Annotated in this window: 50 protein-coding genes and 1 pseudogene (1 of these 51 running past the window's edge); 19 read left to right on the top strand and 32 right to left on the bottom strand. The window is 64.1% G+C overall.

Annotated features, from left to right (window positions below):
• Both DN412_RS15245 and DN412_RS43410 read right to left on the bottom strand, forming a co-directional pair.
• Positions 1-450: the 5' portion of an MFS transporter gene (locus tag DN412_RS15245; protein WP_115212388.1), read on the bottom strand. It extends 981 nt beyond the left edge of the window; only the first 450 of its 1,431 coding nucleotides appear in the window; its start codon is at positions 448-450; its stop codon lies beyond the left edge, outside the window.
• A gap of 55 nt (positions 451-505) precedes the next feature.
• Positions 506-658: a hypothetical protein gene (locus DN412_RS43410; RefSeq protein ID WP_161564004.1), complete on the bottom strand. Its 153-nt coding sequence runs from the start codon at positions 656-658 to the stop codon at positions 506-508.
• A gap of 124 nt (positions 659-782) precedes the next feature.
• On the opposite strand from DN412_RS43410, the gene fdhA reads away from it, so the two are divergent.
• Entirely contained in the window at positions 783-1,982 is a 1,200-nt protein-coding gene (fdhA, locus tag DN412_RS15240; protein WP_115212387.1) for a formaldehyde dehydrogenase, glutathione-independent, read from the top strand.
• A gap of 236 nt (positions 1,983-2,218) precedes the next feature.
• On the opposite strand, the gene DN412_RS15235 is transcribed toward fdhA, so the two are convergent.
• Complete coding sequence (locus DN412_RS15235) at positions 2,219-3,244, bottom strand: GlxA family transcriptional regulator (protein ID WP_115212386.1); 1,026 nt, start codon at positions 3,242-3,244, stop codon at positions 2,219-2,221.
• 458 nt (positions 3,245-3,702) lie between these two features.
• Between DN412_RS15235 and DN412_RS15230 the strand changes: the two genes are divergently transcribed.
• From DN412_RS15230 to DN412_RS15185, 10 genes are all read left to right on the top strand, one after another.
• A complete protein-coding gene (locus DN412_RS15230) occupies positions 3,703-4,977 on the top strand; it encodes a serine hydroxymethyltransferase (RefSeq protein ID WP_115212385.1) in 1,275 nt (424 codons plus the stop codon).
• 29 nt (positions 4,978-5,006) lie between these two features.
• Positions 5,007-5,978, top strand: a complete 972-nt coding sequence (locus DN412_RS15225; RefSeq protein ID WP_115212384.1) for a dipeptidase — start codon at positions 5,007-5,009, stop codon at positions 5,976-5,978.
• A 135-nt stretch (positions 5,979-6,113) separates the two neighbouring features.
• A complete protein-coding gene (locus DN412_RS15220; protein WP_115212383.1) occupies positions 6,114-6,647 on the top strand; it encodes a DUF5943 domain-containing protein in 534 nt (177 codons plus the stop codon).
• 63 nt (positions 6,648-6,710) lie between these two features.
• Positions 6,711-8,774: an NADH:flavin oxidoreductase gene (locus DN412_RS15215; RefSeq protein WP_115212382.1), complete on the top strand. Its 2,064-nt coding sequence runs from the start codon at positions 6,711-6,713 to the stop codon at positions 8,772-8,774.
• Between the two features lie 2 nt (positions 8,775-8,776).
• Positions 8,777-10,702, top strand: coding sequence for a (Fe-S)-binding protein (locus DN412_RS15210; protein WP_115212381.1), 1,926 nt, complete (start codon positions 8,777-8,779; stop codon positions 10,700-10,702).
• A gap of 4 nt (positions 10,703-10,706) precedes the next feature.
• Entirely contained in the window at positions 10,707-11,873 is a 1,167-nt protein-coding gene (locus tag DN412_RS15205; RefSeq protein WP_115212380.1) for an electron transfer flavoprotein subunit alpha/FixB family protein, read from the top strand.
• Positions 11,870-12,655 (top strand): electron transfer flavoprotein subunit beta/FixA family protein, encoded by a 786-nt coding sequence (locus DN412_RS15200; RefSeq protein ID WP_115212379.1) that lies wholly within the window; start codon positions 11,870-11,872, stop codon positions 12,653-12,655. Before DN412_RS15205 ends, DN412_RS15200 begins: the two co-directional genes overlap by 4 nt.
• 55 nt (positions 12,656-12,710) lie before the next feature.
• Entirely contained in the window at positions 12,711-13,952 is a 1,242-nt protein-coding gene (locus tag DN412_RS15195) for an aromatic ring-hydroxylating oxygenase subunit alpha (RefSeq protein ID WP_115212378.1), read from the top strand.
• A gap of 20 nt (positions 13,953-13,972) precedes the next feature.
• Positions 13,973-15,115 (top strand): FAD-binding oxidoreductase, encoded by a 1,143-nt coding sequence (locus DN412_RS15190; protein ID WP_115212377.1) that lies wholly within the window; start codon positions 13,973-13,975, stop codon positions 15,113-15,115.
• Between the two features lie 115 nt (positions 15,116-15,230).
• Positions 15,231-16,094, top strand: coding sequence for a glycine betaine ABC transporter substrate-binding protein (locus DN412_RS15185; RefSeq protein ID WP_115212376.1), 864 nt, complete (start codon positions 15,231-15,233; stop codon positions 16,092-16,094).
• A gap of 72 nt (positions 16,095-16,166) precedes the next feature.
• On the opposite strand, the gene purU is transcribed toward DN412_RS15185, so the two are convergent.
• The gene (gene purU / locus DN412_RS15180; RefSeq protein ID WP_115212375.1) at positions 16,167-17,039 is read right to left on the bottom strand and encodes a formyltetrahydrofolate deformylase; all 873 of its coding nucleotides are present in this window, start codon (positions 17,037-17,039) and stop codon (positions 16,167-16,169) included.
• A 481-nt stretch (positions 17,040-17,520) separates the two neighbouring features.
• On the opposite strand from purU, the gene DN412_RS15175 reads away from it, so the two are divergent.
• From DN412_RS15175 to DN412_RS15150, 6 genes are all read left to right on the top strand, one after another.
• Positions 17,521-18,681, top strand: a complete 1,161-nt coding sequence (locus tag DN412_RS15175) for a quaternary amine ABC transporter ATP-binding protein (protein ID WP_115212374.1) — start codon at positions 17,521-17,523, stop codon at positions 18,679-18,681.
• Positions 18,674-19,570, top strand: a complete 897-nt coding sequence (choW, locus tag DN412_RS15170) for a choline ABC transporter permease subunit (protein ID WP_115212373.1) — start codon at positions 18,674-18,676, stop codon at positions 19,568-19,570. Before DN412_RS15175 ends, choW begins: the two co-directional genes overlap by 8 nt.
• 32 nt (positions 19,571-19,602) lie before the next feature.
• Positions 19,603-20,598, top strand: coding sequence for a GlxA family transcriptional regulator (locus DN412_RS15165; RefSeq protein WP_425267419.1), 996 nt, complete (start codon positions 19,603-19,605; stop codon positions 20,596-20,598).
• Positions 20,599-20,706: 108 nt separating this feature from the next.
• A complete protein-coding gene (gene gcvT / locus DN412_RS15160) occupies positions 20,707-21,858 on the top strand; it encodes a glycine cleavage system aminomethyltransferase GcvT (protein WP_115212444.1) in 1,152 nt (383 codons plus the stop codon).
• A gap of 180 nt (positions 21,859-22,038) precedes the next feature.
• Entirely contained in the window at positions 22,039-22,929 is an 891-nt protein-coding gene (locus DN412_RS15155) for an HpcH/HpaI aldolase/citrate lyase family protein (protein WP_115212371.1), read from the top strand.
• A 352-nt stretch (positions 22,930-23,281) separates the two neighbouring features.
• On the top strand, positions 23,282-24,430 hold the full coding sequence (locus DN412_RS15150; protein ID WP_115212370.1) for a branched-chain amino acid ABC transporter substrate-binding protein: 1,149 nt from the start codon (positions 23,282-23,284) through the stop codon (positions 24,428-24,430).
• 216 nt (positions 24,431-24,646) lie between these two features.
• On the opposite strand, the gene DN412_RS15145 is transcribed toward DN412_RS15150, so the two are convergent.
• From DN412_RS15145 to DN412_RS15085, 13 genes are all read right to left on the bottom strand, one after another.
• Positions 24,647-27,289: a bifunctional diguanylate cyclase/phosphodiesterase gene (locus DN412_RS15145; RefSeq protein WP_115212369.1), complete on the bottom strand. Its 2,643-nt coding sequence runs from the start codon at positions 27,287-27,289 to the stop codon at positions 24,647-24,649.
• 513 nt (positions 27,290-27,802) lie between these two features.
• Positions 27,803-28,057 (bottom strand): hypothetical protein, encoded by a 255-nt coding sequence (locus DN412_RS43405; RefSeq protein WP_161564003.1) that lies wholly within the window; start codon positions 28,055-28,057, stop codon positions 27,803-27,805.
• A gap of 23 nt (positions 28,058-28,080) precedes the next feature.
• Positions 28,081-29,733, bottom strand: coding sequence for a pyridoxal-dependent aspartate 1-decarboxylase PanP (gene panP, locus DN412_RS15135; protein ID WP_115212367.1), 1,653 nt, complete (start codon positions 29,731-29,733; stop codon positions 28,081-28,083).
• A 519-nt stretch (positions 29,734-30,252) separates the two neighbouring features.
• A complete protein-coding gene (locus DN412_RS15130; protein WP_115212366.1) occupies positions 30,253-30,471 on the bottom strand; it encodes a hypothetical protein in 219 nt (72 codons plus the stop codon).
• Positions 30,472-30,486: 15 nt separating this feature from the next.
• Complete coding sequence (locus tag DN412_RS43400; RefSeq protein ID WP_161564002.1) at positions 30,487-30,726, bottom strand: hypothetical protein; 240 nt, start codon at positions 30,724-30,726, stop codon at positions 30,487-30,489.
• 219 nt (positions 30,727-30,945) lie between these two features.
• The gene (locus tag DN412_RS15120; RefSeq protein WP_244222658.1) at positions 30,946-32,067 is read right to left on the bottom strand and encodes an adenylate/guanylate cyclase domain-containing protein; all 1,122 of its coding nucleotides are present in this window, start codon (positions 32,065-32,067) and stop codon (positions 30,946-30,948) included.
• Between the two features lie 331 nt (positions 32,068-32,398).
• Positions 32,399-33,343, bottom strand: a complete 945-nt coding sequence (locus DN412_RS15115; RefSeq protein WP_244222657.1) for a SphA family protein — start codon at positions 33,341-33,343, stop codon at positions 32,399-32,401.
• 43 nt (positions 33,344-33,386) lie between these two features.
• Positions 33,387-34,166 (bottom strand): cyclase family protein, encoded by a 780-nt coding sequence (locus tag DN412_RS15110; RefSeq protein WP_115212363.1) that lies wholly within the window; start codon positions 34,164-34,166, stop codon positions 33,387-33,389.
• A gap of 27 nt (positions 34,167-34,193) precedes the next feature.
• The gene (locus DN412_RS15105; protein WP_115212362.1) at positions 34,194-35,792 is read right to left on the bottom strand and encodes a phytoene desaturase family protein; all 1,599 of its coding nucleotides are present in this window, start codon (positions 35,790-35,792) and stop codon (positions 34,194-34,196) included.
• A gap of 100 nt (positions 35,793-35,892) precedes the next feature.
• Positions 35,893-36,417 (bottom strand): flavin reductase family protein, encoded by a 525-nt coding sequence (locus DN412_RS15100; RefSeq protein ID WP_115212361.1) that lies wholly within the window; start codon positions 36,415-36,417, stop codon positions 35,893-35,895.
• Between the two features lie 76 nt (positions 36,418-36,493).
• A complete protein-coding gene (locus DN412_RS15095) occupies positions 36,494-37,783 on the bottom strand; it encodes a styrene monooxygenase/indole monooxygenase family protein (RefSeq protein WP_115212360.1) in 1,290 nt (429 codons plus the stop codon).
• A gap of 80 nt (positions 37,784-37,863) precedes the next feature.
• Positions 37,864-38,652, bottom strand: a complete 789-nt coding sequence (locus DN412_RS15090) for an SDR family oxidoreductase (RefSeq protein WP_115212359.1) — start codon at positions 38,650-38,652, stop codon at positions 37,864-37,866.
• A gap of 305 nt (positions 38,653-38,957) precedes the next feature.
• Complete coding sequence (locus tag DN412_RS15085) at positions 38,958-40,037, bottom strand: AraC family transcriptional regulator (RefSeq protein ID WP_115212358.1); 1,080 nt, start codon at positions 40,035-40,037, stop codon at positions 38,958-38,960.
• Between the two features lie 208 nt (positions 40,038-40,245).
• On the opposite strand from DN412_RS15085, the gene DN412_RS15080 reads away from it, so the two are divergent.
• A complete protein-coding gene (locus DN412_RS15080; protein WP_115212357.1) occupies positions 40,246-40,704 on the top strand; it encodes a MarR family winged helix-turn-helix transcriptional regulator in 459 nt (152 codons plus the stop codon).
• Between the two features lie 15 nt (positions 40,705-40,719).
• On the opposite strand, the gene DN412_RS15075 is transcribed toward DN412_RS15080, so the two are convergent.
• From DN412_RS15075 to DN412_RS44530, 12 genes and pseudogenes are all read right to left on the bottom strand, one after another.
• The gene (locus DN412_RS15075; protein ID WP_115212356.1) at positions 40,720-41,337 is read right to left on the bottom strand and encodes a flavin reductase family protein; all 618 of its coding nucleotides are present in this window, start codon (positions 41,335-41,337) and stop codon (positions 40,720-40,722) included.
• Between the two features lie 59 nt (positions 41,338-41,396).
• Entirely contained in the window at positions 41,397-42,167 is a 771-nt protein-coding gene (locus DN412_RS15070; protein ID WP_279635196.1) for a maleate cis-trans isomerase family protein, read from the bottom strand.
• Positions 42,168-43,202, bottom strand: a complete 1,035-nt coding sequence (locus tag DN412_RS15065) for a carbon-nitrogen hydrolase family protein (RefSeq protein ID WP_115212355.1) — start codon at positions 43,200-43,202, stop codon at positions 42,168-42,170.
• Positions 43,203-43,254: 52 nt separating this feature from the next.
• Positions 43,255-44,166 carry a fumarylacetoacetate hydrolase family protein gene (locus tag DN412_RS15060; protein ID WP_115212354.1) on the bottom strand — a complete coding sequence of 304 codons (912 nt, stop codon included), beginning with the start codon at positions 44,164-44,166 and terminating at the stop codon, positions 43,255-43,257.
• 70 nt (positions 44,167-44,236) lie between these two features.
• Positions 44,237-45,361: a cupin domain-containing protein gene (locus tag DN412_RS15055; RefSeq protein ID WP_115212353.1), complete on the bottom strand. Its 1,125-nt coding sequence runs from the start codon at positions 45,359-45,361 to the stop codon at positions 44,237-44,239.
• 41 nt (positions 45,362-45,402) lie between these two features.
• Positions 45,403-47,730: a bifunctional salicylyl-CoA 5-hydroxylase/oxidoreductase gene (locus tag DN412_RS15050; RefSeq protein ID WP_115212352.1), complete on the bottom strand. Its 2,328-nt coding sequence runs from the start codon at positions 47,728-47,730 to the stop codon at positions 45,403-45,405.
• Positions 47,731-47,792: 62 nt separating this feature from the next.
• Entirely contained in the window at positions 47,793-48,248 is a 456-nt protein-coding gene (locus tag DN412_RS15045) for an acyl-CoA thioesterase (protein WP_115212351.1), read from the bottom strand.
• Positions 48,249-48,285: 37 nt separating this feature from the next.
• Positions 48,286-49,746: an indolepyruvate oxidoreductase subunit beta family protein gene (locus tag DN412_RS15040; RefSeq protein ID WP_244222667.1), complete on the bottom strand. Its 1,461-nt coding sequence runs from the start codon at positions 49,744-49,746 to the stop codon at positions 48,286-48,288.
• Between the two features lie 79 nt (positions 49,747-49,825).
• Entirely contained in the window at positions 49,826-52,021 is a 2,196-nt protein-coding gene (locus tag DN412_RS15035) for a thiamine pyrophosphate-dependent enzyme (protein ID WP_115212350.1), read from the bottom strand.
• Positions 52,022-52,188: 167 nt separating this feature from the next.
• Positions 52,189-53,526, bottom strand: a complete 1,338-nt coding sequence (locus tag DN412_RS15030; RefSeq protein WP_115212349.1) for an MFS transporter — start codon at positions 53,524-53,526, stop codon at positions 52,189-52,191.
• 246 nt (positions 53,527-53,772) lie between these two features.
• The gene (locus DN412_RS45490; RefSeq protein ID WP_279635198.1) at positions 53,773-53,895 is read right to left on the bottom strand and encodes a hypothetical protein; all 123 of its coding nucleotides are present in this window, start codon (positions 53,893-53,895) and stop codon (positions 53,773-53,775) included.
• A 107-nt stretch (positions 53,896-54,002) separates the two neighbouring features.
• Positions 54,003-54,092 (bottom strand): annotated as a pseudogene (locus DN412_RS44530) (hypothetical protein); the annotation flags it as partial.
• Between the two features lie 69 nt (positions 54,093-54,161).
• Between DN412_RS44530 and DN412_RS15020 the strand changes: the two are divergent.
• Positions 54,162-54,545, top strand: coding sequence for an MFS transporter (locus DN412_RS15020; protein WP_167471095.1), 384 nt, complete (start codon positions 54,162-54,164; stop codon positions 54,543-54,545).
• A gap of 226 nt (positions 54,546-54,771) precedes the next feature.
• On the opposite strand, the gene DN412_RS15015 is transcribed toward DN412_RS15020, so the two are convergent.
• The 3 genes from DN412_RS15015 to DN412_RS15005 form a co-directional block, all read right to left on the bottom strand.
• A complete protein-coding gene (locus tag DN412_RS15015; protein ID WP_115212347.1) occupies positions 54,772-55,572 on the bottom strand; it encodes an SDR family oxidoreductase in 801 nt (266 codons plus the stop codon).
• A gap of 314 nt (positions 55,573-55,886) precedes the next feature.
• Positions 55,887-57,335, bottom strand: coding sequence for an efflux transporter outer membrane subunit (locus DN412_RS15010; RefSeq protein ID WP_115212346.1), 1,449 nt, complete (start codon positions 57,333-57,335; stop codon positions 55,887-55,889).
• Positions 57,332-57,671 (bottom strand): efflux RND transporter permease subunit (locus DN412_RS15005; RefSeq protein ID WP_208647607.1); only part of this gene is annotated, 340 nt, incomplete at its 5' end. The genes DN412_RS15010 and DN412_RS15005, both read right to left, overlap by 4 nt.

The raw sequence follows: 57,671 nt of genomic DNA, 5'->3' as shown, positions 1-57,671 counted from the left end.
GCGGTTCGCGGCGGGCACGAATTCTGACAACAGCGTCTGCGCGACCGGAAACTCCATGCCCATGCCGATCCCCAGCAGGACGCGCCAGGCGATCAGCGCCTCGACACTTTGCGCCGTCGAGCACAGATACGACGCTACGCCCCACAGCACCATGCTCCACTGGAACACGGGCCGGCGCCCGAAGCGGTCCGCGAGCAGGCCGGCGAGCGCCGCACCGAGCACCATCCCGAAGAAGCTGGCGCTGGCGACCAGGCCAGTTGTCGCGGTGGACAACCCGAACTCCAGCTTGATCGAACCTAGTACGAAGGTCATGGTGGCAAGGTCGACCGAGTCGAAGAAGAACGCGACGGCGATGATGATGAAGATCAGCTTGTGGTAGCCGGAAAACGGCAGACGTTCGAGCCGGGCGGCGGCGTTCGCGCGCGCGGAAACGGGGGATGAGATTGGCATGGCGTCCTTGGAAAAAGTAAGGGCCTCGAATCAGCTTGCCCGAAGGCCCGGAATCTTAAGTAGACGCGGTAATCGACTGCAGATCTGGGGAAAAACCGTCGCCGGCTTGTGTGAAACCGTCATCGGGGCCGGGCGGTGCGGCTCCGCTCAGGATGCGCGCGGCGAGCGCGGTATGGCTGGCGCAAGCTCCGATGTCGGCGACGTTCAAGCGCGCGTCGGATTTTGCACACAGGCGCACAGTTGTCCCGGACTACTCTCGAAGGCGCGGCCGCGCATGCCGCGCGCCGATTGGCGCGCCGCGGCACGCTTCAACGATTGATGGAGACAAAGCGATGAGCAGCAACCGAGGTGTCGTATATCTTGAGCCTGGAAAGGTCGAGGTGCAGAAGATCGACTATCCGAAAATGGTCGATCCAAGCGGCCGTGCGATCGGCCACGGCGTGATCCTCAAGGTCGTGAGCACGAACATCTGCGGGTCGGACCAGCACATGGTGCGCGGGCGCACGACCGCACCGGCCGGTCTCGTGCTCGGTCACGAGATCACCGGCGAGGTGATCGAGGTCGGCCGCGACGTCGAGACGCTGAGGATCGGCGATCTGGTGTCGGTGCCGTTCAACGTCGCGTGCGGGCGCTGTGCTATGTGCAAGGAGCAGCACACCGGCGTATGCCTGAGCGTCAACCCGGCGCGTGCGGGCGGGGCGTACGGGTACGTCGACATGGGGGGATGGATCGGCGGCCAGGCGGAGTACGTGATGGTGCCGTATGCCGATTTCAACCTGCTGAAGTTCCCCGACCGCGACCAGGCGATGGCGAAAATCCGCGATCTCACCTGCCTGTCGGACATTTTGCCGACCGGCTATCACGGTGCCGTGACTGCGGGCGTGAAGCCCGGCTCGACCGTCTACATCGCCGGCGCGGGTCCGGTCGGCATGGCCGCGGCGGCTTCGGCGCGCCTGCTCGGCGCGGCCTGCACCATCGTCGGCGACATGAACCCGGCGCGTCTCGTTCACGCGAAGGCAATGGGTTTCGAAGTGGTCGATCTGTCCAAGGACGCGACACTTGGCGAGCAGATCGCCGAAATCCTTGGCACGCCGGAGATCGATTGCGCGGTCGATTGCGTTGGTTTCGAGGCGCACGGCCATGGCGCGTCCGGCCACGCGGAGGAGGCGCCGGCGACGGTGCTGAATTCACTGATGGAAATTACGCGGCCCGCCGGGGCGATCGGGATTCCGGGGCTCTACGTGACCGACGATCCGGGCGCCAAGGATGCAGCGGCGCAGCACGGCAGCCTGAGCATCCGCTTCGGCCTTGGCTGGGCGAAGTCGCACTCATTCCATACCGGGCAGACACCAGTGCTGAAGTACAACCGCAACCTGATGCAGGCGATCCTGCACGGTCGTCTGCCGATCGCGGAGATCGTCAACGTCTCCGTGATCTCGCTTGAGCAGGCGCCGGAAGGCTACAAGCAGTTTGATGGCGGTGCGCCACGGAAATTCGTCATCGATCCGCACGGGATGTTGGTGGCGGCGTGATCGGGCGATAAAGGCCGCCTGCGCCTGCGGACAAGGCGGGGAATGGCGAGTGTTATCTCCCCTCTCCCATTTATGGGAGAGGGGCGGGGGAGAGGGCGGGCGTCTCCACGGAGTGAGGCGTCACGATGCTTGCCAAGGGCCGGCCGATACCCCCGGCCTCTCCCGCACGCGGGAGAGGGGAGCAAACCGGCGACCTGGTCGCTTTGTATCGCCACGCCACCGCATGAGTCAGTGACTCACGCGTGCATCACCGGAGAATACTGCGCCGATCCGACAGAGCCCGGCGTCTTCGCCAGCGGCGCGATCTGCTGCCGGCGTTCGCGCGTCGGCGCGACGCCGAACGCGTCGCGGTAGCTCTTGCTGAAATGGCACGCGGACTGAAAGCCGCACGCCATTGTGATGTGCATGATGGACATGTCGGTCTGCAGCAGTAGCTCGCGCGCGCGGCGCAAACGCAGCGTCAGGTAGTAATGCGTCGGCGTCATCCCGAGATGGTCGCGGAACAGGCGCTGCAACTGCCGCTGCGACATGCTCGCCAGACGCGCGAGCTCTTCGCGCGATAGCGGTTCCTCGATGTTGTTCTCCATCAGCGAGATCACCTCGAACAGCGACTTGTTCGCCGAGCCGAGGCGCGCCACCAGCGGCATCTTCTGCTGCGCGCTCGTGTCGCGCACATGTTCGACGATGAACTGCTCGGCGATCTGCGTGACGCGTGCGGTGCCGATGCGGATGGTGATCAGGTTCAGCATCATGTCGAGCGGCGCGACGCCGCCCGTGCAGGTGATGCGGTCGCGGTCGATCACGAATAGTTCCTTGAGGAAGCGTGTGTCGGGAAACTCTTCCTTCAGCGCCGACATGTTCTCCCAGTGGATGGCGCAGGCGTAGCCGGCGAGCAGCCCGGATTTGGCCAGGGCGTAGGTGCCGGTACACAGGCTGCCCAGCACGATGCCCTCGCGCGCCGCGCGGCGCAGCGCTGACAGGTAGTCCGTCGTGGTCGAGCGCTGCACGTCGACGCCGCCGCAGACGAACACGATGTCCGGCCGCCCGATGCTGTCGGCGCGGGTGGTGTCAATTGCCAATCCGTTGCTCGCCGTAACCGGGCCGCCTTCCGGGCTGACGATGGACCAACGGTACAGTTCCTGGCCACTGAGGTAGTTTGCCATCCGCAGCACCTCGATCGCGCTGGTAAACGCAATCATCGTGAAGTTGGGCAACGGCATGAAGGCGAAGTGGGACAGCGACGCGGTTCGGTCGGGCGACATGGGGGGCGTTCCTCGAATTCTGATGGCGTTCAGGTCTGAAGCCTGGCTACCGTCTCTGGCTTTAGTGATAAAGCGGGCGCAACAAACGTGCCATACGGCGAAACCCTACGTTTGGGGGGCTGAGCTCGTTTGGGACGAGCGGCGTTGCACCGGATGCGTGACACGCCGCACTCGCGCCGCCGCGCGCGGCACTACCGTAGTGCAATGCAGCATGCGGGAGTGACGTGATAGGAATCCGCTTTTCTGCACTTGCCCGTCTGCGTCCCATGACCGACTTGTGAAAATCGGACGCGAATGGCGGAAAAGGAAAAGAACGCGTCTGAATTCATCAATCGACCCAATACCCGAACGACAAGAATAGAGCCGTCGGCAACGCTGCGCCGACGAGGCAGGAAGACCCGGCAACGAGGGCCTGTCCAGCCTGTCAGGCAGCCATCTCAATCCCTCACGGAAGCTCTATGTCGAACACCCAGTCATTCTTCTCGCAACCCTTGGCCGAGCGCGACGCGCTGGTGCGCGGCGCACTCCTGAAAGAACTCGAGCGGCAGCAGTCGCAAGTCGAGCTGATCGCTTCGGAAAACATCGTGTCGCGCGCCGTGCTCGAAGCGCAAGGCTCAGTGTTGACCAACAAGTACGCGGAAGGATACCCGGGCAAGCGCTACTACGGCGGCTGCGAGTTCGCGGACCAGGTTGAGTCGCTCGCGATCGAGCGCGTGAAGCAGCTCTTTAACGCCGGCTTTGCCAACGTCCAGCCGCACTCCGGCGCGCAGGCCAACGGCTCGGTCATGCTCGCACTGACGAAGCCGGGCGACACCGTGCTTGGCATGTCGCTCGACGCAGGTGGTCACCTGACCCATGGGGCGAAGCCCGCACTGTCGGGCAAGTGGTTCAATGCCGTGCAATACGGCGTGAACCGCGACACGATGCTGATCGACTACGACCAGGTCGAAGCGCTTGCGCACGAGCACAAGCCGAGCCTGATCATCGCCGGCTTTTCCGCCTATCCGCGCAAGCTGGATTTCGCCCGCTTCCGCGCGATTGCCGATAGCATCGGCGCCAAGCTGATGGTCGACATGGCGCACATCGCCGGCGTGATCGCCGCGGGCCGTCATCCGAATCCGGTCGAGCACGCGCATGTGGTCACATCGACGACGCACAAGACCCTGCGCGGCCCGCGCGGCGGCTTCGTGCTGACCAACGACGAAGAAATTGCGAAAAAGATCAACTCGGCCGTGTTCCCGGGCCTGCAGGGCGGCCCGTTGATGCACGTGATCGCTGGCAAGGCGGTCGCCTTCGGCGAGGCGCTGCAGCCGGAATTCAAAACCTACATCGACAACGTGCTCGCCAACGCAGCAGCGCTCGGCGAAGTGCTGAAGTCAGGCGGCGTCGACCTGGTCACGGGCGGCACCGACAACCATCTGCTGCTGGTCGACCTGCGGCCGAAGGGGCTGAAGGGCACCCAGGTCGAGCAGGCGCTCGAGCGCGCCGGCGTCACCTGCAACAAGAACGGCATTCCGTTCGACACCGAGAAGCCAACCATCACCTCGGGCATCCGGCTCGGCGCCCCGGCCGCGACAACGCGCGGCTTCGGCGTCACGGAGTTCCGCGAGATCGGCCGCCTGATCCTCGAAGTGTTCGAGGCGCTGCGCGCCAACCCCGAAGGCGACCAGGCCACCGAACAGCGCGTCCGCCGCCAGATCTTCGCGCTTTGCGAACGCTTCCCGATCTACTGACCCGCGTACCGACAAGACTGGAGCAACCAATGAGCGCGCTGCATCAGGACAGCATCATCATCGACGGCCTGAACATCTCCAAGTTCGAGCGTTCGGTGTTCGAAGACATGCACAAGGGCGGCATCACAGCGGCGAACTGTACGGTGTCGGTGTGGGAGAACTTCACCAAGACCGTCGACAACATCGCACTGATGAAAAAGCAGATCCGCGATAACGCCGAGCTGCTGACGTTGGTGCGTACCACTGACGACATCCTGCGCGCGAAGCGGGAAGGCAAGACCGGCGTGATCCTAGGTTTCCAGAACGCGCACGCGTTCGAGGACAACCTTGGCTATATCGAAGCGTTCGCCGACATGGGCGTGCGCGTGGTGCAGCTCTGCTACAACACCCAGAACCTGGTCGGCACCGGTTGCTACGAGCGCGATGGCGGGCTGTCCGACTTCGGCCGCGAAGTCATCACCGAGATGAACCGCGTCGGGATCATGGTCGATCTGTCGCACGTCGGCGGCAACACGTCGTCCGAAGCGATCGCATTCTCGAAGAAGCCGGTCTGCTATTCGCACTGCCTGCCGTCGGGCCTGAAGGAGCATCCGCGCAACAAGAGCGACGCGCAGCTGCGGGAGATCGCCGATGCGGGCGGCTTCGTCGGCGTGACGATGTTCGCTCCGTTCCTCAAGCGCGGCATCGAGGCGACGGTCGACGACTACATCGAGGCGATCGACTACGTCGTGAACCTGGTCGGCGAGGACGCGGTCGGTATCGGCACCGACTTCACGCAGGGCTACAGCACTGAGTTCTTCGACATGCTGACGCACGACAAGGGCCGCTATCGCCGCCTGACCAATTTCGGCAAGGTGATCAACCCGGAAGGCATCCGCACCATCGGCGAGTTCCCGAACCTGACCGCGGCGATGGAGCGCGCGGGCTGGAAGGCGTCGCGCATCCGCAAGATCATGGGTGAGAACTGGGTGCGCGTGTTCAGGGACGTGTGGGGCGCGTAATCCACACATAGGCCGCCAGTTCTTTCACGCAATCACAAAACACGGGACGTGCCCGCGCGACACACGCGGGCACGCGGGCGATGCCGCGCCTGCGCGATGACGCAAACGGCCATTTTTCCTCACGGAGTCACCACGATGCAACCGCAACTGCCGATCAACGTCGATCCCGATACCGGCGTCTGGACCACCGATGCGCTGCCCATGCTGTATGTGCCGCGCCACTTCTTCACCAACAACCACGTCGCCGTCGAAGAGGCGCTGGGCCGCGATACCTATGCGGAGATCCTCTACAAGGCCGGCTACAAGTCCGCGTACCACTGGTGCGACAAGGAAGCGAAGCTGCACGCGATCAGCGGGATGGCGGTGTTCGAGCACTACCTGAAGCGGCTGTCGCAGCGCGGCTGGGGACTGTTCTCGATCCTGGAGGCCGATCCGGCGACGGCCCGCGCGCGCATCGCGCTGCGGCACTCGTCGTTCGTGCTCGCGCAGCCGGAAAGGGAAGGCAAGCTTTGCTACATGTTCGCCGGCTGGTTCGCTGGCGCGATGGACTGGGTCAATGACACGACGCCAGCAGGCAAGGGCGCACCGCGCGCGCAGTCGAAGGAGGTGCAGTGCGCGGCCGAGGGTCACGATCATTGCGTGTTCGAAGTGTCGCCAGTCGCCCACTAAGCAACTTCCACTGACCGAACCCGTCCGCACTACGAAACATACAAACGCCAGAGGTCGTCCGCGATGCGTTATCCCAACTTGTTCAAACCTTTGCAGCTCAACCAGCTGACGCTGCGCAACCGGATCGTCAGCACCGCGCACGCCGAGGTGTATGCGGAGCCGGGCGGCCTGCCGGGCGACCGTTACATTCGCTATTACGAGGAGAAGGCAAAGGGCGGCGTCGGCCTGGCGATCTGCGGTGGCTCGAGCCCGGTCTCCATCGACAGTCCCCAGGGGTGGTGGAAGTCGGTGAACCTGTCGACCGACCAGATCATCGATCCGCTGTCGCGTCTCGCCGAGACGATGCACCGCCACGGCGCCAAGATCATGATCCAGGCCACACACATGGGACGCCGTTCGGCGTTCCACGGCGAGCACTGGCCACACCTGATGACGCCGTCCGGCGTGCGCGAGCCGGTGCACCGTGGCAACGCGAAGATCATCGAGATCGAGGAGATCCGGCGGATCATCGCCGACTTCGCGGCCGCCGCGAAGCGCGTGCAGGACGCGGGGATGGACGGCATCGAAATCTCGGCCGCGCACCAGCACCTGATCGACCAGTTCTGGAGCCCCCGCACCAACTTCCGTACCGACGAATGGGGCGGCAGCCTGGAGAATCGCCTGCGCTTCGGCGTCGAGGTGCTGCAGGCGGTGCGCGAGGCGGTTGGGAAGGACTTCTGCGTCGGCCTGCGGATGTGCGGCGACGAATTCCATGAAGACGGGCTCGATCACGAGCAGCTCAAGGAGATCGCGCAGGCGATGTCTGAATCAGGGTTGATCGACTATCTCGGTGTGATCGGCTCCGGCGCGGATACGCACAACACGCTCGCCAACTGCATGCCGCCGATGGCGCTGCCGCCCGAGCCGTTCGTGCATCTCGCCGCGGGTATCAAGGCGGTGGTCAAGGTGCCGGTGATGCACGCGCAGAGCATCCGCGACGCGGGCCAGGCCGAGCGCCTGCTCGCCAGCGGCATGGTCGACCTGGTCGGCATGACGCGCGCGCAGATGGCCGATCCGCATATGGTCATCAAGATCCGCGACGGGCGCGAGGACGAGATCAAGCAATGCGTCGGCGCGAACTACTGCATCGACCGCCAGTACAACGGCCTGGACGTGTTGTGCGTGCAGAACGCCGCGACGTCGCGCGAGGCGACCATGCCTCACCTGATCGAGAAGTCGCGCGGCCCGAAGCGCAAGGTCGTCGTGGTCGGCGCCGGCCCGGCGGGACTTGAGGCGGCACGCGTCGCGCGTTCGCGCGGACATGACGTCGTGCTGTTCGAGAGGAACGCCGAAGTGGGCGGGCAGATCATGTTGGCGTCGAAGGCGCCGCAGCGCGAGCAGATGGCGGGCATTGTGCGCTGGTTCGACATGGAGACCAGGCGCCTCGGCGTCGACCGGCGCCTGGGCGTCGAAGCCGACGCGAAGATGATCATGGCGGAGAAGCCGGACATCATCGTGCTGGCGACCGGCGGCCGCGCATTCTCCGACCAGGTGCCCGCGTGGGGCGTTGCCGAGGGGCTGGCGGTCAGCTCGTGGGATGTGCTGTCCGGGCGCGTCGAAGCGAAGCAGAACGTGCTGGTCTACGACGGCGTGAGCACGCACGCAGGCGCGGGCGTCGCCGACTACCTGGCCAGCCGCGGCGCGAAGGTGGAGATCGTCACGCCGGACGTGAAGGTTGCCGACGACTGCGGCGGCACGACGTTCCCGATTTTCTATCGCCGGCTGTACGCGCAGGGCGTGATCCACACCCCGAACTACTGGCTAGATCGCGTCTACGAGGATGACGGCAAGAAGATCGCGGTGCTGCGCAACGAATACACCGAAGAACTCGAGGAGCGCGCGGTCGACCGGGTGGTGATCGAGAATGGTTCGACGCCGAACGACACGCTGTACTGGAAGCTGAAGCCGGAATCGGTCAACCGCGGCCAGGTCGACGTGCACAAGCTGTTCGCGGCGGAACCACAACCGTGCCTGTCGGAGACGCTCGGCAACGGCCGCTTCCTGTTGTTCCGGGTTGGCGACTGCATCTCGATGCACAACATCCACGGCGCGATCTACGACGCGCTGCGGCTCGTGAAGGATTTCTGACGATGAATCCGTCCAACCTGATTACCGTCCTGCTCTGGCTGTCGGTGGCGGGGCTCGCCTTCGCGGTGTTGAAGCGCGCGTCGTACTGGCGGCTTGGGCGGGCGAGCGCGCCCGGCGCGTTCGGCATTGCCAACCTGTTCGCGATCCCCAAGCGCTATTTCGTCGACCTGCACCACGTCGTTGCGCGCGACCCGTATATCGCCAAGACGCACGTCGCGGCGGCCGGTGGCGCGATCGGCGCGCTTGCACTCGTGTTCGTCAACTACGGTCTCGCCATCTACTCGCCCTGGCTCGACAAGCTGACCTTTGCCGCGGCGCTGGTGATGCTGGTCGGTGCGGTGTTCGTGTGGCGCCGGCGCCGGTCGAAGGACGTGCCCGCGCGCTTGTCGAAGGGGCCGTGGAATACGCTGCCATGGCTGCTCGGTTCGTTCGCGCTCGGGCTCGCCCTGTTCTCACTGGTGCCGGCTGGTCTGATGTCAGGGGCGTTCGCCGTGTTCTGCGCGGTGCTGATCGCCGTCGGCGCGCTGGCCATGACGGTCGGCGCAGCGCAAGGCGGGCCGATGAAGCATGCGATCGCGGGCCTGCTGCATCTCGCGTTCCATCCGCGCCAGGAGCGCTTCGCGGCGTCGCCCGAGTCGTACACCGGAAACGGCACGGCCACGCCGCCGACCGCGCTCAAGCTGCCCGACATCGAGCACCAGGAGTATGGCGTCGCGAAGCCGGTCGAGTTCCGCTGGAACCAGCTGCTGAGCTTCGACGCGTGCGTGCAGTGCGGCAAGTGCGAGGCCGCCTGTCCGGCGTTCGCTTCGGGCCAGCCGCTGAACCCGAAGAAGCTGATCCAGGATCTCGTCGTCGGGATGGCGGGCGGCACCGATGCCGCGTACGCAGGCAGTCCGACCCCCGGCATTCCCGTCGGCCGGCATCGCGGCGAGCCGAACGGCCCGATCGTATCCGGCCTGATCGAGGCACAGACGTTGTGGTCGTGCACCACCTGCCGCGCTTGCGTGCAGGAGTGCCCGATGCTGATCGAGCACGTCGATGCGATCGTCGACATGCGCCGCAACCAGACGCTTGAGCATGGCACCGTGCCGGACAAGGGCGCCGAAGTGCTCGCGAACCTGCGCGAAACCGGCACGATGGGCGGCTACGATACCGCTGCGCGCTATGACTGGTCGGTCGATCTGAATGCGCCGGTGGCGCAGCCGGGCAAGACGGTCGACGTGCTGATCGTCGCCGGCGAAGGCGCGTTCGACATGCGCTACCAGCGCACGCTGCGCGCATTTGTCAAAGTGCTGAACCAGGCGGGCATCGACTATGCGGTGCTTGGCGAGGTGGAAACCGACACCGGCGATGTCGCGCGCCGTCTGGGCGACGAGGCGACCTTCCAGCAACTGGCGAAGCACCTGATCGGCACGCTCGGCACGCTGTCGTTCCGCCAGATCGTGACGGCCGATCCGCACGTGATGCACAGCCTGCGCAACGAGTACCGCGCGCTGGGCCTGCGCGTCACGGTCAAGCATCACACGAGCTATCTGGCCGAGCTTGCGTCGAGCGGGCTGATCGCGCCGAAAGCGGTCGAGGCGCTGCGCGACAAGCGCATCACCTATCACGATCCCTGCTATCTCGGCCGCTACAACGGCGAAACCGAGGCCCCGCGCAAGCTGCTGAAGGCGATCGGCATCCAGGTGGTCGAGATGGAACGCAACGGCATGCGGGGCCGCTGCTGCGGCGGCGGGGGTGGCGCACCATTGACGGATGTTCCCGGCAAGCAGCGCATTCCCGACATCCGCATCGCCGACGCGCGCGCGGTGGGCGCGGACGTGGTTGCGGTTGGATGCCCAAACTGCACGGCGATGCTGGAAGGCGTCGTCGGCCCGCGCCCTGACGTGCTCGACGTGGCTGAACTGGTCGCCGCCTCGCTGGAGTGAATCGATGAACACGACTAAACGAATCGACCCGCGCCGGCCGTTCATCATCACGGCGGCGGGCCTCAGGCGGATCACGCTGGGCGAGTCCGGCAGCGCGGACGCAAGCGCCGCGCACTGGCCCGCGCAAGGCCACGCAGCCGAGGCGGCAAAGCCGCGGAGGATGGTGAAGGAGGCGCGCTATGTGCTGCTTGTCGCCGCGCACAGCGAACGCGGCGCGCTGGACGAGCATGCGCGCCAGGCAGTCGCGGCGGCCGCGCTGCTCGCCGATGCGCAGACCGAAGTGGTGCTGATGGTGTTCGGGGAACTGAAGGACGACGCGGCGGAGCTCGGCGTCGACAAGCTTATCGCGCTGCCCGAGTTCGACCGGCGCACGTTCGCGCGAGACAGCGAGCTGCGGGCACTGCAGGCGTGCGCGACGGCGCTGTCGCCCCGGCATGTCTTCCTGCCCGACAACGCGCACGGCGACGGCGATCTCGGCCGGCGATACGCGGCTGCGGCGGGCGCCAGCGTCGCGACGGAAGTGGTCGAGATCGACGCGCGGCACGTCGGCGTGTATGCGCACGCCAAGCGTGCGTTCGCGACCCGCGCGCTGCCCGAGGTCATTCTGCTCGCGCCGGGCGCGGTTGACACGAAGCTGCCGTTCACCGGCGGGGGCGAGCGCCTGTCCGGCGAGTTCCTGCACGCCAGGGGAGGGACGCAACTGTATCGCGACCTCGGTGTCGAGGAAATCGATGCCGCCCAGGTCGCGCTGGAGGAGGCGGACTTCATCGTGGCGGCCGGCAATGGCGTGACCGACGTCGGCGCGTTCGAGCGGCTCGCGGGCGCGTTCGGCGCGGCGATCGCCGCCAGCCGCGTCGCGGTCGACAACGGGCATTTTACGCGTGACAAGCAGGTCGGCGCGACCGGCAAGACGGTCGAGGCCAGCGTCTACATTGCGTTCGGCATCTCCGGCGCGGTGCAGCACCTGCAAGGTATCAAGGACTGCCGTCACGTGATCGCAGTCAATCTGGACGGCAGCGCGCCGATCGCCAAACGCGCGAACCTGACCATCGTCGGCGACGCACAGGCAACGATCGCCGCACTGATCGAGCAGGTGCAGGCCGCGCGCCCCGTACGGGGACAGCAGCCGGCCGCAGCCCGTCCCCGCGAAGCCGCAGGAGCCGCAGCATGAACGCCCCCACACAAGTGCAACGTATCGCGGTGCTGGTGTCCGTCGGCCGCCATCCGGTCAGCGGCGCGCCGCGCTACAGCCGCAACGACGCCGCCGCGCTCGAGCTCGGCCGCGGCCTCGCGGAAGAATATCGTGCGCAGCTCGCCGTGATTCACGCGGGCGACGCCGCCGATCCCGCGCTCAACGACTACCTGGCGCTCGGCGCGAGCGAAGTCCAGGTGCTCGCTTGCGCGGGTGGCGAAGACGCCGCGCGCGCGCTTGCCGCCCACGTGAAGGACTATGACCTCGTGCTGACCGGCACCCGCGCGGAGGGCGCGTACGACACAGGGATGTTGCCCTACCGCGTTGCCGCGGCGCTCGGCCGGCCACTGGTCGGATCGGCCGTCGACGTCGACATCGCCGGTGGTCGCGTCGCCGTGCGGCAGTTCCTGCCAAAGGGCCTGCGCCGGTGCGTCGATGCCACGCTGCCCGCGGTGGTGGCCGTACATCCGCTCGCGAACGCCCAGCCGCGCTATGCGTACGCGCGGCTGCGCGCGGGCAAGATCCGGCCGGTGCCGGCGGCGCGATGCGAAGATGGCGCCGCCGCCGCATGGACGCTCGGCGCCGTCGAGCGCAAGCCGGTCCGGCTGGCCGCCGCCGAGAAGCGCACCGGGCATGCCCGGATGCTATCGGCGACGACGACCGAGAGCCGCGGCGGGAACGTCGTAAATGGTGGGACTTCGGTCGAAAAAGCACAAGTGATCCTCGCCTACTTGCGCGAGCATCAACTCATCGACTACTGACACGTTGCCGGTCTGTCGGCAAGCAACCAGGGATGCAGGAAATCCGGAGCAAACAATGAAAGTATCGGCAGACATTCGCGCGCTGGTGGAGCAGCGCAAGGCGGGATACAGCCTCGAGGCGCCTTTCTATCTGAGCGAGGAGATTTTCGCGCTGGACATGGAGGCGATTTTCCGCAAGCACTGGATCCAGGTGGCGGTCGAGCCTGACGTTCCAGAGCCGGGCGATTATGTGACGGTCGAGCTCGGCCACGACTCGATCCTGATCGTGCGCGACGATGATATGCAGGTCCGCGCGTTCCACAACGTCTGCCGCCATCGCGGCGCGCGGCTGTGCAACGCGGACAAGGGTACGGTCGGCAATATTGTCTGCCCGTATCACAGCTGGACCTACAACCTGAACGGCGACCTGATGTTTGCCGAGCACATGGGCGAGAAGTTCGACCGCTGCAAGCACAGCCTGAAATCCGTTCACGTCGAGAACCTTGCCGGCCTGATTTTTGTCTGCCTCGCGGACGAGCCGCCAGCCGACTTCGCGGCGATGCGCGCCGCGATGGAGCCGTACCTGCTGCCGCACAACCTGGCGGACACCAAGGTCGCCGCACAGATCGATGTGCTCGAGAAAGGCAACTGGAAGCTCACGATGGAGAACAACCGCGAGTGCTATCACTGCGTGGCGAACCATCCGGAGCTGACCATTTCGTTGTACGAGTACGGCTTCGGCTATCAGCGCTCGCCCGCCAACGCCGAGGGCATGGAAGCGTTCGAGCGCACCTGCATCGAGCGTGCCGCGGAATGGGAAGCGATGAGCCTGCCATCGGCGGAGATCGAGCAACTGCTCGACACCACCGGCTTCCGTACCCAGCGCCTGCCGCTCGACCGCAGCGGCGAATCGCAGACGCTCGACGCCAGGGTAGCGTCGAAGAAGTTGCTCGGCAAGTTCGAGCAAGCCGACCTGGGCGGGCTCTCGTTCTGGACGCAGCCGAACTCGTGGCATCACTTCATGAGCGACCACATCGTCACGTTCTCGGTGATCCCGCTGTCGGCCGGCGAAACGCTGGTTCGCACCAAGTGGCTGGTCCACAAAGATGCGCAGGAGGGTGTCGATTATGACGTGAAGAACCTGACCGCAGTGTGGAACGCGACCAACGACCAGGATCGCGCGCTGGTTGAGTACTCGCAGTGTGGCGCGGGCAGCAGCGCGTACGAGCCCGGCCCGTACTCGCCATTCACCGAAGGCCTGGTCGAGAAGTTCTCGGCCTGGTATATCGGCCGGCTGGCCGAGCAGATCGGCGCGTAGGCGCAACAGCGGAGGCAGACATGATGCGCGATGCGGTCTTTACCGAGCCAGCGGAGAGCCGGGTGACCCGCCCGGCGTTCTGGAGCGCGCTCCCCGAGCGCTGGACGAGCGAGGTCGAGGAGACGCTCGTGTGCTGCCACGTGCGGCAGGAAACGCACGACGTGAAGAGTTTCTTCTTCCGCTCGCCGGAGGGGAGGGCGTTTGTGTTCGAGCCGGGGCAGTTCATCACGCTCGAGCTGGATATCGAGGGCGAGACGATCAATCGCTGCTACACGATCTCGTCGTCGCCGGCGCGGCCGCACACCATCTCGATCACGGTCAAGCGCGTGCCGGGCGGCAAGGTGTCGAACTGGCTGCATGACCGTCTGAAGCCGGGGGCGTCGATCCGCGTGCTCGGCCCGGCCGGCGAGTTCACTTGCGCACGCCATCCGGCGCGCAAGTACCTGTTCCTGTCCGCGGGCTCCGGCATCACGCCACTGATGTCGATGAGCCGGGCGCACCACGATCTCGCCGAGGATCGGGACATCGTGTTCGTGCACAGCGCGCGCACGCCGGACGACATCATCTTCGCGCGCGAACTCGATCTGATCGCGGCAAGCCATGCGAACTTCCGCACGTCCTTTGTCTGCGAGCGGGTTGGCGCGCGCACCAGCTGGCCGGGCGTGACGGGCTTCCTGTCGCTGCCGTTGCTCAACCTGATTGCGCCGGACTTCATGGAGCGAGAGATCTTCACGTGCGGGCCTGCGCCGTATATGAAGGCGGTGCGCGGCCTGCTCGACGAGGCGGGCTTCGAGCGCAGCCGCTACCACGAGGAGAGCTTCTCGTTCGAGGCACTGACCGCAGAGGCCAACGAACCGGTCGCCGATGCCGCCGCGGCGGCAAACGACGAGGCGGGGTCGGCGCAGTTCAATGTCAGCTTCGCAAGGAGCCAACGCGAGATCCTCTGCGGCGCGGGGCAGCATGTGCTCGACGCGGCGCGCCAATCGGGCGTGCGGCTGCCGGCGTCGTGCACGCAGGGAATGTGTGGGACCTGCAAGGTCAGGCTGGTTGCCGGGCAGGTCGAGATGAAGCACAACGGCGGCATCCGCCAGCGCGAGATTGACCAGGGCATGGTGCTGCTGTGCTGCAGCAAGCCGCTGTCGGATCTCGTGATCGATAAATAAGACGGGACGCCTGCCAGGCGGGTGGCGCAGCACGACGTCCGTCGCAATGCCTGGCCAGGGCGATGACGATTCTAACTAAACGGGGCGCTACCGCTCCGACCACTGGAGGTATGCCATGAAGCTCTTTGCAAAGGTGTTTTGGGCCGGCGCAGCGTCGGTGATGATGACATGGAGCGCGCTGGCGCTGGGGGATGCCAAGCCGACCTTGAAGATAGGCTACGTCGAGGGCTGGGACGACAGCGTCGCGACGACGAATGTCGCCGCACGGATCATCGAAAAGAAACTGGGGTACCCGGTGCAACTGGTGCCGGTCGCGGCGGGCGTGATGTGGCAGGGCGTCGCGCGCGGCGATCTCGATGCGACGCTGTCCGCCTGGCTGCCAGTGACGCAGGGCGCGTACTGGGATCAGTTCAAGGCCAAGGTTGTCAATCTCGGACCGAACTTCACTGAGGCAAGGATCGGCCTGATCGTTCCCGCGTCGGCGAGCGCGAAGAGCATCGATGACCTGAACGCACAGAAAGCGGCGTTCGAAGGCCGCATCGTTGGCATCGATGCCGGTGCCGGCGTGATGCGCAAGGCTTCCGAGGCGATCAAGAGTTATGGGCTCAGTTATTCGCTGATGCCGAGCTCGGGCAGCGCGATGACGGCCGAGCTGGCGCGCTCGATGAACGCGAACAAGCCGGTGATCGTCACGGGCTGGGCGCCGCACTGGATGTTCGCGAAGTGGAAGCTGCGTTTCCTGGAGGATCCGAAGAAGGTGTTCGGCGATGCCGAGCATGTCGACAACATCGTGAACCCGGGCCTGGAGACGAAGGCCAAGCCGGTTGTCGTATTCCTGAGGAAGTTCCAGTGGAAGCCGGGCGAGATCGATAGCGTGATGCTGGCGATCCAGAGCGGCACCAAGCCCGATGCGGCCGCCGATGCGTGGATCGCCGCGAATGCGGAACGCGTGAATGCATGGGTGGAGGGCGCGCATTAATTCGGCACGCGACAAGGAGACAGTATGCACCGGCCACGATCGCATCGCGATCGTGGCCGGTGTGCATTGAGCTTACTGAAACACGACTGTGCGGTCCCCGTTCAGGAACACCCGTCGTTCGATGAACGCCTTGACGGCGCGCGCCAGCGTGATGCACTCAACGTCGCGCCCGACGGCAAGCAGCTGGTCCGGCCGGTACGAATGATCGACGCGCTCGACGACCTGCTCGATGATTGGACCTTCGTCGAGATCGTCGGTGACGAAATGCGCGGTCGCGCCAATCAGCTTGACGCCGCGTGCATGTGCCTGGTGATACGGCTTCGCGCCCTTGAAGCCGGGCAGGAACGAGTGGTGGATGTTGATCGCGCAATTGGCCAGCCTGGCGCTTGTCTCTGGCGACAGCACCTGCATGTAGCGCGCAAGGATGACCAGCTCCGCGCCGCTCGACTCGAACAGATCCAGCCATTGCGCTTCCTGCTGCGCCTTGGTTTCGGGCGTGATGGGAAAGTGCCGGAACGGCAGGTCATGCTGCCGTGCGAGCGGCTCCAGGTCGGGATGGTTCGATGCGATCCCAACGATGTCCATCTTCAACTCGCCCATGCGCCAGCGGAACAGCAGGTCCGCGAGGCAATGCTCGAGCTTCGACACCATGATCAGCACCTTGGGGCGCGCGTGCGCGTCGTGGATCGCCCACTGCATGCCGAAGCCTTCCGCTATCGGCGTGAACTCCTGGCGCAACACGTCGACGCGCAGCGCTTGTTCGCGCGTCGGATGGAAGACGCAGCGCAGGAAGAAGCGGTTGCTCAGGTCGTCGTCGAAGACGGTCAGTTCATCGATGTAGCAACGGTGACGCTCGAGCAGGCCGACCACGGCGGCGACCTGGCCGGGTGCGCTCGGGCACGTCAGCGTCAGGATGAATTGTTGTGAACGTGACAGCGCGTCCATGCGATTCCTCTGTTGGGTTAAATGGCCGACGCGCGCAGCGCGCGCACGCATACCATGCACGAAGTAAAGCAGGAGGAATGGCGGCGCGGATAGAACCGACGCGCCGCGTGCATGGTATCGGCCCGTCATGCGGGATCTTGCGGTGCGGGATGCTGTTGTCACGAGCCGGCGGCGGGCATGGGGCGCTACAGAACCATTCGGCGTCGTTTGTGAACAGGCGACGCCAGAGAACAATTTCCCTTGTTCGCCGTTGTCGCATTTCTGCAAGCGCTTGTCGGAATTAGTCGGCAGGCGGTGGGCTTTTCTGGCAACTATGTAGGTATCGCGCAATTGCGCTTGTAATGCGACGGATCAGGTTTGCCGAGGGCATTCCAGGAAAAAGGTAGCAATACGCCGGCAACGCTCTCCGGACGAGAGGGAAACGCAGATAAGGCATTGCTATGTGATGTGTGAGTCCCCGCAGGATCAGGAGAAGATTTCGATGGATAGTCCAAAGGTCGTGGTCGAAGGTCTGTGCAAGGTATTCGGAAGCAATCCGAAGCAGGCGCTCGATATGCTCGCATCCGGTTCGACGAAAGACGAAGTGTTCAGGCGTACCGGCCAGGTCGTCGGCGTGCACAATGTCTCGTTCGAGGTGAATGAAGGCGAAATTTTCGTGCTGATGGGCCTGTCAGGCTCCGGCAAGTCGACGTTGATCCGTCTCGTGAACCGGCTCGTCGAACCGACCGCCGGCAAGGTGCTGATCGGTGGCCGCGACGTGGCGGCCGTAGGCTGCTCGGAACTGATAGCGCTGCGCCGCACGGACATGAGCATGGTGTTCCAGTCGTTCGCGCTGATGCCGCAGCGCACCGTGCTTGCGAACGCCGCATTCGGGCTGGAGGTGGCGGGCGTGAGCAGGAAGGAACGTGAGCGCCGTGCCATGGATGTGCTCGAGCAGGTCGGCCTGGCGACGTTTGCGCAGAAGCTGCCGCGCGAGTTGTCGGGCGGCATGCAGCAGCGCGTCGGCCTTGCGCGCGCGCTCGCCGTCAACCCGTCTCTCATGATCATGGACGAAGCGTTCTCCGCGCTGGATCCGCTCAAGCGCAAGGAGATGCAAAATGTGCTGCTGCAGCTGCAGAAGGAGCATCGGCGCACGATCATGTTCGTGTCGCACGACCTGGAGGAAGCACTGCGCATCGGCAGCCGGATTGCGATCATGGAAGGCGGCCGCCTGGTCCAGGTCGGCACGCCGCAGGAAATCATCGCGAAGCCGGCCGACGACTACGTCCGCACGTTCTTCGACGGCATCGACACCAGCCGCTACCTGACCGCCGGCGACCTGATGCAGACCGACGCCGTGCCGATCGTGTCAAAGCCCGATGCGGCCAGCATCGCCAGGACGCTGAACGGCCACGCCAGCTATGCCTTTGTGCTCGATGCCCAGCGCAAGGTCCGTGGCTGCGTCATGCGCGACGCTGCGCCGGACGTGCGGCCCGTCGAAAGCATCCGGCGCGATGCGTCGCTTGAACACGTCGTCGAGCGCGTCGTCGCGAGCCCGAACGCGCTGCCGGTCGTCGACGACGACGGCTGCTACTGCGGCTCGGTCGACCGTGCCGTCATCCTGAAGGCCATCACGCACCACTCGCGAGGTAACCATGTCTGAAATGCTTCCGCTCGGCCGCTGGGTCGACCAGTCTGTCCACTACCTGCTCGATCACGACGCGGCGACGTTCGACGCGATCGGGCGCGCGATCGAGGGGCTTGCCGCGCTGATCGAGCACGGCCTGCAGGCGGTGCCGATGTGGCTGATGATGGCGATCTTCATCGGCATCGGCCTCTGGCGCGTCGGTTGGCGTTTCGCGCTGTTCACGGCCGCGTCGCTTTTCGTGATCTTCGCGACAGGGTTCTGGGACCAGACCGTCATCACGCTGGGCCTCACGCTGTCGTCGACCATCATCAGCCTGCTGCTCGGGATTCCGCTCGGCATCTGGGCGGCGAAGAGCAGGGTGGTCGCGGCCGTCGTGCGTCCGATCCTGGACCTGATGCAGACCATGCCGGCGTTCGTCTACCTGATTCCTGCCGCGATGCTGTTCGGTCTCGGGCGCGTGCCGGGCATCCTGTCGACGGTGATTTTTGCGATGCCGCCCGCGGTGCGCCTGACGAGCCTTGGCATCCGCCAGGTGAACATGGAGATCGTCGAGGCCGGCCAGGCGTTCGGTTGTACGCCGTGGCAGCTTCTGTATAAGGTGCAGTTCCCGAACGCGCTGCCGTCGATCATGCAGGGCGTGAACCAGACGATCATGATGGCGCTGTCGATGGTGATCATCGCATCGATGGTTGGCGCGGGCGGCCTGGGCAACGAGGTGCTGGCGAGCATCCAGCGGCTGGACATCGGCCTGGGCTTTGAAAGCGGCCTGTCGGTCGTACTGCTGGCAATCATCCTCGACCGCATCACCGAGAGCTTCGGCTGCGCGCCGGGCACGGCGAAGGCGCCGCTTTTCTCGGGGCTCAGGCAACTGTTCGGCGCCAAGGCCACGACAGCGCAAGCCTGATCCCGAGGTCATCCGTTCGCCAGGAGAGCGATGTGAGGTCCGTTGCCGCCGTGCCAGCTGACAGCGCTTCATCTTCGATGTCGTCCCTTGCGCATTTCGGCTTCCTGACAGTGCCTGATTTCTCGATGATCGCGTTCTCGAGCGCGGTCGAAGTACTGCGCATGGCGAACTATGTCGGGCGCGCCGAGCATTACACATGGTCGGTCTATTCGCCCGACGGTGCGCCGGTGCACGCGAGCAATGGCATCGTGGTTCGGCCGACGCGCGCATTGGTTGGGTCAGGACTGCCGGACGTGATGATCGTCTGCGGCGGCATTCGCATCCGCGACGCCGTCGACGACGGCACGCGCGCGGTGCTTGGCCAGCTCGCCGGGCAGGACATTCCGCTCGGCGGTATCTGCACGGGTGCCTATGCGCTGATGGCGAGCAGGCTGCTCGACGGATATCGCTGCGCGGTGCATTGGGAGAACCGATCGGCGCTGCACGACGAGTTTCCGCTGGTGCATTTCGCCGACGAACTGTTCGTCATCGACCGTGACCGGCTTACCTGCACGGGCGGCACCGCGCCAATCGACATGATGCTGAATCTCGTCGGTCTGCGCTTCGGCCGGCAGCTTGCCGCGCAGGTCTCTGAACAATTCATTCTCGAGCGGATCCGCAGCGCGACTGATCCGCAGCCGATTCCCGTCGATGCACGGGTTGGCCTCTCGCGCGCGGAGCTGATCGAGGTGGTGCGGCTGATGGAGTCGAATATTGAGGAGCCGCTGTCGCTCGATGAGCTGGCGCGGCTCGTGCGGCTGTCGCAGCGGCATCTGCAGCGGATGTTCAAGCTCTATCTGAATGTGTCGCCGACCCACTACTACCTTACGCTGCGCCTGAAGCGCGCGCGCGACCTGCTGCGCACGACCAACGCGTCAATCGCCCGTGTGACGACCGTGTGCGGATTCCATTCGCCGTGCCATTTCAGCAAAGCGTACCGTGCGCAGTTCGGTCATGCGCCCAGCCACGAGCGCCGACCGACGGGATGATCACCGGCGGCGTAAGCGACGCTCACTAGAGCCTCAGACGCCATGAACTCACGCCCGGAATCCCATGCGCAATATCGCGCCAGCTTGACTACTGACCTTGACATCCCGATGAGCCAGACGATTTCCCACTCATTGCGTACTCCACTGTATGAGCGTCACCGTTTCATCCGTGCCCGTATGGCTGATGTTGGTGGCTGGGAACTGCCAGTTGCTTATGGATCCCAGATTGAAGAGCACCACACCGTGCGCGAGGATGCCGCTATGTTCGACTTCTCGCATATGTGCGTGATCGACGTACACGGGACGGACGCTCGAATGTTTCTCGGCAAGCTTCTTGCCAACGACATCGGCAAACTGAAGTCGCCGGGCAAAGCACTCTATTCGTGCATGCTTAACAGCGAAGGAGGGGTGATCGATGACCTTGTCGTTTACTACCTGGACGCTGAATACTTCCGTATCGTCTTGAATGCACACGCTGCAAGCCACGACATTCAATGGATCCGATCGCAGATCGTTGCGATGAAAAGCTCGGTGAGTCTGGTCGTGCGGCGCCAGGATCTTGTCACGGGCGATGTGGAGCCGCTGGCAATTATCGCCGTGCAGGGTCCCAATGCTCGGGAGAAGGTATTTCGAGCGATTCCGTCAACCCGCGCGGCGGACAAGGTAAAGCCGTTCAATTCCATCACCGTGTACGACTCCGCAGTGGGCGAATTGATGCTGGCACGAACGGGGAAAACCGGCGAGGATGGCTTCGAATTGATCATGCTGGCAAAGCATGCTGTTCAAGTATGGGACATGCTGAGGTCGGCCGGCATCTGCGCAGCGGGCCTCGACGCATGGGATACCCTTCGGCTCGAGGCAGGCATGCACCTGAATGGGCGCGACATGGACCCACAGACTTCGCCCTTCGACGTCGGCTTGGGCTGGAGTGTTGATCTGGGGCTAGAGCGCGATTTTGTCGGCAAAGCAGCGCTTTGTGCTCGCCGCCAGACTCGGCAGTTAGTTGGGCTCGCTTTTGAGGGAAGCGCCGCGGTCGCTCGCGCGCAAAGCCCGGTGATGAGCCTCCAAGGAGAAGTGATTGGGGAGGTCACCAGCGGAACGTATAGTCCGACGCTTCAAATCGCCATCGCTTTGGCACTGATTACCCCTGACATCAAGTTTGGCTCATATGTGAGTGTTGAGGTCTACAACAAGAGAGTCTCTGCGAAAGTAGTTCGTCTGCCTTTCGTACGGAACGGAAGCCAAGTGCAGCAACAATAGAGAGGCTTTGTGCAGCTTCCCGCGAGGGATATCGCCTACGCATTCCACCAGACCATTCGTCGCTGGACGAACCTGCGTTCGGAAAGCCCGGTTTGCCAGACCCCAGAGCGCTCGCATTGTCTGGGGCATGACTAGAACAGCCACGAAGCTCACCGTCGGAGAATAGCAGTACAAACGCCTATGCATGACAACCTGCCACAGCGCTTGCGCTCACTCCTTTTCGTTCCCGCGGACAGCGAACGAAAGCTTGCGGCCTCGCTGAGGTCGACTGCGGATGGCTTGGTGTTCGACCTGGAAGATGCCGTCCCCGAGTCAGGCAAGGACGACGCACGGCGCAAGCTGGTTGGGTTCCTCGAGCGGCATCGGACCTCGATGCACTCGGCCTTGCTAGTGCGAGTCAACGGGCTGGCGTCCGGCCACATTCTGCGCGACCTGGGCGCTGTGATCCCGCACCGGCCCAACGCGATCGTGCTGCCGAAGTGCCGCAGTGTCGATGACGTGCATCGCCTCTGTGACTTCCTGGCGGCCTTTGAATGCGCGCTATTGGAGAATCGCTGGGAGGTTTCGATCATCGCGATGGCGACCGAATCGTCTGAAGGGGTGTTCGGACTATCGTCGTATCGCAATGCACCCATGCGGCTGCGCGCGCTGATGTGGGGCGTGGATGACCTTGCGGCCGACCTTGGCGCATTCTCCTCGCATACCGGCAAGGAGTTGACCACGCCGTTTTCCGTGGCTCGTACCATGTGCCTGCTGGCGGCGGCCCGGGCGGGTATCGACGCCATCGACGCTGTCAGTACAAACCTGCCCGACCCGGTGCAGATCGGAGAAGAAGCCGCACGGGCGAAGCGAGACGGATTTACAGCCAAGGCTGCCGCGCATCCTTCTCATATTGATGCCATAAACCAGGCTTTCATGCCGCAGGAAGGGGAAATACGCTGGGCTAGACAGGTGGTCGACGCGTTCTCAAGGGTCGGCGCCTCGGGTGTGGCCAGGCTGGGAAATGCAATGATAGATCGGCCCCACCTTCGCCTCGCACATCGTATCTTGTCTCACATCGACGAGAGCTGATATTAGTTGTGAAACGTAAGATACCGTTCTCATCAAATTGCCTGTGCTCGACGAGTTAAAGATCCACATGATGGGGATCCGTCTCAGGGGATTTTCTAAAAAGATTTGCCGCGTCGAGTAACTGGAAGAAATTGATCGTCGTCTACCCCGATCCAGGGGGCATGGTGTTCGGCCAGTGTCAGCAGGTCGGCGAGCGGTGCCATGTTGGGTCGTCGCATTGCAGACTGACCCGTCCCCATGCCACCATCGCAGAATAGCGGTCGCCATTAGGGGCGCCATTAGAATCGGGGGTAGGGTGGGTGCGGCCGGTGGTAGCGCCCGCGCCGATTCCCTTAGTCGCCGGAATTGACCAATGATCCATTTTGCTGGACGGCTGCTCGTTACGAGCCTAAGCGCCCTTTTACTGTCCTTCGCTTGCAACCAGTCATATGGGCAACTGGTTGTCAAAATTGGGGTGCCCAGTCCTCTTACCGGGATCAATGCCGCCAACGGCAAGGACATTGAGAACGGTGTTCGTCTCGCTGTTGAGGAGGCCAACGCGCAGCGCATCAAGGTGGATGGCCGGGACGCCCGCTTCGAGCTTGATTCGGTGGACGACCAAAGTGACCCGCGCATCGGCGTTCAGGCCGCCCAGAAGCTAGTTGATGACGGGGTGGCTGTCGTTGTCGGATATTACAACTCAGGCGTTGCGCTGCCGTCCACGCTGATCTTCGCCAGCGCGGGTGTCCCGGTGATCCATCCGGCAGCGACCAATCCGGCCATCACGCATCAAGGCCTGAAGACGGTCTTCCGCATCATTGCGACCGACACGCAAAACTCCGGTACTGCGGGGAAGTACGCGGTCAATGTCATGAAGGGGCAGCGCATTGCGGTGATGGACGACCGGACCGCGTTCGGCCAGGGGGCAGTGGACGAGTTCAAGAAGGCCGTCACCGGCGCCGGCGGCAAAATCGCGATCGCTGAATACACCAACGACAAGGCGGTCGAGTTCAGCGCGCAGCTCACGAACATCAGGGCCGCCAATGCCGATCTCCTGTTCTTCGCCGGCTTGGACAACCAGGCGGCGCTCATCACGAAACGGATGAGGGAGCTCGGCATGCGCACCCAGTTCGTCGGAAGCGGTGGCATTGCCGACAGTATCTTCCTGAACGTTGCGGGTCCCGCCGCGGAAGGCGCGATGGCCTGGGAATACGGACGTCCTGTCGAAACGCTGCCACAAGGCAAGGCCTTCGTGCAGAAATTCAGGAAGCGCTTCGGCGCCGACAGCCTCATCTATGCACCCTTCGCGTACGACGCCACGTGGGTGGCTATAAACGCGATCAAGCAGGCAAATTCTGCGAAGTCGGCCGAATTTGTATCGGCGCTCCGGGCAACGCAATACGAGGGCATCACCGGGAAGATAGCCTTCGATCCGAACGGCGACCTGAAGAATCCGACGTCGACGCTCTATCAGGTAAAAGGTGGCCGCTGGGTTCCGGTAACGACGATCGGTACCGAATGACGTGACGATATCCCCGGTGGGACACGAGCGCGCCTATGACCCACTCGCCCCGGCCAAAGCCTGTGACTCGTCGCAACGCTTCGCCCCCTTCGATGGAAGGGTTGCCTGAGCGCCTGACAGCATGCGAGAGAAGCGCAGGAACTAAGTGTAGGAACTAAGCGCAAGGACGAAGCCCAGACGAGCCCCCGACCAAGGCACCGAAGGACGCCGCTCGCCTCAAGTCACGGCGCTCACGAAGGCCTCGAACGCTCTGGCCTCCACCGGCGGACAGAAGAAGTGGCCTTGCCCGTAGTCGCAGCCGGCAGCCAGCAGGATGTCGCGCTGCGACTCGGTCTCGACGCCCTCGGCAATCACGCGGATGCGTAGTGCATGCGCCATGCTGATGATGGCGCGGCACAAGGCCACGTCGTCCGGGCCCCGCGTCAGCGAGCGGATGAAGGACTGGTCTATCTTGATGTAGTCAATGTCCAGGCGCCGCAGGTACGACAAGGACGAGTAGCCGGTGCCGAAGTCGTCGAGCGCGATCTCGATGCCGGCCGCCTGGAAGCGGGAGAGCTGGTCCATGACATCGGCGTTCTGCTCCATCAGCGAGCCTTCGGTGATCTCGATGACGAGGCTGCCCACCGGCACGTTCCTGCGCTCGATCATGCTGGACCAGGACTCGGGCCCGCTCGCAGGCGCGCAGAACTCCACTGGTGATTTGTTGACCGAAATCTGGAAGCCCGTGCCCAGCAGCACCTGCCAGCGCGCAAGCTGGTTTAGCGCTTCCGTCAGCACCCAGCGGCCGATGTCGATGATGAGGCCGGATTCCTCCGCAACGGCAATGAAATCGGCCGGGTGGATCGGCCCGCGTACCGGATGGTCCCAGCGGATCAGGGCCTCGGCCTTGCAGACCTTGCCCGTGCGCAGATTGACAATGGGCTGGTAGTGCAGCGCGAACTGCCCGGACGCCAGCGCCGTGCGCAGGTCCTGCGTGATGCGCAGGCGCTCCCTCTCCGCTTGCAGCAGCGCCTGGGTGAAGACCTTCCAGCGATTGCGGCCCTCCTCCTTGGCGGCAAACATCGCCTGGTCGGCGCACACCAGCAGGTCCTCGGCGTTGTCGGCGTCCTTGGGGTAGGTCGCCACGCCGATGCTGGCCGACACCACCACCAGCTCGCCGGCCAGGCGGTAAGGCGCGGCAATCCGCTCCAGGATCGCCTGGGCAATGCCCCCGGCAACGCCGGCATCACCCACCGCGGGCAGGATCACGGTGAACTCGTCGCCGGCCAGCCGCGCCACGGTATCCGACGCGCGCACCGATGCCGCAATCCGCCGCGCCGCCTCCAGCAGCAACTGGTCACCCTGATCGTGGCCGAGGGTATCGTTCACCTCCTTGAAGCGATCCAGGTCGATGAACAGCAGCGCCAGCGCATCCTGCATGCCGCGCGAGCGCTCGATCTCCTGCTCCAGCCGCCCGAAGAACAGGCGGCGGTTGGGCAGATCCGTCAGCGCATCGAAATTCGCCTGGTGCCGGATGACTTCTTCCGACTGGCGCTTCTCGGTCATGTCATGGATCAGCGCAACGCGGCGGCGCTCGCCATACGCGTGGGCCAGGTAGGTATCCACGGTCAGGTAGGCGGGAAACTCGCTGCCGTCCTTGCGGCGGATCGAGAATTCGCCGCTCCATCTGCCCTTGGCTGCCACGGTGGCCCGCAGGCGTTCGACCAGCCCTGCCGCATTGCCTGCCCCGCTGACGCTATAGCCCGAGCGGCCCTTGATCTCCTCGGCTGTATAGCCGGTGGCGGCGGCAAAGGCCGGATTCACGTCGATGATGGTGCCATCGAGCGACGTCACCACCATGGCCTCGCTGCTGGACGAATAGACCAGCGAAGCCAGCCGCATCTCCTCCATATGGCGCCGTCGCTCCGCCATGGAGCGGCGCAGGCTGTAGTACAACAGGCCAAGCAGCAGCGTGGATGCAATGGCGCCGGCCAAGGCAACGCGGCGATAGACCTCGTAGGGCGCCAGCACCCGGCCGACCGACTCGCCCACCACGAAATTGAGCCCGAACTCCGGCACACGGTAATAGCCGAAGACCCGCTCCACGCCTTCGGAGCCCGACACCGCCCGATAACTACCAGACTGGGGCGACTCGCTGGCGAGATACGGCCTGTTGCTGACCGCCCTGGCCAGCGTGCCCTCCAGGGCCGGCACGCGCGCAATGACCTGGCCGGAAGTCTTGATGACCGACGCCACTTCGCCATCGCGGTTAGTGAACGTCTGCGCAAAGCTGGCGAACTGCTCCGGACTGACCGAGACCACGATGACCCCGTCGAAGCTGCCCGCGCGCAGGATGGGGCGCGTGAACTGGATCGACCATTTGCGCGAGACCTTGCCCTTCACCGGGTCGCTGATGAACAGCATGTCGCGCCCGCCCGCGTTCTGATGGACCCGGAAATGCTTGCGCCCGCTCAGGTCGACCTTCTCGCCGGGCGCGGGCGGGGCGATGGACGAGTAGATGAGCAGGCCATGCTTGTCGATCACCGACACCTGGAACGACAGGTCCACCACCAGGTTCTCCCGCTCACGCACCATGTCGATGAACCCCGGCTGGCCTACCAGCCAACTGGCCCGCAGGTCGAGGAGGAACTCGGACAGCCGCAGGATGCCGGATTTCGAGTACGCGCCGAACGCCCGGGCCTCCGCCTGGGTACGTTCCGCGGCGTCGTGCAGCAAGCGGTCCCGCTCGCTCACGAGCTGAAACGCCGCGAACGCCCATGTTGCAATCAGCCACGCCGCCGCCCCCAGGTTCAACGGGGAAAAGACCTGGCGCAGGCGCTGCAGCGCCTTGCCATATCGGGTGGTCGAGCGTTCTGGCATCAAATGGGTATCGCAGCGCAGCGAAGAATCGATATCGATAACAGGCTAGTCGAGGTCAGCGAACCCGACAAGCAGCACGCACTCTAGTCCCGTGCTCACCGCGTGGAGCCGGGCCGGCGCGCGCCGAAAGCGTCACGTCGTTTCATACCCCGCTCGAGTGGCAAAAGCGGCGGGGTAGCCGTGGAATCGCGAAGCAATGATGTCAAAGCGCTCTCCGGATATGCACCGGCAGGGCCTGCAAGAGGTGCGCCGCCCGCCGGCGAGAGGGCGGGTATCGGCGACCAAGCGAATGTGCAATGGCTGGCCGGCATGCATTATGGCTACTATGTGCCATTCCGGCCTGATTGACGTCCCCCAAAAGGGGGCTAAGGCATTTTCGCCACAGACATTTCGGCGCCGCTGTCTTGCCCGCGCAGGCGGACATCAGGCGTCTATCACGGCAGTTGCTTGAACTCCCCGCGAAGCAAAGTCGTCAATTCGACTTGGGGCGGATTAATTTTGTCAATTGGCGTCCTAAACTTCGAATCCCGCTGTTAAGGCATTGATCTTATGGAAGATTCTCTGCAAATAGCGGAGCCGGTTGCGCTCGTCCGGGCGCGCGGCGCGCACCGCTTCGAAGCAAAGCGAGTCTGGTTGCTGGCTGTCATCGACGTGGCCACCCGTTGCGTCCTCATCTATAGCTTGTCGCTGCAGCGTGAATGTAGCCGTTTTGACGCTATTGTTGCCGGAAGCCGTTAAAAAGCCCGGGACGGTCTCTGCCAGGGCCAAGGCGCCCGCCAGCTGCCATTGCCTCACGCGGCGTCCGGCGCTCCCACCAACGCCATCAGCGGCGCCATGCATGGGCTAGCCGCCGCCAGCGCTCGCTGTTCGTCGAGGATGTCCTGCAGGATGGCATGCGTCGTATCCGGATTGGCCAGCACCACGCGGAAAACGGCAATCGGGCGGCCACCCCACTGTGTCGACGTCAACTGCGTGCGCGATACGAACGAGCGGCCGGCATCGCGCTGCATTTCCTGAATGCTGATGGTCAGCGCATCCAGCGCTTCCAGGATCTTCTGGCGCCTGTCGGCCGAAGCCGTTGCGAGCGCGGCACGCACGGCCTCGGGCACATGGCGATAGGTGAGGATGCAAAGCTGCGGGTGGCTGTCGAGCTCGAAATCCGGCTGCTGCGCAATCAGGGATGCAAAGTAGCGGGCGTTATCAATGCTACGATCGATCAACTGCGCCAACCCCTTGCGACCGAGCAGATGAAGGTTCGCATAGAGCATGACTGCCGCCGCGCCGCGCGATCCTTCGAGTGTATGGCGCCCCAGGTCCACCGAGCCCTTGCGCACGATGTAGTTCGCATGCTGGATGATTTCCTGCGTCCACGCCGGGCCCCGGAACAGCACCATGCCGGCACCCATTGGCACGTAGAACTGTTTGTGCGCATCGATGACGACGGAATCGGCACGCTCGATGCCCGCGAAGCGCCAGCGCTCGCGCTCCGACAGCAGTGTTGCGCCGCCCCACGCGGCATCCACGTGGAAATGGCAGCCGGCCTCATGAGCAACATCCGCAATCGCGTCGAGTGGATCGACGGCGCCCGTCTCCGTCGTCCCCGCTATGCCGACGATCGCCATCGGCCGGATGTTGCGCTGCTGCAGGTCACGCAGGGTGTCGCGCAGCAGGTCGATGCGCATGCGACCGTCTGCATCGACCCCGACCGGCACGAGATTGTCGCGCCCGATGCCAACAACATCGGCTGCCTTTCGCAACGAGTAGTGCCCGCGCTCCGAGACGACGATTGCAAGCCCGTCATAGCCGTAATGGCGTAGCGCAGCCACCAGTCCGGCGCGATGGATGCCGGCGAAGCCATCACGCGCGCCCAGCAAGTTGTTGCGGCTCGCCCATAGCGCGGTAAGGTTGGCGACCGTGCCGCCAGAACAGATCGCGCCGAGCGCGTGGTCGGCATCGTGCAGCCATCTCGCATAGAACGAGCTGTCCTGCGCAAACACCAGCTTGTGCAGCATGCCGATGACCTGGCGCTCGAGCCCTGTCAGCGCGCCCGACGTCTCGAGCTTCACGACGTTCTGGTTCAGCGCTGCTATCACCTTGGCCAGCGAAGGCATGAACGACGGCAGCGACGACGTCATGTGTCCGACGAAAGTGGGCGATGCCACGGGCATCACGTGCCGAAACACGTCGTTGAGCAGATGATCGGCATGCGCTTGTGGCGATGTCGGAGTCTCGGGCAGCTCAACCGACGCGAACACCGCCTCGCGTGTGGCGCACGCGCCAACCGGATCAAAACGCTCGCCCGCAAAGAAATCCGCCGGATGCTCGGCAATTAATCGCTCGAGCGATTCGAATGCACCGCGATCCGCGTCGAACCAGCGCAAGGGGCAGTCGTCGCCCCCGTCCGTGCTTGGTGAGGTCTCTTCGCGAGAGATGTCCGGTTTCATTTGTATTATCCAGTTCAATCCCGTGCGCCGGGCATTATGCCGGATCGGACGGATGCGGATGGCCGAGGGCCCCGACCGGCACCTTCGACGACGTCGCCGCTGCCCGTTGACGACCATCAATCGCCTTCTCTAGTGGGCGCCCTGCGGAACGGTCAGCACCAGCACCAAATACCAGAGGGTCCCTGAGATGATCGCACGCCTGAAGGGGGGGAGTATCCATTGATGGATGCAGGGCGCGTCTCGCCGGCACTCCAATTGCTCCAGCAGCCGGGACAGTACGATAGCGGCGCCAAGCGCGCGCTCGAGCAGTTGACGTCGCGCGCATAAAAGCGGCGTTCTTTATTACTTCTGGGAATATGTGCTATTGCCAGGGTTTCTCCTGGCACGCCCCCGTATCGGGGGTCTGAAAGTTCTGGTTCCCGAAAAGTAAAATCCCCACACTCTGGGGAAGTGTGGGGTTCAGGAGAGCTGAGCCGGGTTTGGGGGAGGGGAGGTGTCCCCGACCGGGATTTGCAGCCCTTAGAGGGAGGCGCGGTCGGACGCAATGTAGTACCTGGCGCCGTCCGTATAAGTGTCGAATTTGCCGCTTTTTGCGCCGTCAGTGTAAACATCGTACTTCCCAGACCGCGCGCCGTCAGTGTAAGTATCGAATTTGCCACTCTTGGCAAACACCGGAGCAGCCGCCAGGGTGGCAGCGAGTGCGGCGACAGCGACTAAGGCACGGCGATTGGTATTCATGACTCACCTCTTTCTTCAAACTGGTGAATGCCATTCCCTTTGGTTCAGTGCTTGTTGCACTGCGGCATTCGATAAGTGCCATATTAGGGATTTCCCTTGTGGCGGTAAACCCTTGCACTCGCAATGCTCGGTTTCAAAACCCACAATAATCTGCCCTGAACCGGAGAGATTCTGGCAGACGCGACCGGCATGGCGGCCAAGCCGGTGCTGCACGGTGACACCGGCGCCACGCTGGTCGCCAATCGACACGGTCACGCTCAATCCGGAGCGCGAGATTGCCGTGCCCACCGGTATCAAGCCAGGCGCCGAAAACCAGCGTTTGGCTGCATGAATGAGGCAACATCTACCTTGACGCGCGCCGCCTGCCTGGGGGAGTTTGAGTGGCCAAAGGTGGGGGAATTTAATCCGGCCAGCGGGGAAAAACGTGGAAGCGAGGGTGTCTCGGGGAATCTGGTCAGGGGAAAACACCTATCGCTATAGCGGCTCGCGGCGGCCAGTCAGGAACCAGGTATGCACTGCACCGATCCCCTTTGCCGCGATGATGCCGCGTTCTTCGAACAGAAAGGATTCTCCCAATCGATTGCGAGTTGCGTCGGTAACTTGAATCCGTCCAGCCAAACTATGGGACTCCATTGGACTTGCAGTGTTGACGGCATCGCCCCATAAGTCGTAAATGAACTTGCGCTTACCGATAACGCCGGCCACTACCGATCCACTATTGATGCCAATTCGCATCCGGAGGTTATAGCCGGTGCGTCGATTGAACAGTCTGAGCGCGTCTATCATGTCCAGTGCCATGTCGGCAGCTCGGACAGCATGGTCAGAAACCGGTTCCGGTAGCCCAGCTGCTGCCATGTAAGCGTCCCCGATTGTCTTGATCTTCTCAAGTCCGCGGCGATCCGCGATGGTGTCGAATTCGGTGAAGATCTCATTGAGCACTGCGACCAGGCGCTCGGCGCTCATCCCCACCGAGAAACGGGTGAATGCCACGATGTCCGCAAACAAGACCGTCACTTCCGGAAAGCTGTCGGCTATGACTTCCGGAATGCGGTTGGCTACAATTTCCGGACGTGCTTTTAGTCGTTCAGCTATCGGAGTGGGCAGCAGGTTCAAAAGCAGCCGCTCCGAAAGCTTCTGCTCGACCATGAGTCGATCGTAAAGACTCTGAAGTTCATCGCGCTGACGGCAGATTAGATCCCAGCTGGATTGAAGCTCCTCGTTCTTCCGCGCAAGCGCAGCTTCGGTGCGCTTCTTTTCCGTGATGTTGCGCCCTTCAGGCAGCAGGAACACCACGTTGCCATCCGAATCTCTGATAGGTAATAGCGAGAAGTCGACAATGATCGTCTCCTCGCCCATCTTTTGGCCGTATACCTCGAAGTCACCGCGGACGAACTCGCCTTGGCTTGCGCGTCGGATCAGCTGTTGCAAGACGCGCTGGGTCTCCGAAGAGATGACCCACCATCTGGCCTCCCAGAATGGCATTCCGCGAATGTCATCCATTTGAATGCCGATTCCCTCGAGCGCTGCGCGATTGATCTCGAGCATCTTGCCGTCGACGTCTAGCAGGCCGACGAACTGGTACATTGCGTCCAGCATGATGCTTGCAAGCTTGGCTCGCTGGGTTTGGAAGTCGTCGTGTGCAGAGAGCGTTACACTCTCACCCGGATTTCCGGGCTGGCCGAGAACAGCTGGCGGCTAATAAGGGCCATGCTTCACCTCTTCCGCTCCGCCGCAAACTCATATAGGAGTCAGCCTAACGGGCTGGCTTTCGATGGCAGGGCTTTTGCTATTGGAGCATATCTACAACGGCGCGGCACGCCTTGACCGGCAGGCCACATTGCCGTTCGCACCGAGGCGAAAATCAGCGCCGCCTTCTCGGATGGCTACAGAAGCACAGCACAGGGCCCGCTCTCGCGGGCCCATTCCGTCAGAAAGCGGTGACCACCTTGAACCAGAATTTGTCGCCGCCAAACCGGTTATTGGCATACGCTTCATGCTGCCATTGGGCGATGAAACTAGATCCCTTGGCGTTGGTGTAGGAGACGCTAGGGCCGATAGCCAGCACCTCGCCGCGACGGCCACGGCTCCACACGCCAGGCACTTCTGGCACCACGGCGCCATTGAACTTGTCGTCCGTGATCTGTTTCAGGTAGTACCCGCTCAAGCCGACAGTCCACGGGCCGATGTGCTTGCCCAGCGCGTAATCGACGTGCAATTCCTGTCCGGACTGGTAGCTTCCTGTCATGCCGCCGAAGTTGGAGTCCTTGTTCTTCCCCTTAATGTTGTACATGAACTTGGCAGAGATTTCCCAGCCACTCTGGTTCAGCCATGTGAATGCCGCAACTGGCTCGAAGGCCCAGTAGTTCGCGCCGATGCTGGCCCTGGGATCATTCTGGTCGTAGCGGCCCGTGGGCACGTAGATGTCCAGACCCGTCGTGACATGCCAGTTCGCACCATGCCAGCCGAGCACTATCGGGTCGATCGTGATGTCACCCAAGCCGGTGGCGTTGCGACGGCCGCCCATCTGGGGCAAATTCATGGACTGGTAGACGAGTGGAACGATGGCCTGCACGCCCCAGCTCGCGCCAAGAAGCGTGATGTCGGTGACCTTCACCACCCGCAACGCGTCGAACCAGGCGTCAACCTTTGCAGGATTGCCGGCGATGTTTGCGTTGTCGCCGTTGCCGTCTTTGAGCTTACCGCCGTAATAGCCGGTGTAGTTGAGGAAATAGGTGCCAGGCGGGGGCAAAGCTCCCGACATCCAGCTTTCAGCTCCATTGGGATACTGGTCTGCGCCCTCCTTTGCGAGGGCCTGATTGCCGACTAGCGCAAGCGAACCGGCCAGCATGGCCGGGATTGCTCGTTTCTTCACTTCGTTCTCCTCCTTTTTTGGTGATGGGCGGGTTAGCGGAATATCAGCCGGGAATCAGAGCCAGGACGCGAAGCGGGCTGCCGGAACCGTCCTTGATCTTCAGCGGGGCAGCGACAATCAATGCACCCTGCGGCGGGAGTTGGTCGAGATTGGTCAGGCATTGCAGACCGTAGCGGTTGTTGCCATGCATGAGGTAATGGCACGGGAACGGCAACTCCCAGCCATAGGACTGGCCCGCGTCGGTGCCAATTGCTTCAACGCCAAATCCATGGGCATCGCGCTCTTCAATCATCCACTGGACGACGCCCTGGTCAGGGCCAGGTGTGTGCATGCCGTCGTCACGCGCATTCAGGTACGCCTCGGGACTGTTGCGCTTGGACCAGTCGGTGCGCATCAGGACCCACGAGCGAGGGGGGATGCGGCCATGCCGTGCTTCCCAGGCTTTGACGGCGTCGACAGTGAGCAAGTAGTCCGGGTCTTCTGCGGCCTCCCTCGAGCAGTCGATGACGCAGGCGGTGGCGAAGAATTTTTCGGCAGGGATGGTGTCGGTCGTATTGTCCGGCAAGTCCTTACCAGAGATCCAATGGACTGGTGCGTCGAAGTGGGTCCCGGTATGTTCGCCGCAGGAGAAGTTATTCCAGTACCAGTTCGGTCCGCGATCGTCGTAGCGCGAGATAGTTTCTTGCCGGAAGGGCCAGGTCTGGCCCATCTCTGGAGGCAACGAGATGGTCGGAAATTCAGAACTCAAGGTCTGCGTCAGGTCCACCACGCGGATGCGGCCGGACAGCAGGTCTGCTGCAAAGTGGGCGAGGCTGTTGCTCATGGTTGTTGTCTCCTGTGGTTGCTTCACTTATGAGTTAGATTTCGCCCGTTTCTTTGCGAGCGCATTTGCGACGTGGTAACCGGAGGTACCGCCAAGACCGGGGCCTGGATGGGTCGAGGCGCCAATGTGGTGCAGATGTTTAACCGGGGTAGCGTGATCCTTGACGCCAGGGACCGGACGCCAGAACATGAACTGGTCGATGCTGCATTCGCCGGAATAGGGATCACCGCCGACGAGGTTGACGTTCATCGACTCAAGATCCGCCGGGGAGAGGACCGTACGCCCGACGACGCTCGCCTTGAGATTTGGAACTTGGCGAGCAATGCGGTCGATAATCCGGTCGGCGTAGCGATCACGGAGTTCAGCGGTCCAGCGACCATCCGCGGGAACAGCGATCTCTCCAAGAGCATCGCCTTTGACTTGACGCGGACACTCCGGAACCTGAATCCAGAGCACCCAGCCTCCGGCCGGGCTTCTGGAAGGGTCAACAGTGCAAGGCTGGGCAACGCAAATCGTGCCTTCGGCTGGAAGCAGGCCTCGCTCTGCTTCGCTGACTGCCCTGGAGACACCGTCCAGACCCGAGGTAAGGTGCAGGTAGATGACGTCGCGCAGATGTTTTTGGGGCCAGTCCGGAGGGGCGGACAGCGCCAAATGGATCTGCATGTTCCCCTTGCCGTAGCGGTACTCGGCTGCCTGCTGACGTAGGCCAGGGGGAACGTGCTCAGCGGCCAGTAGCTTTCCGTAAAGCTGACCGGGCGTGACGTTGCAGATGATCTCCTTGCCCATGAAAACGCGGTTGTCCCGCGTCCTTACGCCGCGCGCCGAGCCGCCCTCGACCAGGATGTCCTCGACGTCGGCATTAACGTGGAAAGTACCACCCCGGCTCTCGATGATTCTGCGGAAGGCGTCGACAGTACGGGCATTGCCTCCCTGGACGATAGGCAGGCCGACCGCCTCCAGCGTGAAGGCGACTACTTTTCCCATCAATGCAGACATGGCGCTTTCCGGACCAAGGCCTGTATGCAGTACCCAAGGCGCGAGCAGCGCCTGGACCAGGTCGGATTTGACCCGGGTCTCCAGCCAGCTGCGGCAACTCATCAGGGCAGGGGAAAAGAAGGCGACGGTGTCATGCACGCCTTGTTTCCACAGGCGGCCGGCCACGGTCTTTGCAACACCGGCACTCCACAGTTCGTTGCCAAGCAGCGAGAACACCAGGCCGGCGTTTTGCTCGACCTCTTGCATGGCGGACTGAAAGGCATCACCGTCGCCGCTTGCCAGCGTATTGAATGTGCTGACATTGCGCTCACGGGACGTGCTCAGAATCAGCGAACGGTTATCGGGCAACAGTACGCCAGTGGGCGTACTGTTATTGCGGTAGCTGAGCCCTGCCTGATGAAGTTCATCCTTCAGCTCCGCGTAGCCTGGCGACGTGACAAACAGCGGATGTGCCGTGGACAACGTGTCGTGGAGATAGCCCGGCGCATTCAGGGCCTCTGTACGAATGCATCCGCCCAGCGTGCTATTGCGTTCCAGCACGCAGACACGCTTGCCGCGTCTGGCTAGAACGGCAGCGCAGACGAGCGAATTGATACCACTGCCGACAATGACGGCGTCATACGTACTCATTGGATTATCCCGGGGGCAAGGATAAGAGAGGCGGGCAAATACGTTCGGTCGCGGCGTTGGCCAGCTTCCTTTAGACGGATTGCCGTGTGCGGTACCGGAATTAGGTCGCGGCGACGTATTCGGTGCGGATCAGCTCTGACAACTCCGTAAGAGCGTTGGCGGTACGGGCGTAGTTTCCCTTGTAGAAGAGCAGGGATTCCCGATCCGATGTGTCAAAATGCCGGACCTCGCCCAGGAAGATGATGTGATCGCCGCCATCATACTGATGCGTGTTGCGGCATTGGAATACCGCTGCGCAACCTGACAGGACAGGCGAGCCATCGATGCCATCCGTGCAGGGGACGCCCGAAAACTTGCCTTCCGCCCCGCGTGCGAAGCGGTTGGACACGTCTTCCTGGTTGGATGCCAGAATATGAATCACGAAACTTCCGGTGTTCTGGAATGCACCGAGGCTGTAGGACTTCTTCGCCAGGCTCCAAAGCACCAGGCGCGGCTCCAGCGATACGGAGCTGAAACTATTGACAGTCACACCCCACGGTTCACCATCGGGGGTGCGGGTCGTGACGATGGCTACGCCCGTGGCAAAGCGGCCGAGGGCATTCCGAAATTCGCGAACGTCGGTCATGGTTGTCTCCTGTTGCCTGCTCAACCGTTGCGCGGTGAGCAGACTGCTTGCTTTCGTGTGGGTGACTTTTTTTGCCTCAGGCGGCCTTGGACTGCGACGCTTCAGCGATCCAGGCCTCGGTGGCTTCCTCGTTGAACCAGTAGCTGCCATAGTCGCGCGGATCGTTGAATCCGTTGGCGATGCGCTGGGCGATGCGCGGCGCGTGCTGCGCTGTGGCCAGCAGCTTGACGATGTGGTCTGGCGGCGGGAACAGCAGGGAATTTGTCCAACGGATGACCGGTTCGGCATAGCCTTCGTAAAGGCCGTCGAAGGTCTGCTGCATCCATGCCTTATCGAAGGGCTTGTCCCCATGGCGCAGGATGGCCTCGAAATAGTGCAGGGCGCCCTTGGTGGCGTTGTTCGAGCCCTGGCCGGTGATCGGGTCGTTGACCATGACCGCGTCGCCGAGCCCCATTACAAGCCGGCCGGAAGGCAGGGAAAGGGTAGGGTTGCGCACGGTCGGGGTGACGCGTCCGCTCAGGATCCCATTGGCATCGGTGAGTCGTACATTGGCACAGCGCTCGCTTTCCCACGGCAGGTAGTCGCGCAGGATGCCCAGGCAGACATCCAGATGCTGGTCGGCGGACCTGACGTCTGCCCAGCGGTCCATCGGGCCGCCAGGAATGGCTTCGAAGACCATGATGTCGCAGGCTTGAGTTTCGCAACTGCCCTGGGTGGTGAGGGCCGGGAAGACAAAGTACTCGCCGATGCCGGGAATCAGATTAAAGTTGACGCACTCAAACGGGCCACTGCGCTGCATGCCCGTCACGTAAGCCAGTGCCAACTGGCGTTGGGGATGACGAACAGGCGAGCGTGCATCATTGCGTGTCAGCAGATTGACGATCTCTCCCTTGCCACCGGCCAGGAGAACAAGATCATGACTTTCGGCCAAGGCTTCAAGCTGGGGAATCTCGACATTTTCGATACGTAGAATGCCGCCACGGCTTTCGAACTCCGCCATCCAGCCTGGCATTTTTACACGTTGATCGACAGACTGGGCGTAGGCATTCAGGCGGGCGCGCCAGTGGATGGCAATTTCGCCCTTGCCGTCGTCGGTAGGGATGGTCAGGCCGATGCCGTCCACCGTGGGGCACTGCCTTTCCCATTGATTCATCCGGAAATTGCGCTCGATCTGGAGTGCTTGGTCGAAGATGCACTGGGACGACATCACTTTGCCGCTCCATACCTCGTCAGCGGTGCGGTTTGTCACTAGCGTGACCTCATAGCCTTGATCCAGCAGGCCGCACCCGAGCAATAGCCCTGCCTGACCCGCGCCAACAATCGCAATTTTGCGCGGCGTGATCTTGTCGATGGAATGGGGGATCATGTGTCTCTCCTGTGGGATTGTCTTGTGTGCAATTAACTTCGTGCCGGGCGAACCGAGGTCGCCCGGAATCACCGGCCGGTTTATGCCGTCAGCCGGTTGATGGCTGCTTGCCGACCCTCGGGGCCGAGGGCGCCGTATCCGCCGTCACATGCATAGTCGGCGCCGGTAACAAAGGCGGAAGCATCTGACAGGAGGAAACGAACCACTTGCGCGACTTCTTCTGGCTTGCCGAGCCGGCCGAGTGGGTGAAAATCTGCGGCGATACTGTCGGCTTTCGCCTTGTCGCCGCCGCTCAGCGCGCTGATGACGGAGGACCACGTCCAGCCCGGCGAAACGGAGTTGACTCGAATGTTGTCCGGGGCCAGATCCAATGCGGCGCTACGTGTGAATTGCTGCATCGCTGCCTTGGTAATCGGGTACAGCCAGCGCCCCGACTGCGCCACGCCCGCGGAGATCGAGGCAAAGTTGACGACCGCTCCGCCGCCGCGCTTTTTCATCTCCGGCACGCACGCCTTCAGCATCATCGCCGCGCCGACGACATTGACGTTGTAGGACGCCAGCCACTGCTCGCGTGTGGAATCGGCACCGTTATCGACGTAGGTGCAGGCGCAGTTGACGAGCAGGTCGATGCCACGGAAGGTCTCCATGGTGTCGGCGATACAGGCAGCGATGTCGGCATCGCTGGTCACGTCCACGGCCACATAGCGGCAGCGCTCCGGATGCCGCTCGGCAACATTGCGGCCGCCTTGCTGGTCGATGTCGACGACAACGACGTTGGCGCCAGCCGAGACCAGGGCAGATACCACTGCCTCGCCAATCATCGTCGCGCCACCGGTGACAATCGCCGTCTTGCCTTCGATTCCTTGCATGTCCGTCTCCACTTGTTGTATTGGCTCGCATGTAGCCATGTGCAACGTAGTTTGGTGTAGCGGTGATGACGCTGCTATCCACAATCCGCCGGCCAATATCCAGATAACGAGCCGTCGCTGGCGGACCGGGAAAAGGAGGTGGTGGAGTCAGGAAAGGGTGGGACGATAGCCTGGCCGGATGGCCGGGCGTGCAGGTATCCGTTCTCCCGCGAGCGCGGGCTGGCATTGTTGTATCAACGACTGCAAGGCAGTGAAACGGGTCGATGCCGCAGGGGTAGTGCGAGGTCTAGAGAGCCCGCTGATTTTCAACGCCCGGCATCGCCGACATGGCGCTCCGCTGCACCCCTGCGCAGGGTCGCCGACGGAGAAACGCCGAAGCGCTTCTTGTAGTAGGCCGCAAACCGGCCGAGATGTGTAAAGCCAAAGCGATATGCAATATCCGTGATGGAGGCCTGCTCCGCTCCGGCGGCAGCAATCAACGCTTGTCGGACGCAGTCCAGTCTGGCGTCCCGCAGATAGACTAACGGCGTCGTATTGAGATGGCGGCGAAAGCCTTCTTCCAGCGCCCGGATGCTCACGCAGGCGACTTGGGCCAGGTCGGCGACGGTCAGCGGTGTGTCGGCATTCGCGCGGACATAATCTATCACCCGCTGCATATGACGTGGCCTGGCGGGCTCGGCGCTGCGCGCAAGGAGATAGGTGTGGGTGTGCGGTTGGAGCAGCAGCAGCGTCCGCAGCAGGTAGTCCTCCATCGACGCCACCGCGGCCGGAAACTGGAGCCAGTTGGTGCCGTGCCGGTCGATATTCCTGGTAAGGTCGAGTACGGCCTGGCTCCATGGACTCGAAAATCCAGCGTGCTGGGGCAGCGCCGGATCGAATGAAAGGGGCCCGCTGGGATCGCGCCCGGTCAGCAATGCGAAACGCTGCTCGATTGCTTCCTTCTGGATCCAGAGCAAGACTTGCGCACAATCCTCGTGCCAGTGCATTCGGGTTGGGGTGTCTGGACTCAGCAGGCTGGCGGTGCGGACGTCGGAAAGTATCTCCTGCGAGCCACACTTGATTTCGGCATGGCCCGCAACCGGGATCTGGGCGAGATAGAAGTGCTTTAGGCAGCCAGGGTCGATCTCTACATGGGCGCCATAGGCAAGGAAGTTGATTGCGGTCTCATGCAGTCGTACCAGATTGTGCTGGACGTGCAATTGCTGCAGTGCGCCGACCACTCGCAGTTCATGCGGGCAAAATACCGAAGCGATCTTGCCCTGGGCCTCCTTCACATCCTCGGAGCGGAAGGAAGGGTAGTTCGCCAGCATGCCTTGCGGCGCGCAGTTGTCATCACTCGCTGGGGAAGACGGTAGTTCGGCGGGTGACTGGGTGGCGGTCTGCATCGGCTCACTCCTGGAGGATTGCAGCGTGTCTGGCTCGCTTGCGCGGCGAGAGAAGCCCGCGCAATCAGTTGCTTTATACTTAAAGTTCCTGCGGGCAGCAAGAAAGACGCCACACTTCCGGCCTGCCTTGCCGTGGACGAACTCTCCCGCCGTGGTATGTTCTGCCCGTTACGCGGCCGACGAGGCCGCTTCCCGAACACCGGACCGCATGAACCAGCCCATCGACACCGCCGACGACGATTTCGTCGACAACTACACCCCGGCCCTGCTGGCCCAGGCCAGCCAGCTGATTTCGGGGGAATTCCACGTGATCGTGCAGGCCAACGGCTTCACCATCTCGGACTGGCGCGTCCTGTCCACGCTGTCCGGCGGCAAGCCAATCAGCATCGGGGAACTGGCACAGATCTCGGTGACCAAGCAGCCCACCGTCACGCGCCTGCTCGACCGCATGGAGGCCCAGGGCTACGTCAAGCGCATCCCGCACGAGACCGACCGGCGCATCACCCTAGTGTGCATCACGCCGCGCGGGCAGAAGCTGACCTCCAGCCTGATCGCACAGGCCCGGGCCCACGAGGACCACGTGCTGGCGCCGCTCGGCAAGAAGAAGGCCGACGAGCTGCGCGCCACGCTAAAGCTGCTGATCCACCTGCACCGCCCTGCCAACTGAGGCCAGGTCCACGCCTCAGGCAGGCCGGCGCATCTGGAACAGCATCGACTTGCTGACCTCGTAGTAGTCGGCCGGACCGCCGCCGCGCAGGATGGGGCGGGCGGCGGCGGTGTCATAGACCCCGTCCGGCAGGAAGGTGCGGTCGATATGCACGCCGACTACCTCGCCCAGCACCATCCATGTATCGAGCATAGCGCCATCGGCCTGGTTCAGTTGCATGACCTTGGTAGCGCGGCACTCGAACGATACCGGGCTTTCCTGCACGCGCGGCGCCGACACCAGGCGCGACGGCGTCGGCGTCAGGCCCGCCAGGCCGAATTCGTCGACCTCGGGCGCCACGCCGGCGCTGGTCATGTTCATGCGCTCGGCCAGCGGGCGGGTCACCAGGTTCCAGACAAAGTCGCCGGTGTCCTCGACGTTGCGCACGGTGTCCTTGTAGCCGACGCTGGAGAACGCCACCACCGGTGGCGTGTAGTTGAAGACGTTGAAGAATGCGTAGGGCGCCAGGTTGGCGCGCCCGGCCTGGTCCGCCGTCGAGATCCAGCCGATCGGCCGCGGCCCGACAATGGCGGCCAGCGGATCGTGCCGCAGCCCGTGGCCGCGCGCGGGCTCGTAGAAGTGAATGTCGTCCATGTGCGTGTGCGAAACGTCGTCCCTGCTCGGGCAGGGACGACGAAAGCGTGAGATGGCGCTCAGTACTTGCCGCTCAGCAGCTCGCCGCAACCGGCGACCTCGGTGCGCAGGTCGAGCTTGCGCAGCATCTGCCAGGTGGTGGCCACTGCGGCCGAGACCGTCGGGATGCCCGACTCGTCCTGCACCTTCTGGATTGATGGCAGCGACTGCATCTGCACGCAGGCCGACAGCACGATGGCGTCGACGCCGGTGGTGTCGATGCGCTTGTAGATCTCCAGCAGGTTGGCCGGATCCTGCGCGGCGACCTGCAGGTTGTCGGGGATCTCCAGTGCGGTGTAGTCCTTGACCTCGATGCCTTCGCTCTCGATGTACTCGACCACCATCTTCGTCAGCGGCTTCATGTACGGACACACCACCGAGACGCGCTTTGCGCCCATGGCGTGCAGGCCGTCCACCAGCGCGCCGGCGCTGGTCACCACCGGCGCGGAGTTGCCGTTGTCGACGGTGCGCTGTGTCAGGCGTGCCTCGGAGACGCGGTGATAGCCCTTGCCCATGCTCATGATGGCCACCAGGCAGGCGTAGCCGAGCACGTCCACGCGCGCATCGGACAGCTCGATGGCGCAGCGGTCGCTGTCGCGGTCCATCGCCTCCAGCTCTTCCTTCACCACCTTCTTCATGCGCATGCGGCTGGAGTGGAAGGTGAAGCGCTCGGCAAAATCCCTTTCACGCTCGCGCAACATGGCCGGGATTTCCGTCTCCATGGTGGTATTGGAGGACGGCACGATCTGCCCGATGCGCAGCGGCTTCTGGGGCGTCAGCAGGAAAGACATTTACTTGCTCTCGGAAAGGTCGAATGTGTTGAGTTCCGCTTCCTCGGCGTCGAGGTCGAAGGCCTGGGTGGCACCGTCCAGGAACTGGGCGGGCTGCAGCGGCCGGCGGTTGACGCGCAGGTCGAATACGTCGAAGCGGTTGTAGTGGCCGGTGATGTCGTGCATCTGGCGCGGCTGGATACAGCGCGACAGGTCGATGTCGGCGTAGACAATGCCTTCCACGTCGATCAGCGGCTCGCCGATCACGCGGCCGTCCGGGCCGAGGAAGCCGGAGAAGGCGCTGTTGCGGCGCGACAGCAGCTCGCGCGCCTTGGGGTTCAGCGGGCTCATCGCCTCGATGATTTCCTCTGACACGGTCGAGCACGACACCGCGGTGAACACCTTGCCCTCGAAGCAGTGGGCGGCGGCGCGCACCTTGATGGCCTCGGCCATGTCGTAGTCGGCCGGCGCCACCGGCAGCGCGATATAGCTGGCGACGTGCATGAGCTCGCCCTGCGACAGCAGCGAGAAGCGCGCCAGCGTGTTGGTGTTCTCGCCGCAGGCCAGCGAGCCGAGCGGGCCGACGCTGGTCTGGTGCACGCGCAGCGCCGACGCGTCGCCGTTGGCCCAGGTCAGCTTCTCGGCCCAGGTGGGCACCAGCTTACGGTGGCGGCCCAGGATGCGGCCTTCGTCGCTGATGGTCACCAGCGTGTTGAAGAGGGTGCCGATGCCGGTGCGGCTGCGCTCGTTGACGCCAACGATCACGTTGATGTGGTTGGCTTGCGCGGCCTGCGCGATCTTGCGGATTTCCGGGCCGGGGATCTCGATCGAAGCCTTGACCAGCTTCTCGAACCAGGGGCTGGCGTCGACCGGGTTGGTCAGCCAGCTCCAGTACGGGTAGCCGGCCACGAACACTTCCGGAAAGGCGACTAGCTTGGCGCCGTTGTCGGCGGCTTCCCTGATCAGGCGGCAGACCTTGTCGACGGTCGCGTCGGCATCCAGGAAGACGGGGGCCGCCTGGACGGCCGCGGCCTTGAACTTGGGCAGGTTGAGCATGTGTGTGCCTCGCTTGCAGCAGTCACCCCCGCTTGCGCGGGGAAGACGGGATTTAGACGGCCACCACGGGGTGGCGCAGCTCGCCGATGCCTTCCACCGTGGCCACCACGGTGTCGCCCGGCCACAGCCATTCCTGCGGCGTGCGGCCAGCGCCCACGCCATCCGGCGTGCCGGTGGCGATGATGTCGCCCGGCTCCAGCGCCATGCCCTTGCTGATGTCCGCGATCAGCGCCGGCACCTTGAACAACATGTGGCGGGTGTTGGAGCTCTGCTTGGTCACGCCGTTGACGGTCAGCGACAGGTCCAGCGTGTGCGGGTCGGGGATCTCGTCGGCGGTGACGATGACCGGGCCGAACGGGGCATAGGTGTCCTGGCCCTTGGAATAGATCCACTGGCCGGCGCGGCGGCAGTCGCGCGCCGAGATGTCGATCATCACGCTGTAGCCGAACACGTAGTTGAGCGCGTCGGCTTCCTTTACGCCCTTGCCGCGCGTGCCGATGATGACGGCCAGCTCGACTTCCCAGTCCATCTGCTGGGTGATCTCCTTGTTGTGCTCGATGGCGTCGCCCGGGCCGATCACGGTGGTGGGCGGCTTGGAGAAGATCACCGGCTCCTTTGGCAGTTCCTTCGAGGTGTCCAGGCTGCGGCTGGATTCGGCGACGTGCTCGACGTAGTTCAGGCCGATGCCCCAGATGTTCTTGCGCGGACGCGGGATCGGCGCCAGCAACTTGACGTTGGAAGCCGGCACGGCCACGCCGAACGGGAGCTTGCCGCGATATTCGTTCAGCAGCGCGCTAGTCGAGCGGACCGCTTCGGGGCCCAGGTCGATGAACTCGATCATGGTGGAGGGAATGTCCACGCCGACGGCGGTGCCGAAGCGGGCGAGGTCAACGACATTGCCGTCGACGATGGCGCCCAGGCGGGCGGCGGCAGCGACTTCAGCGCGATAGGTTACGAGACGCATGGTTTGATAACTCCGGAAAAGGCCGCAATCGGTGCGGCTGCATAACTTGGAAAGCAGGTACTGCTGAGGTTTAAAGGACGACCTGATGCCCGCCGTTCTCCGCCAGCGCCTGCTCGCGATAAAGCCCGAGCGAATGCATCACCGGCAGGTCGTTGAAGCAGAACAGCACGGCGTCATCGCTGGCCGACGCGTTCGCGTGCTCGTGGAAGGCCCACGACGGCACGCAGAAGATGTCGCGCTCGGTCCAGTCGAAGCGCTGGCCGTTGATGACCGAGTAGCCGCTGCCCTTGGCCACCTGGTAGATAAAGCTGCCGGTATGGCGGTGGGCCCTGGTGGCCTCGCCCGGGCGCAGCAGCTGCATGCTGGCGCCGATGGTCGGCATCACCGGGCCGCCGGTGACCGGATTGACGTAGTGCATCAGCACGCCGTCGAACGGGCTGCCATCGGTGACCTTGCTGTGGCGCACCAGTGCTTCGTAGGTCGGGGCCCATTCATACTTGTACAGCGGCGAATACGGCTTGGTCCAGTTGCCGTCGTGCGGGCGCAGGCCCTTGCCGCCCCAGATCGCCGGCATGTCGTCGACCGGGTGTGTCACGGCCTGTTGCAGGTCCGGGTGGACGGCGTAGAAGCCCGCTTCCATGGCGTTGACCAGCGGAATGTCCAGGCCGTCCTGCCAGATGCAGGTGGTGCCGTCGGCCGCCACGCCGTGCTCGTGCCAGGTGCCGTTGGGCGTGAGCACGAAGTCGTTGGCGTTCAGCGTCATCTTGTGGCCGTCGACGATCGTGTAGGCACCGCGGCCTTCCATGATGAAGCGCAGCGCCGAGGACGAGTGCGCGTGTGCCGAGGCAGCTTCGCCGGGATGCATCACCTGCAGGCCCGAGTAGAGCCAGCCCACCGCTGCCGAAACGTCCTGGCGGCCCGGGTTGTTCAGGTAGATCACGCGCCGGCCGGCCTTCTCCGGCGTCACCAGGTCGACCGAACGCAGCACGTGATCACGCAGGGCGCGGTAGCGCCACAGCACCGGCACCGATTCTGACTTCGGCTGCCACGGCTCGATCTTGTTGGCGACGGTCCAGAGCGCGCCGGTCTTGAGCTGCGCCAGTTCCTTGTAGTAGGCGACCAGCTCGGGCGTGTCTTCCACGTCGGCGCGGCCGGCTACGTTTTCGCGGTAGGTGTCATACGAGGTATTCGACATTGTTTTCCTCTCTGGTGAGTTCTTTCCTCATAGGGAAGTCGTCAGGCCCCCGCGGCCGCGCGCCAGAGGCTGCGCTCAAGTTGGTCCTTGGCCAGCAGGTATTGCTTCGGCCATTCGACGCGGCGGTAGCCAAGCTTCGCGGTTTCGCGCAGCAACCAGGACGGGTCGGCCAGGTGCGGACGAGAGATGGCGCACAGGTCGGCACGGCCCGACGCGATGATCCCGTTGACTTGGTCGGCTTCGGTAATGGCGCCGACGGCGATCGTCGGCACACCCGCCTCGTTGCGCACGCGGTCGGCGAAGGGGGTCTGGAACATGCGTCCGTACACCGGCTTCTGGTCGGGGCTGACTTCCCCCGAAGAGCAGTCGATCACGTCCGCACCGGCTTCCTTGAACAGGCGCGCCATGGCCACCGCGTCGTCGGCGCTGTTGCCGCCCTCGACCCAGTCAGCGGCAGAAATACGCACCGACACCGGCTTGTCCTGCGGCCATGCCGCACGCACCGCGCGCAGCACTTCCAGCGGGAAGGCCATGCGGTTCTCCAGCGAGCCGCCATATTCGTCGGTGCGCTGGTTGGTCACCGGCGAGATAAAGCCAGACAGCAGGTAGCCATGGCCCGCCTGCAGTTCCAGCCAGTCGAAGCCGGCGGCCGCGGCGCGCCGGGTGGCGGCGACAAAGTCGTCGCGTACGCGGTCCATGTCCTCGCGGCTCATCGCGCGAGGCGTCTGCGAAACGCCCGGCAGGTACGGCAGTGCGGAGGCTGAGATCAGCGGCCAGTTGCCCTCGGCCAGCGGGTGGTCCATCTGCTCCCAGCCCAGCTGGGTCGAGCCGCGGCGGCCGGCGTGGCCGATCTGCACGCCGATGCGTGCGCTGGTGTGCTCATGCACGAAGCCGACGATGCCGGCGAACGCCGCCGCCTGCTGGTCATTCCACAGGCCCGGGCAGCCCTGCGTGATGCGGCCGTCCGGCGACACCGCCGTCATTTCCACCATCACCAGGCCGGCACCGCCCAGTGCGCGGCTGCCGAGGTGAACCAGGTGGAAGTTGCCCGGCACGCCGTCCTCGCAGGAATACATGGCGGTTGGCGACACCACCACGCGGTTCTTCAGTTCCACGCCGCGCACGGTGTAGGGCGTCAGCATCGGCGGCACGGCGGCGGCATCCGTGCCGGCGCGTTTGGCCAGCCACGACTCGTAGTCCTCCAGCCAGGCCTTGTCGCGCAGGCGCAGGTTCTCGTGCGAGATGCGCTGCGAACGGGTCAGCAGCGAGTAGGCGAATTGCTCGGGCTCCAGGTCTTCATAGCGCCTGACGTTCTCGAACCATTCGGTCGAGTTGCGCGCGGCGTTCTGGATCTTCAGGACCTCCACGGAGCGCACGGCCTCGTACTGCTTCAGCGCGTCTTCCAGCGAACCGTCGACGTTCCCGATGGTGCGTGCCAGTTCGATGGCATCTTCAAGCGCCAGCTTGGTGCCGGATCCGATCGAGAAGTGCGCGGTGTGGGCCGCATCCCCCATCAGCACCACCGGGACCTTCTTCTCCGCGCCGTTGTCGCCGGCCAGCGTGTTCCAGTGCACCCAGCGCTCGCAGATCACGCGCGGAAACTGGATCCAGATCGCAGAGCCGCGCAGGTGCGAGGCGTTGCTGATCAGCGGGTTGCCGTCCAGGTAGGGAGCAAACAGCTTCTCGCAGTAGGCGATGCCCTCCTCCTGGCTCATCTGGTCGATGCCGGCGGCCTTCCAGGTATCTTCCGGGGTCTCGACGATGAACGTCGACATGCCGTCTTCGAAGCGGTAGGCATGCGCCTGGAACCAGCCGTGCTCGGTCGGCACGAAGATAAAGTTGAAGGCGTCGAACACCTTTTTCGTGCCCAGCCAGACAAAGCGGCACTTGCGCGTATCGATGTCCGGGCGGAAGGTGTCGGCATAGCGCTTGCGCACCACGCTGTTCAGGCCGTCCGAAGCCAGCACCAGGTCGGCGCCGTACTTGCGCGCGATCGCCTGGTCGTCCTCGACATTGGTCTCGAACACAAGCTCCACGCCCACTTCCTCGCAGCGCGCCTGCAAGATATTCAGCAAATGCTTGCGGCCGATGCCAATGAAGCCATGGCCGCCGCTGCGCACGGCCCGGCCCTTGAAATGGACTTCGACGTCATCCCAGCGATTGAACGCGTCCCCGATGGTTCCGGCCGAGACCGGATCGGCTTCACGCAGGTTCCCCAGGGTGGCGTCGGAGAACACCACGCCCCAGCCGAAGGTGTCATAGGGGCGGTTGCGCTCCACCACCACGACTTTGTTGGCGGGATCCTGGAGTTTCATCAACAGGCCGAAATACAAGCCGGCGGGGCCACCGCCGATACATACAATGTTCATGGCTGCTTCCAATCAGGTTACTACCGGAGCCTTCGGCACCCGCGCAGCGGGTACGTCGGCATTCAGACGGTGGTTTCGGGAGAAGGCCTGTCTGCGAGGGCAGGGCCGTGTTCGATGGCGGCCCGCAGGTCATCGGGCACCGAAATCGCCAGGTGCGTGTCCAGCGAGGTCATCACGATGGTCTGCGTAGCCGCCATGCGCAGTTCGCCGTCTGCGCCGGTGCAGCGCCAGGCCAGCGTGATCGACTTGCTCCCCACGCGCACGACTTCCAGCTCCAGCCAGACCTCGTCGCCAAAGCGGCTGATCGCCTTGAAGTCCACCTCCAGGTGCACGGTCGGCATGCCCAGCCGGCGCGCGCCGATCACGCCGTGGTAGCCGTCCGGCAACAGGGCGTCGACCCAGCGTTCGATGAGGTCGTTGAACAGCACGAAGTACTGCGGGTAGAAGACGATGCCGGCCGGGTCGCATTCCGAGAAATGGATCTTGTGCCGGTGCCGGAAGGTATGCGTAGTGCTCATGGTCTGCGGTTCCTGCTATGGGGTTGGCCAGTGAAGGTCACGCCAGCGCGTGGCGGGCGAGGGCTTCCTTCAGCTTCTTGCCGTGCTCGTCGGCCAGCGCGGCTTCGCGCAACTCGCGCAGCGTGGCCGGGGCCAGGCGGGCCCCCGCCCGCATCACGGCGTTCATCAGGGTCTGGTAGTTGGTCAGGCCGCGCACATGGGTGTCGCTGTAGCCTTTCACCAGCCGCTGGCACTGCACCACTTCCAGCGCCAGCGCCGGATTGAGGCGGGCGGCGGCCAGCACCTGGGCCAGCCAGCCTTCGATACGCTCGGTTTCCAGCGCATAGCGCAGCGTGCTGCGGCGGATGCCGCGCAGGCGCGACACCGCCCACAGCATCAGGTAGCCGCGTAGCGAGCTGGTGGTGACCACGCGGCCCGAGGTGGTGAAGCGGTGCACCAGGCGGTGCACGAGATGCGGCTGCATCAGCCAGCGGCCGAGTCCGGCCGGCAGCGTCTCGCAGATTTCTTCCAGGCGCGGGTGCATGAACTCGTTGATCGCCAGCAGCTGTTTGTCGCTGGCGCGCACCTCGCCCCGCACACGTGTGAAGCGCGAGTCGCGGGTCTTGAGGTCGGCCACGCGAATGGTGTCCTCGTACGACATCCACAGCGCCAGGTGGCGCGCGGTTTCGCGCAGCAGGGCGCTGTCGTCGTTGCCGACGGCCCGGCGCACGGCCGCCAGCCGATCCAGGTACAGGCCGGCGTAGGCCACGTCCTGGTAGTCGATCATGCGGCGCACGCCTTCGACCACGACGGGCCAGTTCTCGGCTGGTTGTTCGGCGCGCGCGCGCTGCAGCAACTGCGCAACCCGGGGATCCTGCGGCTTGAGTTCGCCCAGCGGCTTTGCAGCTTCTGCGGCGGGCGTCTCAGCGGCCTCGGCTGTGGCGAACGCCGCGCCAAAAGCGCGCAGGCTGGGCTTCACGCCGACGCCACCACGCTCGATGGTGGCTTCGAACTGCGCGCGGCTGAACGGCAGCACACCGGTGCCTGCCAGCGCACCGAACAGCACGGCGCTGATGACGCTGCCGCTGGCTTCGGCGGCCTGCGCCATGTCGAAGCGTACAAAACGTCTGGCGGCCTTGCCGGCATGGGCAATCAGCTCGTTGCTGTCGACGCGGCCATCGCCCATCGCGGACTTTTCGGCAATCGAGTAGACGCGGTGCGTCGACGACACCAGCGTGGTGCGCTCCGGCGTCACCAGTCCGCGCTGCACGGCGCGGCCGGCTTCCATCAGTTCGGAGGCGAGTACCACATCGACATCGCCAGGGGTGGGCATCAGCGCCAGCACCGGCTGGCGGCCGGCCTGCTCGGCCAGGTCGCGCGGGAACAGCTCGACGTAATAGATGGTGGCGCCGGTGCGCTGCGCCACGCCGGGCACCGACGTAGTCTGCGCGATGTAGCCGTTGTGCTCGCCCAGATCCACGATCCAGTCGGCCAGCACGCCGCCGCCTTCGCCGCCCATGGCCAGGATGGCGACTTTGATCGGCTTGGCGCTGAGGTTGTTGGGTGCGTTCACGATTGAACCTCTCGAAACTTGGTGTTCAGAATGCAAGGCGAGCGCGGCGCGCGGCATCGCGGCGCTGCAGGAAGCCGATCACGCTGTCGCGCAGGCGCTGGCGCAGCTTGTCGATGCGGGTCGGGTTGGTGACGATCTGCGCGCGGTAGAAGGACGGGCACAGCACCGCTGCGTGCGAGACCTCGCCGCACAGGCCGCAGCCCACGCAGCTGTCCAGCACGGAGGCGACCGGATCGGTGCGCAACGGGTCCGGGTTGGGCTTGATCGTCAGCGAAGGGCAGCCGGACAGTCGGATGCACGAGTGATCGCCGGTACAGGTGTCCGAATCCACGCCAAAGCGCTCGCGCACCACGCGCTGGCCGTCGGCGATCGCCTTGCGCGTCTTCGGCTTCTCGCGGCGCTGCTTGTTCAGCATGCATTCGCTTTGCGCGATCAGCACCTTGGGACCCTTGGCGCCGGTGGTCAGCGCTTCCTTGAGGGTGGCCTTCATCGCCTTCAGGTCATAGGTGCGGCGGATGGTGCGTACCCACTTGACGCCGACGCCCTTGACCGCGTCCTCGATGGCGTGGCCGGTGCTGCGGGTGTCGTTCAGCGCGGTCGAGGACAGGATGTCCTGCCCGCCGGTGGCCGACGTGTAGCTGTTGTCGACCACGATGGTGAGGTTGTCGCTCTTGTTGAACACCGCGTTAGCGATGCCGCTGGTCAGGCCGTTGTGCCAGAAGCCGCCGTCGCCCATCACGGAAATGGCCCGCTTGCCGCCGGGCGCATTCAGGGCCGCGGCGCTGGCGCTGCCCAGGCCATAGCCCATGGTGGTGTTGCCCAGGTTGAACGGCGGCAGGATCGAGAACAGGTGGCAGCCGATGTCGGCGCTGACGTGGTGCTCGCCTATCTCGCGCTCGACCAGCTTCATCGCGGTGAAGATCGGGCGCTCCGGGCAGCCGGTACAGAAGCCGGGCGGGCGCGCATGCACGCTCTCGTCGACCAGCTTCTGCGGTTCCAGCACCTCGGCGGCCACGGCATCGACGGTGGCGGCGGGTGCCTGCACCAGCGGGATCACCTTGCGGGCCATTTTCGGCTTGGGTTGCGGCTCGATCTTGCCGTACTGCTCCAGGAAGGCGCGCAGGCCCTTGAGCACGGTCGCGGTGTTGTACTCGCCAGCCAGCGGCAGCAGGTCCTTGCCATGCAGCGTCGCGGTGGTGCCTGCCATAAGCAGGATGTTGGCGGCGTTCTGCTCGATAAAGTTTGGCTGACCTTCTTCCAGCACCAGCACGGCGCGCTTGCCCGCGCAGAAGCGTTCCCACTCCGTATCGATCAGCGGATAGGCCACGTTCATCACGTACAAGGGGATCTTCGATTCGCCGAATACATCGGCCAGGCCGAGCTGCTCCAGTGCGCGGATCAGCGTGTTGTAGCTGCCGCCCTGCACGGCGATGCCGATGTCATCCATCTCGCCGGCAAAGAACTCATTGAGCTGGCGCTCCTCGACGAACTTCACGGCGGCGGGCCAGCGCTGTTTGATCTTCTCGTGCTCGTGCACGAAGCTCGCCGGGGGCAGCACGATGCGGCTGAGGTCGCGCGTGGGATGGTCCAGCGCGTCCTGGATCGAGAAGCGGCTGCGGCGGTTGTCGGAGGCGACGAACTGGCCATGTACGTGGCACGAGCGCACGCGCAGCTGGAGCATCACCGGTGTATTGGAAGCTTCGGACAAGTCGAAGCCGTCCTTCACTGCCTGCACGATGCACGGCAGGTTGGGGCGCGGATCGAGCAGCCACATCTGCGACTTCATCGCAAACGCGTGGCTGCGCTCTTGCATGATCGAGGAACCTTCGCCGTAGTCTTCGCCGACGATGATCAGCGCGCCGCCAGTGACGCCGCCCGAAGCCAGGTTGGCCAGCGCGTCCGACGCCACGTTGGTGCCCACGGTGGCCTTGAACGTGACCGCGCCGCGCAGCGGGTAGTTGACCGAGGCCGCCAGCGACGCAGCCGCGGTGGCTTCGCTCGCGCTGTTCTCGAAGCGGATGCCATGCTCGGCAAGGATGTCCTGCGCATCGGCCAGCACGTCCATCAGGTGCGAGATCGGCGAGCCCTGGTAGCCGGCCACATAGGCGACGCCAGATTCCAGCAGCGCCTTGGTAACCGCGAGGATGCCCTCGCCGCTGAATACCTCGCCGGAACCCAGGCGCAACTTCTTGACTTCTTCGACAAACGAACGCTCAGCCATGGCTTTTCTTCCTGATGCTCACGTTAGGACGGTAAGCGCCTGCTGCGCCGGCTCCCTGTTGAGACAAATATAGTTTAAGCATTAATAATTCCAAAATCATATATGTGCACGGAGCTTGAGGTTACTGGAACGGCTTGCGTGGAAGTCGACGCCCCGCCTCAGGCGATTTATGCGTTGCTTTGCTGGCCAGCGCGAGCCACGACGGCTGGTTCCCGTGCCGATGGCAGCAGCGCCACAGCCAGCGCAGCGGCAAGGCCGGCAATGGAGAACGTGATGAAGTTCCAGCCGAAACTCAGGCCTGAGCCGGCCACATAGCCGCCGACGAGCGGGCCGCTCATGGCGCCGAATCGCGCGAAGCTCAGGGCCCATCCAGTTGCCGCGGCCCGTGCGTGTGCCGGGTAGTAACCGGCCAGGTAGCCGGTAAGAATCAGGGATGCCGAGACGGAGCCCACGCCTGCCAGCGCGACCAGGAGGTAGTTGACGGCAACGGAGCTGCGGAACATCAGCGCGCCGATGGCGAGAGCGCCGATCAGGTAGAAGAGCGCGACGGTGCCACGTGCGCCCATCCTGTCCGCCGCGCTGCCAAGGAAGAGGCCGCCCACCGCGGAAGCAAGGCTGAAGATAACCAGGAAGGAAAGGCTGGAGCCGAGGTCGTAGCCATTCCTGCGCATGATGGTCGGCAGCCACGTATTGAGGCCGTAGACCAGCAGCAAGCCGAAGAACAGTGCGATCCAGAAGCACGCTGTCGCGCGTAGTTGGTTACGGGAGAACATGCTAGACACCACGTCGCGCCAGGTGGCGCGGGCGGCGCTGTTGGCGGGCCGGGCTTGTGACGGCAGCCGGCCATGACCAGTGCGATCAGCCAATGCCTGCGCTTCATCGATCCGACCTTGCCCCACCAGGTACTCCAGCGACTCGGGGAGCAGCCACGCCATTAGCGGTATCAACACCATGGGCACGGCACCCAGGCCAATCACGCCACGCCAGCCAAGATTCGGCAACAGCCACATCGCGATGAGGGCTGCGCAAAGAATGCCGACCGAATACCCCGAGTACATCAACCCATAGTTGTAGCTGCGGCGATGCGGCGGTGAGTACTCGATGGTCAATGCGGCGGCCACCGGAATGACGCCGCCGAGGCCGAGCCCGCCCATAAATCGCAAGATGCCGAAGATGGCGGGCGTCGGCGCGTAGGACGCACCCAGCATGGTCAGCGAGAACAAGGAAACGCAGAGCAGCAGCATGCGGCGGCGGCCGATCATCTCGCTCAGCGTGCCAATCAGGAAGGCGCCAAAGAACATGCCGACCAGGGCATAGCTGCTAAGGGCACCGAGTTCCAGCGGCGTCAGGTTCCAGTTGCGGTCGTCGGCGAGCGCGGGCAGTACCGCTCCCATGACGCCGACGTCATAGCCTTCAAAGAGAATCGCAAGAAAGCATACGAAAAGTACTGTATAGGTCGCGCGAGAAGTGGGGCGCCAGGGCTGAGCGCTGCCAGCTGGGGTCATTGTCTGTCTCCTGATGGGTGGCGGACATGGAACCGGAGAAGCCGCCTGGGAACCTGTTTCGCGCGATCGTCGCCACGCGCTGTTTGTCGTTCCACATAGTTTAGGCATAAATATATGATTGTGGAAGTATTTTTTTGAGGCGGGCGAGGGTAGTCTGGTCGGCGCCTCGACGGGGGAGGCGCCGAAGTCGCAACTAGAACTTGTGGCGCAGGCCCAGGCCGAACGTGTTGCCCGGGTTCAGGTCGGTCACCTTGTCATGGTGCGGTTGCGCTGCCGGCTCAGCGTGCTGAAGCGGTTGTCCGACTGCGCGTAGTGGCCGAACAGCTTGACCACCTTGAAGTCGTAGGAAACGCCCGCCAGGTAGGCCATCTGGTAACTTGTGCCGTTGGCCGCAAACTCCGACGCATTGACCCCACCCGCTGCACCGCCAGGCTGGCGCCAAAGTTGCCGTTGAAATAGGTGGCATTGCCACCGTAGTTCTGCTTGCCCTGTTGGCCGATGCTCTCCCCGGTCGCGTAGATCGCATTGAAGCGCAGCCCGCCGAAGCCCGGACTCTGGTACAGCACCGAGTTGTCCCAGGCGGTGTCGCCCGCCGCCGAGTTGCCCACTGGCGAGCCCGGCGGCGTGGTGTAGGTGTGCAGGAAAATCGGCGAGGGCAAGCGCTGTTCGTGTTGGAGGCGATTCCGGCCGTAGTGATGGGCCTACTGGTGTACTGGGTGCTGGATGACCGGCCCGAAGCGGCCCATTGGCTCTCCGAGCGTGAGAAGGCCCTGATCCGCCAGGACTTGCAGGCCGACGCGCAGGGAAAAACGGTGGTCGCAAAGTATCAAGGGTCGTACGCGGCCTTCAAGGATGTGCGCGTCTATGTTGCTGCCCTTGTGTACAGCGCCATCGGAGCGGCGTCCGCCCTGATCTCGCTTTGGACGCCGACGCTCATCAAGCGTAGAACAAAGCAATTCTGTCACTCCGGAATCCGCCTGGAACCCGCGCCGTATATAGAGGTCCGGTCGGTGAATTGACAATATTGCTTGCACTCCCCGCGCAAGCGATGAATCTTCTTTTCAATCATGGGTGTGCAGAGTATATGGCGGATTCTTTTGCGAATCCCGGTCAACTCTCTCGCCGGCGCGCCCCCGCCGCGTGAAGTCCGGGTTCATGGCGCAGATGCTCGGCGCGCCAGGGCTAGGGCACGCGCCCCCGCACGCGCTGCGCGGCCATGCGCCCCTACGCGATAGGCTGGCAGCCTCAGACTACCATCGGCGTGGTAGCGCCATCGATCGACAGGATGGAACCCGAGATATAGCTGGCGCGTGGCGAGGAGAGGAACAGCACGGCATCCGCCACCTCTTCCGGCGTGGCCAGGCGGCCCAGGCCGGTGCGCGCGTTGGCCCGCGCCAGCGCCTGCTCCACTGTCATGCCACCGATACGTGCATCCACTTCCATGCCCTCCTGTAGGCGCTCGGTATGCGTAGCCGACGGATTGATAGCGTTCACGCGCACACCCTGCTTGCCGTAGGCATTGCCCAGTCCGGCGCTGGCCAGCATCAGTGCAGCGTTAGCGGCGCCACCCGCCAGGTGGGCGGGGTTGGCCATCTTGCCACCCATGCCCACGATGTTGACGATGGCGCCGCGCCCTTGCTGCGCCATGCGCTTGACCACCGGGTCAATCACATTGATGTAGCTGAAGTACTTGGCGGTCATTGCTTCCTGCCACAGTTGTGGGGTCAGCTCGTCCGGCGGCCGGCGCTTGGCCGCGCCGGCGGAGGTCACCAGAATGTCGATGCCGCCAAGTCCTGTCACCGCTTCTTCCACCGCGCGTGCGGCTTCAGCGATATTGGTCAGATCGGCGGATACCGCGACCACGTCCTTGGCAAATTCGCCCCGGCCTTCGGCCAGCTTGGCGCAGGCCTTCGCCAGGTTTTCGGCGCTGCGCGAAACGATGGCCACGCGCGCGCCCTCACGCAGAAAGCCGGCCGCGCAAGCGAGGCCAATGCCGCGGCTGCCGCCGGTGATGAGCACCCGTTGATTGCGGAGTTCGAGATCCATGATGGTGTGTTTTGGCTGGCGGGGAGCGCGGGCGTCGTTCGACAAATGGCGAATCCCCATGTGTGGTGGGCCGGCTGCAACGCCGGTGAGACGACAGGGGTCATCATAGCGCGCCTGTATGTGCCCACCACAGTTTCACGATGGTCAAATAATTTCCACGGGCTGCTACCTCTTGCTGCCCCAGCCGATCCGGTGCCGCTCCTGCGTGGCTTCATGCCGCGTGCTCCGCTACTGTCGTTCTTGGATGTCACGCGGCTACCACTGCCTCTTGCATCAAATGGCAAAGCGGGACGCGTTCATATAGACCCAAAAAATCAACGCGCCACTGCCCTCGCATCCCCTACCAAACCCGCGTCGCGCACCGACTCCGGCACTGCTGGCCAGCCACCACCAAGCGCCTTGTAGAGGGCGGCGGTACCGGTCAGCAGGTCGACCTGGCCCTGGATCGCGCTGAGTTGGGCCGCGAACAGCTTTTGCCGCGCGTCGGTGACCTCCAGATAGCTGGTATAACCGCCCTCGTAGCGCGCGTTGGCCTGATCGGCATAAATGACCAGACTCTTCTCCTGCCGCTGCAGGCTGCCCAGCCGGTTGCGCGTCTCCAGCCCGTTGGCCAGCGCAGTGTTGACGTCGGCCAGCGCCGCCAGCACCGTGCCCTGATAAGCCAGTATGGCCTGGTCGCGCTGCGCGGCAGCTGTCCGCACCTGGCCGCGGATGGCGCCGCCCTGGAAGATCGGCTGGGTCAGTCCGGCGCCAAAGCCCCACACTTGCGAGGCGCTGTGCCACAGCGCGCCGGGTGTGGCCGCCACCGCGCCGAACAGGGCCGACAGGTTCACCGCCGGCAGGTACAGCGCCTGCGCCGCGCCCAGTTGCGCATTGGCGGCGACGGCGGCCTGCTCGGCCTGCAGCACGTCGGGACGGCGAGCGAGCAGCGCCGCCGGCAGGTCGGAGCCGACTGCCGGCGCCTGCAGTTCCGTGACGGGCTTGCCCCGCTCGATCGGGCCGGGCTCACGCGCCAGCAGCACCGACAGCGCGTTCTCGGTCTGCGCGATGGCCGTGCGCAGCGGCGGGATCGATGCTTCAGCGGAGTAGAAGTCGTCCTCGGCCTGGGTCAGCTCCACCTGCGAGATTACCCCGCCCTGATAGCGCTGCTGGAAGATGTCGAGCGCCTGGGCGCGCGACTGCAGCGTCTGCTGCGCGACCTCAAGTTGCGCATCCAGCCCGCGCAGCGTGGCATAGCCCTGCACCACCGACGCCGCCAGCGCCAGCACCACGCCGCGGCGGGCGTACTCGGCGTTCCACAGGCCCGCCTCGGCGGCCTCGGCCTGGCGGCGGATGCGGCCCCACAGGTCCAGTTCCCAACTGGCGTTGGCCAGCAATTGGTACGAATTGCGCGGGCCGTCGAGCGATGCGAATGGCGTGCCGTTGAAGGTGCCCGCGCGCTGCCGTGTCGCCAATGCCGACAGGTTCACCTGCGGAAAGAAGCCGGCCCGCGCGACCATCAACTGCCCGCGGAATTCATCGATGCGCGCCGCAGCGATGCGCACGTCATAGTTGTTGCCGAGTGCCGCCTCGACCAGCGCGTTGAGCACCGGATCGCCAAAGCTGTCCCACCAGGCGCTGTCGGCGGCCACCGCCAGCATCCCGGTATCGAGGCGGTATTGCGAGGGCGACGCCGTTTCGGGGCGCTCGTAGTTCGGGCCGATGGCGCAACCACCCAGCGACGCCGCCACGCAGGCCCCGGCTAGCCAGTCGCGCGGGCTCATGACGGGTCTCCCGTCGATGGCGCGGCCGGCGGCTGCGGGCTGGCGCCGGGCGTCGGCGCGGCGCCCCCCTTGGGCTTGCGCTCCGACATGACTTCCAGCCCCCAGAAGAACATCGGAATGAAGAACAGCGCGATGACCGTGGCCCCCAGCATCCCGCCGATGACACCGGTGCCCAGCGACTGGCGGCTCGCCGCCGAAGCTCCGCTGGCGATCGCCAGCGGCACGCAGCCCAGGATAAAGGCGAGCGAGGTCATGATGATGGGCCGCAGACGCAGCTTGGCCGCGTACAGCGCTGCGTCGTAGGCGCTCAGGCCTTCCTTGTGCCGCACCTCCACC

Source organism: Cupriavidus lacunae (genome assembly GCF_003353055.1).
Lineage (GTDB): Bacteria > Pseudomonadota > Gammaproteobacteria > Burkholderiales > Burkholderiaceae > Cupriavidus > Cupriavidus lacunae.
The sequence above is the reverse complement of the archived record's forward strand: the minus strand, read 5'-3'. Positions and strand labels throughout refer to the sequence as shown.

What these genes read in the sequence shown, in the direction of transcription:
- DN412_RS15070 (WP_279635196.1), bottom strand. Translation starts at nt 42,167, where the DNA reads ATGTCTTTCCTGCTGACGCCCCAGAAGCCGCTGCGCATCGGGCAGATC.
- DN412_RS15075 (WP_115212356.1), bottom strand. Translation starts at nt 41,337, where the DNA reads ATGGACGACATTCACTTCTACGAGCCCGCGCGCGGCCACGGGCTGCGG.
- DN412_RS15230 (WP_115212385.1), top strand. Translation starts at nt 3,703, where the DNA reads ATGTCGAACACCCAGTCATTCTTCTCGCAACCCTTGGCCGAGCGCGAC.
- DN412_RS15015 (WP_115212347.1), bottom strand. Translation starts at nt 55,572, where the DNA reads ATGGATCTCGAACTCCGCAATCAACGGGTGCTCATCACCGGCGGCAGC.
- DN412_RS15205 (WP_115212380.1), top strand. Translation starts at nt 10,707, where the DNA reads ATGAACACGACTAAACGAATCGACCCGCGCCGGCCGTTCATCATCACG.
- DN412_RS15155 (WP_115212371.1), top strand. Translation starts at nt 22,039, where the DNA reads ATGCATGACAACCTGCCACAGCGCTTGCGCTCACTCCTTTTCGTTCCC.
- DN412_RS15090 (WP_115212359.1), bottom strand. Translation starts at nt 38,652, where the DNA reads ATGCAAGGAATCGAAGGCAAGACGGCGATTGTCACCGGTGGCGCGACG.
- DN412_RS15190 (WP_115212377.1), top strand. Translation starts at nt 13,973, where the DNA reads ATGATGCGCGATGCGGTCTTTACCGAGCCAGCGGAGAGCCGGGTGACC.
- fdhA (WP_115212387.1), top strand. Translation starts at nt 783, where the DNA reads ATGAGCAGCAACCGAGGTGTCGTATATCTTGAGCCTGGAAAGGTCGAG.
- DN412_RS15215 (WP_115212382.1), top strand. Translation starts at nt 6,711, where the DNA reads ATGCGTTATCCCAACTTGTTCAAACCTTTGCAGCTCAACCAGCTGACG.
- DN412_RS15185 (WP_115212376.1), top strand. Translation starts at nt 15,231, where the DNA reads ATGAAGCTCTTTGCAAAGGTGTTTTGGGCCGGCGCAGCGTCGGTGATG.
- DN412_RS15100 (WP_115212361.1), bottom strand. Translation starts at nt 36,417, where the DNA reads ATGACCGACGTTCGCGAATTTCGGAATGCCCTCGGCCGCTTTGCCACG.
- choW (WP_115212373.1), top strand. Translation starts at nt 18,674, where the DNA reads ATGTCTGAAATGCTTCCGCTCGGCCGCTGGGTCGACCAGTCTGTCCAC.
- DN412_RS15225 (WP_115212384.1), top strand. Translation starts at nt 5,007, where the DNA reads ATGAGCGCGCTGCATCAGGACAGCATCATCATCGACGGCCTGAACATC.
- DN412_RS15035 (WP_115212350.1), bottom strand. Translation starts at nt 52,021, where the DNA reads ATGGCTGAGCGTTCGTTTGTCGAAGAAGTCAAGAAGTTGCGCCTGGGT.
- DN412_RS15235 (WP_115212386.1), bottom strand. Translation starts at nt 3,244, where the DNA reads ATGTCGCCCGACCGAACCGCGTCGCTGTCCCACTTCGCCTTCATGCCG.
- DN412_RS15085 (WP_115212358.1), bottom strand. Translation starts at nt 40,037, where the DNA reads ATGCAGACCGCCACCCAGTCACCCGCCGAACTACCGTCTTCCCCAGCG.
- DN412_RS15060 (WP_115212354.1), bottom strand. Translation starts at nt 44,166, where the DNA reads ATGCGTCTCGTAACCTATCGCGCTGAAGTCGCTGCCGCCGCCCGCCTG.
- DN412_RS15110 (WP_115212363.1), bottom strand. Translation starts at nt 34,166, where the DNA reads ATGAGCAACAGCCTCGCCCACTTTGCAGCAGACCTGCTGTCCGGCCGC.
- DN412_RS15195 (WP_115212378.1), top strand. Translation starts at nt 12,711, where the DNA reads ATGAAAGTATCGGCAGACATTCGCGCGCTGGTGGAGCAGCGCAAGGCG.
- panP (WP_115212367.1), bottom strand. Translation starts at nt 29,733, where the DNA reads ATGAAACCGGACATCTCTCGCGAAGAGACCTCACCAAGCACGGACGGG.
- DN412_RS15065 (WP_115212355.1), bottom strand. Translation starts at nt 43,202, where the DNA reads ATGCTCAACCTGCCCAAGTTCAAGGCCGCGGCCGTCCAGGCGGCCCCC.
- DN412_RS15010 (WP_115212346.1), bottom strand. Translation starts at nt 57,335, where the DNA reads ATGAGCCCGCGCGACTGGCTAGCCGGGGCCTGCGTGGCGGCGTCGCTG.
- DN412_RS15055 (WP_115212353.1), bottom strand. Translation starts at nt 45,361, where the DNA reads ATGTCGAATACCTCGTATGACACCTACCGCGAAAACGTAGCCGGCCGC.
- DN412_RS15145 (WP_115212369.1), bottom strand. Translation starts at nt 27,289, where the DNA reads ATGCCAGAACGCTCGACCACCCGATATGGCAAGGCGCTGCAGCGCCTG.
- DN412_RS15050 (WP_115212352.1), bottom strand. Translation starts at nt 47,730, where the DNA reads ATGAACATTGTATGTATCGGCGGTGGCCCCGCCGGCTTGTATTTCGGC.
- DN412_RS45490 (WP_279635198.1), bottom strand. Translation starts at nt 53,895, where the DNA reads ATGGCCTACCTGGCGGGCGTTTCCTACGACTTCAAGGTGGTCAAGCTG.
- DN412_RS15175 (WP_115212374.1), top strand. Translation starts at nt 17,521, where the DNA reads ATGGATAGTCCAAAGGTCGTGGTCGAAGGTCTGTGCAAGGTATTCGGA.
- DN412_RS15210 (WP_115212381.1), top strand. Translation starts at nt 8,777, where the DNA reads ATGAATCCGTCCAACCTGATTACCGTCCTGCTCTGGCTGTCGGTGGCG.
- DN412_RS15220 (WP_115212383.1), top strand. Translation starts at nt 6,114, where the DNA reads ATGCAACCGCAACTGCCGATCAACGTCGATCCCGATACCGGCGTCTGG.
- DN412_RS15080 (WP_115212357.1), top strand. Translation starts at nt 40,246, where the DNA reads ATGAACCAGCCCATCGACACCGCCGACGACGATTTCGTCGACAACTAC.
- gcvT (WP_115212444.1), top strand. Translation starts at nt 20,707, where the DNA reads ATGAGCCAGACGATTTCCCACTCATTGCGTACTCCACTGTATGAGCGT.
- DN412_RS15150 (WP_115212370.1), top strand. Translation starts at nt 23,282, where the DNA reads ATGATCCATTTTGCTGGACGGCTGCTCGTTACGAGCCTAAGCGCCCTT.
- DN412_RS15030 (WP_115212349.1), bottom strand. Translation starts at nt 53,526, where the DNA reads ATGACCCCAGCTGGCAGCGCTCAGCCCTGGCGCCCCACTTCTCGCGCG.
- DN412_RS15095 (WP_115212360.1), bottom strand. Translation starts at nt 37,783, where the DNA reads ATGATCCCCCATTCCATCGACAAGATCACGCCGCGCAAAATTGCGATT.
- purU (WP_115212375.1), bottom strand. Translation starts at nt 17,039, where the DNA reads ATGGACGCGCTGTCACGTTCACAACAATTCATCCTGACGCTGACGTGC.
- DN412_RS15120 (WP_244222658.1), bottom strand. Translation starts at nt 32,067, where the DNA reads ATGCTGGACGCAATGTACCAGTTCGTCGGCCTGCTAGACGTCGACGGC.
- DN412_RS15040 (WP_244222667.1), bottom strand. Translation starts at nt 49,746, where the DNA reads ATGGGCGGCGAAGGCGGCGGCGTGCTGGCCGACTGGATCGTGGATCTG.
- DN412_RS15130 (WP_115212366.1), bottom strand. Translation starts at nt 30,471, where the DNA reads ATGAATACCAATCGCCGTGCCTTAGTCGCTGTCGCCGCACTCGCTGCC.
- DN412_RS15200 (WP_115212379.1), top strand. Translation starts at nt 11,870, where the DNA reads ATGAACGCCCCCACACAAGTGCAACGTATCGCGGTGCTGGTGTCCGTC.
- DN412_RS15045 (WP_115212351.1), bottom strand. Translation starts at nt 48,248, where the DNA reads ATGAGCACTACGCATACCTTCCGGCACCGGCACAAGATCCATTTCTCG.
- DN412_RS15105 (WP_115212362.1), bottom strand. Translation starts at nt 35,792, where the DNA reads ATGAGTACGTATGACGCCGTCATTGTCGGCAGTGGTATCAATTCGCTC.